The organism is Thalassovita aquimarina (assembly GCF_018219815.1).
Lineage (GTDB): Bacteria > Pseudomonadota > Alphaproteobacteria > Rhodobacterales > Rhodobacteraceae > Thalassobius > Thalassobius aquimarinus.
On sequence record NZ_JADMKU010000017.1, the window covers coordinates 1 to 56781 of the forward strand.

General features: G+C 62.7%; 54 protein-coding genes. 12 read left to right on the forward strand and 42 right to left on the reverse strand.

Annotated elements, in window-relative coordinates; genetic code table 11:
* The 4 genes from IT775_RS16135 to pdeM form a co-directional block, all read left to right on the forward strand.
* Positions 1-237, forward strand: a 237-nt coding sequence (locus IT775_RS16135) for a hypothetical protein (protein WP_212702258.1), incomplete at its 5' end; no start/stop codon positions are given.
* A 308-nt stretch (positions 238-545) separates the two neighbouring features.
* Positions 546-1862, forward strand: coding sequence for an ATPase (locus IT775_RS16140; protein WP_212702339.1), 1317 nt, complete (start codon positions 546-548; stop codon positions 1860-1862).
* A gap of 93 nt (positions 1863-1955) precedes the next feature.
* Complete coding sequence (locus IT775_RS16145) at positions 1956-4364, forward strand: ligase-associated DNA damage response DEXH box helicase (RefSeq protein ID WP_212702259.1); 2409 nt, start codon at positions 1956-1958, stop codon at positions 4362-4364.
* Positions 4365-4419: 55 nt separating this feature from the next.
* The gene (gene pdeM / locus IT775_RS16150) at positions 4420-5085 is read left to right on the forward strand and encodes a ligase-associated DNA damage response endonuclease PdeM (RefSeq protein WP_212702260.1); all 666 of its coding nucleotides are present in this window, start codon (positions 4420-4422) and stop codon (positions 5083-5085) included.
* Between the two features lie 9 nt (positions 5086-5094).
* On the opposite strand, the gene IT775_RS16155 is transcribed toward pdeM, so the two are convergent.
* Positions 5095-5934, reverse strand: coding sequence for a LytTR family DNA-binding domain-containing protein (locus IT775_RS16155; RefSeq protein WP_212702261.1), 840 nt, complete (start codon positions 5932-5934; stop codon positions 5095-5097).
* 134 nt (positions 5935-6068) lie between these two features.
* Here IT775_RS16155 and IT775_RS16160 point away from each other — a divergent pair, with 134 nt between their 5' ends.
* Entirely contained in the window at positions 6069-6482 is a 414-nt protein-coding gene (locus tag IT775_RS16160; RefSeq protein ID WP_212702262.1) for a PaaI family thioesterase, read from the forward strand.
* A gap of 51 nt (positions 6483-6533) precedes the next feature.
* Here IT775_RS16160 and folD read toward each other — a convergent pair whose 3' ends face one another.
* From folD to ruvC, 19 genes are all read right to left on the reverse strand, one after another.
* The gene (folD, locus tag IT775_RS16165) at positions 6534-7436 is read right to left on the reverse strand and encodes a bifunctional methylenetetrahydrofolate dehydrogenase/methenyltetrahydrofolate cyclohydrolase FolD (RefSeq protein WP_212702263.1); all 903 of its coding nucleotides are present in this window, start codon (positions 7434-7436) and stop codon (positions 6534-6536) included.
* Between the two features lie 11 nt (positions 7437-7447).
* Positions 7448-8341, reverse strand: coding sequence for a bifunctional 5,10-methylenetetrahydrofolate dehydrogenase/5,10-methenyltetrahydrofolate cyclohydrolase (locus IT775_RS16170; protein ID WP_212702264.1), 894 nt, complete (start codon positions 8339-8341; stop codon positions 7448-7450).
* Between the two features lie 97 nt (positions 8342-8438).
* Positions 8439-10115, reverse strand: a complete 1677-nt coding sequence (locus IT775_RS16175) for a formate--tetrahydrofolate ligase (protein ID WP_212702265.1) — start codon at positions 10113-10115, stop codon at positions 8439-8441.
* 146 nt (positions 10116-10261) lie between these two features.
* On the reverse strand, positions 10262-10858 hold the full coding sequence (locus tag IT775_RS16180) for an MOSC domain-containing protein (protein ID WP_212702266.1): 597 nt from the start codon (positions 10856-10858) through the stop codon (positions 10262-10264).
* A gap of 168 nt (positions 10859-11026) precedes the next feature.
* Positions 11027-12943, reverse strand: a complete 1917-nt coding sequence (gene ftsH, locus IT775_RS16185) for an ATP-dependent zinc metalloprotease FtsH (protein ID WP_212702267.1) — start codon at positions 12941-12943, stop codon at positions 11027-11029.
* An 80-nt stretch (positions 12944-13023) separates the two neighbouring features.
* Complete coding sequence (gene tilS / locus IT775_RS16190; RefSeq protein WP_343231154.1) at positions 13024-14271, reverse strand: tRNA lysidine(34) synthetase TilS; 1248 nt, start codon at positions 14269-14271, stop codon at positions 13024-13026.
* Positions 14268-15095, reverse strand: a complete 828-nt coding sequence (locus tag IT775_RS16195; protein ID WP_212702268.1) for a tetratricopeptide repeat protein — start codon at positions 15093-15095, stop codon at positions 14268-14270. Before IT775_RS16195 ends, tilS begins: the two co-directional genes overlap by 4 nt.
* A gap of 15 nt (positions 15096-15110) precedes the next feature.
* A complete protein-coding gene (gene pal / locus IT775_RS16200; RefSeq protein ID WP_212702269.1) occupies positions 15111-15614 on the reverse strand; it encodes a peptidoglycan-associated lipoprotein Pal in 504 nt (167 codons plus the stop codon).
* 123 nt (positions 15615-15737) lie between these two features.
* Positions 15738-17060: a Tol-Pal system beta propeller repeat protein TolB gene (gene tolB, locus IT775_RS16205; protein ID WP_212702270.1), complete on the reverse strand. Its 1323-nt coding sequence runs from the start codon at positions 17058-17060 to the stop codon at positions 15738-15740.
* Positions 17057-18166, reverse strand: a complete 1110-nt coding sequence (locus IT775_RS16210; protein WP_212702271.1) for an energy transducer TonB — start codon at positions 18164-18166, stop codon at positions 17057-17059. The genes tolB and IT775_RS16210 overlap by 4 nt, the downstream gene beginning before the upstream one ends.
* Positions 18167-18173: 7 nt before the next feature.
* Entirely contained in the window at positions 18174-18650 is a 477-nt protein-coding gene (tolR, locus tag IT775_RS16215; RefSeq protein ID WP_212702272.1) for a protein TolR, read from the reverse strand.
* Between the two features lie 3 nt (positions 18651-18653).
* On the reverse strand, positions 18654-19349 hold the full coding sequence (gene tolQ / locus IT775_RS16220; RefSeq protein ID WP_212702273.1) for a protein TolQ: 696 nt from the start codon (positions 19347-19349) through the stop codon (positions 18654-18656).
* A 158-nt stretch (positions 19350-19507) separates the two neighbouring features.
* Positions 19508-19897: a tol-pal system-associated acyl-CoA thioesterase gene (gene ybgC / locus IT775_RS16225; protein WP_212702274.1), complete on the reverse strand. Its 390-nt coding sequence runs from the start codon at positions 19895-19897 to the stop codon at positions 19508-19510.
* An 83-nt stretch (positions 19898-19980) separates the two neighbouring features.
* Entirely contained in the window at positions 19981-20547 is a 567-nt protein-coding gene (thpR, locus tag IT775_RS16230; protein ID WP_212702275.1) for an RNA 2',3'-cyclic phosphodiesterase, read from the reverse strand.
* Positions 20544-21176, reverse strand: a complete 633-nt coding sequence (locus IT775_RS16235) for a type 2 periplasmic-binding domain-containing protein (protein WP_212702276.1) — start codon at positions 21174-21176, stop codon at positions 20544-20546. The genes thpR and IT775_RS16235 overlap by 4 nt, the downstream gene beginning before the upstream one ends.
* Positions 21173-21493: a nucleoside triphosphate pyrophosphohydrolase family protein gene (locus tag IT775_RS16240; protein WP_343231155.1), complete on the reverse strand. Its 321-nt coding sequence runs from the start codon at positions 21491-21493 to the stop codon at positions 21173-21175. Before IT775_RS16240 ends, IT775_RS16235 begins: the two co-directional genes overlap by 4 nt.
* Before the next feature lie 59 nt (positions 21494-21552).
* Positions 21553-22578, reverse strand: coding sequence for a Holliday junction branch migration DNA helicase RuvB (gene ruvB / locus IT775_RS16245; protein WP_212702342.1), 1026 nt, complete (start codon positions 22576-22578; stop codon positions 21553-21555).
* A 34-nt stretch (positions 22579-22612) separates the two neighbouring features.
* Positions 22613-23302: a Holliday junction branch migration protein RuvA gene (ruvA, locus tag IT775_RS16250; protein WP_212702277.1), complete on the reverse strand. Its 690-nt coding sequence runs from the start codon at positions 23300-23302 to the stop codon at positions 22613-22615.
* Positions 23299-23802 (reverse strand): crossover junction endodeoxyribonuclease RuvC, encoded by a 504-nt coding sequence (gene ruvC / locus IT775_RS16255; protein ID WP_212702278.1) that lies wholly within the window; start codon positions 23800-23802, stop codon positions 23299-23301. The genes ruvA and ruvC overlap by 4 nt, the downstream gene beginning before the upstream one ends.
* Before the next feature lie 317 nt (positions 23803-24119).
* Here ruvC and IT775_RS16260 point away from each other — a divergent pair, with 317 nt between their 5' ends.
* Positions 24120-24347 (forward strand): DUF1127 domain-containing protein, encoded by a 228-nt coding sequence (locus IT775_RS16260; protein ID WP_212702279.1) that lies wholly within the window; start codon positions 24120-24122, stop codon positions 24345-24347.
* 82 nt (positions 24348-24429) lie between these two features.
* On the opposite strand, the gene IT775_RS16265 is transcribed toward IT775_RS16260, so the two are convergent.
* The 5 genes from IT775_RS16265 to IT775_RS16285 form a co-directional block, all read right to left on the reverse strand.
* Positions 24430-24774, reverse strand: coding sequence for a hypothetical protein (locus IT775_RS16265; protein WP_212702280.1), 345 nt, complete (start codon positions 24772-24774; stop codon positions 24430-24432).
* A 113-nt stretch (positions 24775-24887) separates the two neighbouring features.
* Positions 24888-25754: a 50S ribosomal protein L11 methyltransferase gene (locus IT775_RS16270; RefSeq protein WP_212702281.1), complete on the reverse strand. Its 867-nt coding sequence runs from the start codon at positions 25752-25754 to the stop codon at positions 24888-24890.
* A gap of 54 nt (positions 25755-25808) precedes the next feature.
* Complete coding sequence (locus IT775_RS16275) at positions 25809-27164, reverse strand: MATE family efflux transporter (protein WP_212702282.1); 1356 nt, start codon at positions 27162-27164, stop codon at positions 25809-25811.
* Positions 27165-27167: 3 nt separating this feature from the next.
* Entirely contained in the window at positions 27168-28415 is a 1248-nt protein-coding gene (locus tag IT775_RS16280; RefSeq protein ID WP_212702283.1) for an MFS transporter, read from the reverse strand.
* A 98-nt stretch (positions 28416-28513) separates the two neighbouring features.
* On the reverse strand, positions 28514-28990 hold the full coding sequence (locus tag IT775_RS16285; RefSeq protein ID WP_246525658.1) for a cupin domain-containing protein: 477 nt from the start codon (positions 28988-28990) through the stop codon (positions 28514-28516).
* 280 nt (positions 28991-29270) lie between these two features.
* Here IT775_RS16285 and IT775_RS16290 point away from each other — a divergent pair, with 280 nt between their 5' ends.
* Positions 29271-30338 (forward strand): YeeE/YedE family protein, encoded by a 1068-nt coding sequence (locus IT775_RS16290; protein ID WP_212702284.1) that lies wholly within the window; start codon positions 29271-29273, stop codon positions 30336-30338.
* A gap of 14 nt (positions 30339-30352) precedes the next feature.
* On the opposite strand, the gene IT775_RS16295 is transcribed toward IT775_RS16290, so the two are convergent.
* Positions 30353-32548 (reverse strand): primosomal protein N', encoded by a 2196-nt coding sequence (locus IT775_RS16295; RefSeq protein ID WP_212702285.1) that lies wholly within the window; start codon positions 32546-32548, stop codon positions 30353-30355.
* 83 nt (positions 32549-32631) lie between these two features.
* Here IT775_RS16295 and fsa point away from each other — a divergent pair, with 83 nt between their 5' ends.
* The 4 genes from fsa (at position 32632) to IT775_RS16315 (ending at position 35878) form a co-directional block, all read left to right on the forward strand.
* Positions 32632-33285: a fructose-6-phosphate aldolase gene (gene fsa, locus IT775_RS16300; protein WP_212702286.1), complete on the forward strand. Its 654-nt coding sequence runs from the start codon at positions 32632-32634 to the stop codon at positions 33283-33285.
* A gap of 239 nt (positions 33286-33524) precedes the next feature.
* Positions 33525-34232 carry a DUF484 family protein gene (locus tag IT775_RS16305; RefSeq protein ID WP_212702287.1) on the forward strand — a complete coding sequence of 236 codons (708 nt, stop codon included), beginning with the start codon at positions 33525-33527 and terminating at the stop codon, positions 34230-34232.
* Positions 34229-35149, forward strand: a complete 921-nt coding sequence (locus IT775_RS16310; protein ID WP_212702288.1) for a tyrosine recombinase XerC — start codon at positions 34229-34231, stop codon at positions 35147-35149. The genes IT775_RS16305 and IT775_RS16310 overlap by 4 nt, the downstream gene beginning before the upstream one ends.
* A gap of 24 nt (positions 35150-35173) precedes the next feature.
* The gene (locus IT775_RS16315) at positions 35174-35878 is read left to right on the forward strand and encodes a CDP-alcohol phosphatidyltransferase family protein (RefSeq protein WP_212702289.1); all 705 of its coding nucleotides are present in this window, start codon (positions 35174-35176) and stop codon (positions 35876-35878) included.
* Positions 35879-36128: 250 nt separating this feature from the next.
* Here the strand turns inward: IT775_RS16315 and IT775_RS16320 are convergent, their stop codons facing one another.
* Both IT775_RS16320 and ileS read right to left on the reverse strand, forming a co-directional pair.
* Positions 36129-36581, reverse strand: a complete 453-nt coding sequence (locus IT775_RS16320) for a methylated-DNA--[protein]-cysteine S-methyltransferase (protein ID WP_212702290.1) — start codon at positions 36579-36581, stop codon at positions 36129-36131.
* Positions 36582-36636: 55 nt separating this feature from the next.
* Positions 36637-39621, reverse strand: coding sequence for an isoleucine--tRNA ligase (ileS, locus tag IT775_RS16325; protein ID WP_212702291.1), 2985 nt, complete (start codon positions 39619-39621; stop codon positions 36637-36639).
* A gap of 255 nt (positions 39622-39876) precedes the next feature.
* Between ileS and IT775_RS16330 the strand changes: the two genes are divergently transcribed.
* Positions 39877-40284, forward strand: coding sequence for a group III truncated hemoglobin (locus IT775_RS16330; protein ID WP_212702292.1), 408 nt, complete (start codon positions 39877-39879; stop codon positions 40282-40284).
* A gap of 719 nt (positions 40285-41003) precedes the next feature.
* On the opposite strand, the gene IT775_RS16335 is transcribed toward IT775_RS16330, so the two are convergent.
* The 14 genes from IT775_RS16335 to IT775_RS16400 form a co-directional block, all read right to left on the reverse strand.
* Positions 41004-42605 carry a class I adenylate-forming enzyme family protein gene (locus IT775_RS16335; RefSeq protein ID WP_212702293.1) on the reverse strand — a complete coding sequence of 534 codons (1602 nt, stop codon included), beginning with the start codon at positions 42603-42605 and terminating at the stop codon, positions 41004-41006.
* A gap of 13 nt (positions 42606-42618) precedes the next feature.
* Entirely contained in the window at positions 42619-43869 is a 1251-nt protein-coding gene (locus tag IT775_RS16340) for an acyl-CoA dehydrogenase family protein (RefSeq protein WP_212702294.1), read from the reverse strand.
* 29 nt (positions 43870-43898) lie between these two features.
* Positions 43899-44648: a FadR/GntR family transcriptional regulator gene (locus tag IT775_RS16345; protein ID WP_212702295.1), complete on the reverse strand. Its 750-nt coding sequence runs from the start codon at positions 44646-44648 to the stop codon at positions 43899-43901.
* Between the two features lie 45 nt (positions 44649-44693).
* On the reverse strand, positions 44694-45371 hold the full coding sequence (locus tag IT775_RS16350; RefSeq protein ID WP_212702296.1) for an ABC transporter ATP-binding protein: 678 nt from the start codon (positions 45369-45371) through the stop codon (positions 44694-44696).
* Positions 45368-46120, reverse strand: coding sequence for an ABC transporter ATP-binding protein (locus tag IT775_RS16355; protein ID WP_212702297.1), 753 nt, complete (start codon positions 46118-46120; stop codon positions 45368-45370). The genes IT775_RS16350 and IT775_RS16355 overlap by 4 nt, the downstream gene beginning before the upstream one ends.
* The gene (locus IT775_RS16360) at positions 46117-47064 is read right to left on the reverse strand and encodes a branched-chain amino acid ABC transporter permease (RefSeq protein ID WP_212702298.1); all 948 of its coding nucleotides are present in this window, start codon (positions 47062-47064) and stop codon (positions 46117-46119) included. Before IT775_RS16360 ends, IT775_RS16355 begins: the two co-directional genes overlap by 4 nt.
* Positions 47064-47966 (reverse strand): branched-chain amino acid ABC transporter permease, encoded by a 903-nt coding sequence (locus tag IT775_RS16365; RefSeq protein ID WP_212702299.1) that lies wholly within the window; start codon positions 47964-47966, stop codon positions 47064-47066. The genes IT775_RS16360 and IT775_RS16365 overlap by 1 nt, the downstream gene beginning before the upstream one ends.
* A gap of 78 nt (positions 47967-48044) precedes the next feature.
* On the reverse strand, positions 48045-49358 hold the full coding sequence (locus tag IT775_RS16370) for an ABC transporter substrate-binding protein (protein WP_212702300.1): 1314 nt from the start codon (positions 49356-49358) through the stop codon (positions 48045-48047).
* A gap of 390 nt (positions 49359-49748) precedes the next feature.
* Positions 49749-50864 (reverse strand): NADH:flavin oxidoreductase/NADH oxidase, encoded by a 1116-nt coding sequence (locus tag IT775_RS16375; protein ID WP_212702301.1) that lies wholly within the window; start codon positions 50862-50864, stop codon positions 49749-49751.
* Positions 50865-51073: 209 nt separating this feature from the next.
* A complete protein-coding gene (locus IT775_RS16380; protein WP_212702302.1) occupies positions 51074-52243 on the reverse strand; it encodes a YbfB/YjiJ family MFS transporter in 1170 nt (389 codons plus the stop codon).
* A 520-nt stretch (positions 52244-52763) separates the two neighbouring features.
* The gene (locus IT775_RS16385; RefSeq protein ID WP_212702303.1) at positions 52764-54626 is read right to left on the reverse strand and encodes an AMP-binding protein; all 1863 of its coding nucleotides are present in this window, start codon (positions 54624-54626) and stop codon (positions 52764-52766) included.
* Positions 54627-54706: 80 nt separating this feature from the next.
* A complete protein-coding gene (locus tag IT775_RS16390; protein WP_212702304.1) occupies positions 54707-55744 on the reverse strand; it encodes an NADP-dependent oxidoreductase in 1038 nt (345 codons plus the stop codon).
* 12 nt (positions 55745-55756) lie between these two features.
* Positions 55757-56170 (reverse strand): organic hydroperoxide resistance protein, encoded by a 414-nt coding sequence (locus tag IT775_RS16395; RefSeq protein WP_212702305.1) that lies wholly within the window; start codon positions 56168-56170, stop codon positions 55757-55759.
* Complete coding sequence (locus IT775_RS16400) at positions 56167-56781, reverse strand: TetR/AcrR family transcriptional regulator (protein WP_212702306.1); 615 nt, start codon at positions 56779-56781, stop codon at positions 56167-56169. The genes IT775_RS16395 and IT775_RS16400 overlap by 4 nt, the downstream gene beginning before the upstream one ends.

Below are 56781 nucleotides of genomic sequence, written 5' to 3' on the forward strand. Positions count from 1 at the left end.
CAGGTGCCCGAAGGTCTTCCTCTCCGCAATCGCGCTCGCTGCAACCGTCATCTATTGGCTATGAGTCCTGACCCTAAAAACTTTTTCGATCCACATGCGAGCACGACCATTGCAGCGGAAAGTATAAGAATCCGTAAATACACCCTGCGCGCCGAAACAGATTCAACTCTCCAATATTTGTTAAAAACTTGGGGTCCGAAAAAGAAGTACGACAATGCAAACCGACTCCACCAGTGAGTTTAATTTTACTAGACAAAAATACCTAAGATTGTTGCCGTACTTCAAGATTTTTTACGATCAGAATTTTTGTGAGAAAGCCCGATCGTGTCCAAAGTTTCACATACGAAATCGCAGAACGTACGACCTTTGTCGTTTGACCTAGGTTTCATAGGTGACAGTGGAGTAAACTAGCGCCTTCAACCGTCGGAATTTATCTCAAATCGGCCCGATCCCGCGCGGTTTTCTCCCTTTTTTCGCCAAACTCTGCCGCCAGTATCGCTATGAAAGCCCAAGGGGCAGCACCGATGACATTGGCAGGACACGACATGAACATTCAGGCTCAGCCCCAATCGGGCGTTACCCCGCCGTCGCCGCCCAGCACCCTGGACGACATGCGGCTGCCGGTCCCGATGATGCGGGACATCCTGCTGAAAACCCTGTTCCGCAAAAGCGTGACCACGGTCACCGACACCGCCGCCGCGCTGTGCCTGCCGCGGATGGTGACGCAGGAACTGATCGATATCGCCCGCGAACAGAAGCTGCTGGAAGCCACCGGCACGCTAAACGCCAATTCCGGCAACGAAATGGGGTACCAGCTGACCGACGCGGGCAAGGCGCGGGCGCTCGATGCGCTGGCGCAGTCGGAATATTACGGCGCGATGCCGGTGCCGCTGGACGTCTACCGCGAACAGATCAAGCGGCAATCGATCCGCGATATCCAGGTCACCCGCGACCAGCTGACCGGCGCGATGGGGCATCTTGTGCTGCCGCAGGACCTGTTGTCGAACCTCGGCCCCGCCGTCAGTTCGGGCCGCTCGATCCTGATGTACGGCCCGCCGGGCAACGGTAAATCCTCGATCTCCAACGGTATCCGCGACGCGATGGGCGACAAGATCTATGTCCCGCGCGCGATCGAATATTCCGGCCAAGTGATCACCGTCTACGACCCGATCGTGCATTCCAAGGCCGAAACGGTCGAGGAGGACCCGAGCAGCCTGCGCCGCAAGAAAGGCTTCGACAGCCGCTATGTCCGCTGCGACCGCCCGACGGTGATCACCGGGGGCGAACTGACGCTGGACATGCTGGACCTGAAATACAATCCCACCGCCCGCACCTATCAGGCGCCCTTGCAGCTGAAGGCGACGGGCGGCATTTTCATCGTTGACGACCTCGGCCGCCAGTCCGAACCGCCGCAATCGCTGGTCAACCGCTGGATCGTGCCGCTGGAGGAAAACAAGGACATCCTGGCGCTGCAATCGGGCGAAAAGTTCGAGGTTCCCTTCGACACGCTGGTGATCTTTTCCACCAACTTCCACCCGAATGAAATTTTCGACCAGGCGGCGCTGCGCCGGATTTTCTACAAGATCAAGATCGACGGGCCCTGCCAGGAAGATTACCTGAAAATCTTCGCGATGGTGGCGCGCAAAAAGGGCGTGCCGCTGGAACAAGATGCGCTGGTCCACCTGATCCATGAAAAATATCCGACCATCGACAACGTCTATGCCAATTACCAGCCGGTGTTCCTGATTGATCAGATGATCGCGATCTGCGAATTCGAAGGCATCCCCTATCAGATGACCCCGGACCTGATCGACCGCGCCTGGTCCAACATGTTCGTGCGCGACGAGGTGATCGTGAAGTAAGAACCGGGCCCGGGCCGGGCGGAATGCATGATTGCCGCCCGTTGCCCGAACACGGGCATTCCACAAGCCACCCCTCTGCCCTAGATAAGGGGCATGAGCGCCATTCCCGCCCCCATCGAAAGCTGGTTTCAGTCGAAAGGCTGGCAGGTCCATCCGCATCAGCGCGAGATGGCGGAAAGATCGGACCGCCCGGCGCTGCTGCTGATCGCCCCCACCGGCGGCGGCAAGACCATGGCGGGCTTCCTGCCCACGCTGGCGGAACTGGCCGACGGGAAGCACGAAGGTCTGCATACCCTCTACATCTCGCCCTTGAAGGCGCTGGCCGCCGATATTCGCCGCAACCTGCAGGTGCCCGTCGACGAAATCGGGTTGGCCGTCAGGATCGAGGACCGCACCGGCGACACCCCCGCCAGCCGCAAGAAACGCCAGCGCGCCGACCCGCCGCATATCCTGCTGACCACGCCGGAAAGCCTCGCGCTGCTGCTCAGCTACGAAGACGCGCCGCGCATGTTCAAGGGACTGCAGCGGGTGGTCGTGGATGAAATCCACGCGCTGGCAGAAAGCAAGCGTGGCGATCAGTTGATGCTGGCGCTGGCCCGGTTGCAATCGTTCTGCCCCGGCCTGCGCCGGGTGGGATTGTCAGCCACGGTCGAGGATCCGCAGGGCATTGCCGATTTCCTTGCCCCGCATCCCGATCCCTGCGACATCCTGATGGCCGATCCCGGCCCCGACCCCGATATCCGCATGCTGGAAACCGACGAGGCCCCGCCATGGTCGGGCGGCGGTGCGGCCTATGCGATCCCGGCGGTGCTGGAACAGGTGAAGCAGCACAAGACCACGCTGATCTTCCACAACACACGCGCGCAGGCCGAAATCTTCTTTCACAATCTCTGGCTTGCCAACGAAGACAGCCTGCCGATCGGCATCCATCACGGCAGCCTCGATCGCGCGCAACGCGAAAAGGTGGAACAGGCGATGGTCAGGGGCGATCTGCGCGCGGTGGTCTGCACCGGCACGCTGGATCTGGGGATAGACTGGGGCGATGTCGACCTGATCATCCAGGTCGGCGCGCCGAAGAACGTCAAGCGGCTGGTGCAGCGGATCGGCCGGGCCAACCACCGCTACAACGCGCCGTCCAAGGCGCTGCTGGTGCCCGCGAACCGCTACGAGGTGGTGGAATGCGTCGCCGCCTTGGACGCGGTGAAGGAACACGACCTGGACGGCGACCCGCGCGGGCCGGGACCGTTGGACGTTTTGTGCCAGCATATCCTGATCGCGGCCTGTTCCGGCCCCTTCGATCCCGATACGCTGTTTCACGAATTCCGCCGCGCCGGGCCCTACAGGGTGCTGACCCGGGCGCAGTTCGACGACTGTTTCACCTTCTGCGCCACCGGCGGCTATGCGCTGCAGGCCTATGACCGCTGGCAACGGCTGCAGGAACGCCCCGACGGGCAATGGCAATTGCGGGATCCGCGCAGCGCCGCCCTGATCCGGCAGAATATCGGGACGATTCAGGACACCGACACGCTGAAGGTCAAAATGCGCGGCCGCGGCGGCGCCCCCTTGGGCGAGATCGAGGAAGGCTTCGCCGCCAGCCTGACCAAGGGCGACACCTTCCTGATCGGCGGCAAGATCGTGCGCTATGAGGCGCTGCGCGAACTGGTGGTCGAGGTCAGCCGCGACAAGGGCCGCAAGCCGACGATCGCGACCTTCATGGGCACGAAGTTTTCCACCTCGACCCGGTTGTCGCATCGCATCCTGCGCCTGCTGCAGCAGAACGACTGGCCCGACCTGCCGCCCCATACCGCCGACTGGCTGGCGCTGCAGCGCGACATGTCCCGCCTGCCCCGCCCCAGCGACATCCAGATCGAAAGTTTCCCGCATGACGGGATGGAACATACCTGCATCTACGGGTTCGCCGGGCGCAACGCGCAGCAGACTCTGGGCCTGCTGCTGACCAAGCGGATGGAGGAAGAAGGTCTGGCACCGCTGGGTTTCGTCGCCACCGACCACGCGACGCTGATCTGGGGGCTGGAAAAGCTGCGCGACCCGGCGCCGCTGTTCGACCTGCACGCGCTGGAACAGGGGCTGGACACATGGCTTGCCAGCAACGCGGTGATGAAGCGCTCCTTCAAGACCTCGGCCACCATCGCCGGGCTGATCCAGCGCAGTTATCAGGGCCAGCGCAAATCCGGGCGACAGGCGACATTTTCGTCGGACATCCTCTATGACACGCTGCTGAAATACGATCCCGACCACCTGCTGATGCGGATCACCAAGGACGAAGCGATGCGCGGCCTGATCGATTTCGCCCGCCTGCGCGACATGATCGCCCGCAGCGCCGGCAGGATCGAGCATCTGCATCTAGACCGCATCACGCCGCTGGCCGCACCGCTGCTGCTGGAAATCGGTAAGGTGCCGATCATGGGCGAGGGGCGCGAAAAATTGCTGACGCAGGAAACCGAGCGCCTGATGGCCGATTCAGGGCTGGCCAATCTGTGAAATTCGGGCACGATAACGTTTGCTGAAAACCCGGACGCGCGCCATAGAACACAACATGAACGCCTATTCGCTGACCTTATCTGGTGTGAAATTGGAAGCCTTGGCATCGGGGGCGCTTTACTGGCCCGAACAGCGGCTTTTGTGCGTGTCGGACCTGCACCTTGGAAAATCCGAACGAATCGCACGGCTGGGCGGCGCGTTCCTGCCACCCTACGACACGCGCGAAACGCTGACACGGCTGGAAAAGGACCTGCTGGCCACGGCGGCGAATTCGGTTCTCTGCCTCGGCGACAGTTTCGACGATTCCGCCTCCTCTCGCGGGATCAGCGAACCGGAATTCATGTGGATCAGTCGGATGCAGGCGGGCCGCCGCTGGGTCTGGATCGAAGGGAACCACGATCCGGGGCCACTGGCCGTCGGCGGTACGCACCTTGCCGAACTCCCGCTGCCACCGCTGCAGTTCCGGCATATCGCGCGTCACGGCGCCAGCGGCGAAATCTCGGGGCATTTTCACCCCAAGGCGCGGGTGAAAATGCCCGGCCAAGCAGTCAGCCGCCCCTGTTTCCTTGTCGATAGCGACCGGATCATCATGCCCGCCTACGGCAGCTATACCGGCGGTTTACAGAGTTCGCATGCGGAGTTGACACAGCTGATGCGTCTGGAAGCGCTGGCGATCCTGACCGGACCGACCATGCACGCGATCCCGATGCCGCGGGATTGAAACGGGACGTTACAGGATGCCTGCTGCTTCCAGCCGCGGCCGGTAGGTGCGGCTGACCGGAACCTTGGTGCCGTTGCTCAGAACCAGAAACATCTTGCCGCCCTCTCGCTTCGGTCCGCGGATCGCGTCCGCCGATATCCAATGCGACCGGTGAATCACATGGCCCGCAACCCCATCCATTTCCGCCACCGCGTCGGCAAAGCGCATCCGCAGGCTGTAGAGCGCGGAGACCGTTTCGACATCGACGAAATGGTCGCGGGCGCTCAGATGCAGGATCGGTTCGCGCATTTCCATCGGCAGGCGCTGATGCAGGCGGCACCCGTCATGCGCGTCGGCAACTGGTTCCATCGGCTGCACTGCGCTCTGCGTCCCGGCGGGCGCGGTGTCGCCACCGGCCCCACTGCGCCCGGCCCCATCGCGCATGGTCTCAGGCAATTGCTGGAACCGGTAGATCCGCCGGATCGCCGTGAGCAGGATCCCGATCAGCAAAACGAACAAGCCGATGCGCCATAGCGCGGGCGGTGTTCCCTCGGCAGCCGGCACCATGAACTGAGTCAGTTTGAACACGAACGGGGTCAGCACCAGGGTTACCCCCGCGATGGCGATCGCGTCGAAACGCCAGCTCAAAACGTCGCGGATGTATCGCCCGACGATCCCGCGCACCAGTTGGGACAGGAAAACCGAGCTGCCGCAGATTGCGAACCAATAGATGCTGCGCGGCAACCATCCGAAACCGGAATAGGTTCCGAACGGACCCATCACCGCCGCGCCCACCGCGATCAGGATCCAAATCGCGACAGCCGGATAGGAAACCGTATTTTTGGCTGCACGGATAATGATGCTGATCATTGGGACACCTGAAAAAGGGCTGAATTCAATAAAACCACCTGCGGTCAGGGGTTTACTTTGCATTTGGCAAAGGAACAACTGCTGCGCAGGGAAATGACCGTTTACAGCACCATGTTAACCTTGGAATCGCGAAAATGACGACAACTGACAGGATCAAATCGAGTTTCGAGGCGCAATCGATGATGGAAACGCTGGGGGCCCGGCTGATTTCGGCAGGTGACGGTCATTGCGTGATCGAGGCCCCGATTCTTCCCGGATCGCAGCAACAGCACGGATTCGGTCATGCCGGGCTGACCTTTGCCATCGGCGACAACGCCGCGGGATATGCCGCGCTGTCGGTCATGCCGCAGGATCACGAGGTGCTGACCTCGGAGATCAAGATCAACCTGCTGGCGCCTGCCAAGGGCAATCTGTTGATCGCGCGGGGTAAAGTGGTCAAGCCGGGGCGGCGGCTGGTCGTGGTGACATCCGAAGTGTTCGCCCGCACCGGCGACGAGGAAAAGCTGATTGCGCTGATGCAGGGCACGATGGTGCCGGTGCAGGCCTGATATCCCATCGCGCAAAATGAAAAGAGCAGCCCGCAGGCTGCTCTTGCAGTCTCAGGCGGTCAGGCCTTCGGGTTCGGCCAGCCCGTGCGCCCGGCAACAGGCGGTGACCGTGTTGGCCAGCAGGCAGGCGATGGTCATCGGCCCCACCCCGCCCGGCACCGGGGTGATCGCGCCCGCGACCTCTGCCGCGCTGTCGAAATCCACGTCGCCCACCAGCCGGGTCTTGCCGTCGCCCTTTTCCGGCGCGTCGATCCGGTTGATGCCCACGTCGATCACCGTCGCGCCCGGCTTTATCCAGTCGCCCGGCACCATCTGCGGCCGGCCCACCGCGGCCACCACGATATCGGCGCGGCGCACGACCTCAGCCAGGTCCTTGGTGCGCGAATGGGCAATGGTCACGGTGCAGCTGTCGCCCAGCAACAATTGCGCCATCGGCTTGCCGACGATGTTCGACCGGCCGATCACGACCGCATCCATCCCAGACAGCGATCCGTGGTGATCGCGCAGCATCATCAGGCAGCCCAGCGGCGTGCAGGGCACCATCGCCTTCTGCCCGGTCCCCAGAAGCCCCACGTTGGAGATATGGAACCCGTCGACGTCCTTGGCCGGGTCGATGGCGTTGATCACCAGGTCTTCGTTCAGATGCTTGGGCAGCGGCAGCTGCACCAGGATGCCATGGACGTCCGGATCGTTGTTCAGCCGGTCGATCAGCGCCAGCAAGTCCGCTTCACTGGTTTCGGCGGCCAGCTTGTGCTCAAAGGAATTCATCCCCACCTCGACGGTCTGCTTGCCCTTGGAGCGGACATAGACCTGGCTGGCCGGGTCTTCTCCGACCAGGACGACGGCCAGGCCGGGGGTAATGCCGTGCTCTTCCTTCAGCCGCGCCACATGGCCCGCCACCTTTTCGCGCACCGTCGCCGCGAAGGCTTTGCCATCTATGATTTGTGCCGTCATCTCAGGTCTCCTCAGTGTTCAGTCCGGGCATAGGCATCCCGGTAATGTTCCATCTGCATCCGGGCTGCAAGCACTGCGTTCTTCATCAGCGTCGCGACCGTCACCGGACCGACGCCGCCGGGTACCGGAGTGATCCAGCCGGCAACCTCGCCGCAGCTTTCAAAGTCAGCGTCGCCCACGGTCCTGGGGCCTTCGGAGGTTTCCACCCGGTTGATGCCGATATCGATCAGCGCCGCGCCCGGTTTCAGCATCTCGCCAGTCACCAGCCCCGGCTTGCCCACGGCGACAAAAACCGCATCCGAGGCGCGGCTGTGCATCGCCACCGAACGGGTCATGTGATGGCATACGGTCACCGTCGCCCCAAGCCCCATCAGCAGGAAAGCAATCGGTTTGCCGACGATCTCGGAATGGCCGATCACGGTCACGTCCAGCCCTTCCAGCTTGAGCGGCAGGGTCTTCAGGATCTCAACCGCAGCAACAACCGTACAGGGGCCGAGCGCGAGATCGTTGTAGACGATATTGCCGATCGAGGCGGGGTGCATCCCCTCGACATCCTTCAAAGGATGCACTGTCTTTTGCAGCACCTTCACCGGGATATGGTCGGGAAGCGGGCGTTGAATGATCACCCCGTTTACGCGTGGGTCGGCGTTCAATCCCTGCAGGATGCCGGTGAGTTGTTCCAGCGATGTTTCGGCCGGGTAGTTGCGCGCCTCGAACAGGACGCCCGCAGATTCGGCCTGCCGCTGCTGGTTGCGGACGTAAAGTTCGGCTGCGGCCGTGTCGCCCACGCTGATCGAAACAAGTTTGGGCTGCCAGCCCTCGGCGGTCAGCCGGGCGGCTTCCTCGGCCACCTCCGCACGCATCCGCGCTGTAATCGCCTTGCCGTCAATGACCTGTGCCCGCATGGCAAACCTCCTGCCACCGGGGCGCGGTGCCGCGGAGCCCGGCATTTAAAACAATTCGGCCGGGGCAAACATATGCCCCGCGGCCGATTTCGCTAGATCAGAACAGCCCTTCGACCTCGCCTTCCGCGTTGAGCATGATCGCCTCGGCGCTCGGGCGGCGCGGCAGACCGGGCATGGTCATGATCTCGCCGCAGATCACCACGATGAAGCCCGCCCCGGCGCTCAGCCGCACTTCGCGTACCGGCACCGAATGGCCCGTGGGCGCGCCGCGCAGGTTCGGGTCGGTCGAGAAACTGTATTGCGTCTTGGCCATGCAGATCGGTAGGTGACCGTACCCGGCCTCTTCCCAGGCCCGCAGCTGGTCGCGGATTTTCTTGTCGGCCAGCACCTCGTCGGCGTGATAAATCCGCTTGGCGATGGTTTCGACCTTTTCGAACAGCGGCATCTCGTCGGGGTAAAGCGGCGCGAAGCTCGACCAGCCGCCATCGGCCAGTTCGGCCACCCGGGTGGCCAGCTCGACCGTACCCTCACTGCCCTTTTCCCAGTGCTGGCAAAGGATCGCTTCGCTGCCCTGGCTTTCGACGTAATCCTTCACCGCCTTGATTTCCGCCTCGGTATCGGTGACGAAATGGTTGATCGCCACCACCACAGGCACGCCGAAGCTTTTCACGTTGGCGATATGGCGGCCAAGGTTGGGACAGCCCTGTTCAACCGCAGCGACGTTTTCTTCGCCCAGATCGGCCTTGGCCACGCCGCCATTCATCTTCATCGCCCGCACCGTGGCGACGATCACCACCGCGTCGGGCGCGATCCCCGCCTTGCGGCACTTGATGTCCATGAATTTCTCGGCCCCCAGATCGGCGCCGAAGCCGGCTTCCGTCACCACGTAATCGGCCAGTTTCAGCGCCGTCTTGGTGGCAATCACCGAATTGCAGCCATGGGCGATATTGGCGAACGGCCCGCCATGCACGAAGGCGGGGTTGTTTTCCAGCGTCTGCACCAGGTTGGGCTGCATCGCATCCTTCAGCAGCACCGTCATCGCGCCGTCGGCATTGATGTCGCGGGCATAGATCGGGGTGCGGTCGCGGCGATAGGCGACGATGATGTCGCCAAGCCGTTTCTGCAGGTCGTCGAGGTCGTTGGCCAGGCACAGGATCGCCATCACTTCCGAGGCCACGGTAATGTCGAAACCACCCTGCCGCGGGAACCCGTTAGCGACGCCGCCAAGGCTGACCACGATATCGCGCAGCGCCCGGTCGTTCATGTCCATCACCCGGCGCCAGACGATCCGGCGTTCGTCGATTTCCAGTTCGTTGCCCCAGTAGATGTGGTTGTCGATCATCGCCGACAGCAGGTTGTGGGCGCTGGTGATGGCGTGGAAATCGCCGGTGAAATGCAGGTTCATTTCCTCCATCGGCACGACCTGGGCATAGCCGCCACCGGCCGCGCCGCCCTTCATCCCGAAACACGGCCCCAAGGACGCTTCTCGGATGCATATGGCGGCATTCTTGCCGATCCGGTTCAACCCGTCGCCCAACCCCACGGTGGTTGTGGTCTTGCCTTCGCCCGCCGGTGTCGGGTTGATCGCGGTCACCAGGATCAGCTTGCCGTCTTCGCGCCCGTTCAGGTTGGCAATGAAATCCTGGCTGACCTTGGCCTTATCATGACCATAGGGCAGCAAGTACTCTGACCCGATGCCAAGCTTGGCGCCGATTTCCTGGATCGGCTTCTTGTTGGCCTCGCGGGCGATCTCGATATCGGATTTAAAGCTCATCACACCCCTCCCCGGGTTCGCTGAAAGCATGTCTTGTTCCGCCTTACCCCATGGCTCTTGCCACGCGGTGCCGCAAATCCGACATTTCCACCACACGAAACGTCGCCAGTGCGGATTTCTGTCCCCGCCATCGGCGGCACCACGCCCTAACTCCGCGCCGCGTCCAGATGCGCCCAGACCGGCTGATCGGGAATATGCAGGGTCAGCGTATCGCCCAGCTTGACCACGCCTTCGCGTTCGACCCAGGCGGTGACGCCGCGCTTGCCCTTGGCGGCCAGTTTGAATTTCTTGCCCGCCTCTGGCAGGTCTTCGGAAATGACCGGCGCGGGCAGGTGGCAGGGCCGGTTTTCCATGTCGATCACCAGCGTGGCGCCCGACGGTGCCTGCAACCGCGACGACGGCGGGACATGGGTGAAATCGGGAATGCCCTCGATCACCATCGACGCCCCGACCCAGGCAGGATTGAAATCCGCCGCGCTGATCGCGGCGGCGACGTCTGCCAGTTCCTCTGCCGACAGCACCGACAATTGCCGCACGTTGCGGATTTCGGTGCCCTTGGGATACTGCGCCGCCACCCGGCTGCAGGACGGGCGCGTCAGCCCGCCATGGGCTTCGCCTTCGATCCCGGCCCAGGTCAGCATCGCCTCGTGCAAGGGGTCTGCGCGCAGCCCGGCATCGCGGTCGGGCACATATCCAAGCCACGTCACGCGGGCGGTGAAATCGGTGGGTTTCAGGGCGGGCATCGGGGTCTCCTCCAGAGTGTCTGCGACCAGAATGCACAGCCTCGCGCGCCGCGCAACGCCCGGCTGTATTTCCGCCGCCATCAGTTTGAAAAGGCTGCGTCAGGCCCGTCCCCCGCCGCAACGAAAAAGGCCACCCTCGCGGGTGGCCTTTGTCGATTTCATATCACCTCAGACGGTCGGTTCCGGTTCCATCCCCCCGTCGCCTTTCGGCTTCGTTTTGGGCTTGGTCTTGGGAATCGCGGTGACCGAAGGCGCGCTGCCTTCGTCCGTCGTATCGTCGTCCGGGCCGGCATGGGGCGGTTCGCCGTTCATCACCCGCTTGATCTCTTCGCCGGTCAGGGTTTCGTATTCCAGAAGACCCTGTGCGAGGCGTTCCCATTCCTCCTGCTTTTCGGTCAGGATGCGGTAGGCCTCACCATAGCCGTCCTGAATGAAGCGTTTGACCTCTTCCTCGATCAACTCCTTGGTGTGAGCGGAGACCGAGAAGCCCGGCGTCTGGCCGGAATAGCCTTCATGCGCTTCGGAATAGTCGATATTGCCGACCTTGTCCGACATGCCCCACCGCAGCACCATGGCGCGGGCCAGGCCCGATGCCTGCTGGATGTCGCCGGCCGGGCCGTTCGACACTTCGTCCTCGCCATATTTCAGGATCTCGGCGGCCTTGCCGGCCATCGTCATGGCGAGCTTCTGTTCGCATTCCGACTTGTGCCAGTTCAGCCGGTCGATTTCCGGCAGGCTGACCACCATGCCCAAGGCGCCACCGCGCGGGATGATCGTCGCCTTGTAGACCGGATCGCATTTCGGCAGGCTCAGGCCGACGATGGCGTGACCGGCTTCGTGATAGGCGGTCTTTTCCTTCTGGTCGGCGGTCAGCACCATCGAACGGCGCTCGGCCCCCATCATCACCTTATCCTTGGCGTTCTCGAAATCCTCCATGGTGACGAAGCGGCGGCCGACGCGGGCAGCCATCAGGGCGGCTTCGTTCACCAGGTTCATCAGGTCAGCGCCCGAGAAACCGGGCGTACCGCGAGCGATGATACGCATGTCGACATCGGGGCCCAGCGGGGTCTTGCGCGCATGCACGTTGAGGATCTTTTCGCGCCCCTTGATATCGGGGTTCGGCACGGTGACCTGACGGTCGAACCGGCCCGGACGCAGCAGCGCGGGATCCAGAACGTCGCGGCGGTTGGTGGCGGCCAGGATGATGACGCCTTCGTTGGCCTCGAACCCGTCCATTTCCACCAGCAGCTGGTTCAGCGTCTGTTCGCGTTCGTCGTTCCCGCCGCCGTAACCGGCACCACGGGCACGGCCCACGGCATCGATTTCGTCGATGAAGACAATGCAGGGCGCGTTTTTCTTGGCCTGCTCGAACATGTCGCGAACGCGGGATGCGCCGACGCCGACGAACATTTCCACGAAATCCGACCCCGAGATGGTGAAGAAGGGCACGCCTGCTTCGCCCGCGATGGCGCGTGCCAGCAGCGTCTTACCGGTGCCCGGAGGGCCGACCAGCAGCGCGCCCTTGGGGATCTTGCCGCCCAGGCGCGAGAATTTCTGCGGGTTGCGCAGGAATTCCACGATCTCTTCCAGTTCTTCCTTGGCCTCGTCGATACCGGCGACATCGTCGAAGGTCACGCGACCCTGCTTTTCGGTCAGCAGCTTGGCCTTGGATTTACCAAAGCCCATCGCGCCGCCTTTGCCGCCACCCTGCATCCGGTTCATGAAGTAGATCCAGACACCGATCAGCAGCAGGAAGGGCAGCAGGCTCAGGATGAAGGTCTGGAAACCAGACTGTTCCTGGCTTTCCGCCGAAACCGGGATGCCTTCGTTGATCAGCATGTCGGTGACCGCGGCGTCTTCCGGCTTGATCGCCACGTAATCGCGACCGTCGGTGCCACGGAAGCGAACCTTTTCGCCATCCAGCGTGACCTTGCTGACTTTCTCGTCCTCGACCGATTGTACGAAATCGGAATAGCTGACGGTCTGGCTCTGCAGGGTGCTGCCCGACCCGCTGAACAGATTGAACAGCGCCAAGATCAGCAGGAACAGCACAACCCAAAAGGCGATATTTTTCGCGTTACCCAAGGAAAATCTCCCAAATCTTCGGATCCCCCCGCAGGTATCACAGGAGGCACCCCACTTAAATAGAGATCATGCGCCCATCTTCAATGAGATAAAAGGGTATTGGCGAAATCGTCGCGTTCCGGGCCAAGCTCCGCCTGCCAGCCATTCGCCACCCCCGCAAGCGGGGCCGCGATCAGCCGGTCGCGGCGCCAGACGGCCGGGTCGGCCATCACCGCGGCGGCCGGCCGGCCGGTATCGCGCCAGTCGAGGCAAAGCGCCAGCCCTGCTTCGCCCAGGGCGGCAATGTGGCAGCCTGCGCTTTCCGGCCCGGTCAAGACCCACCTCCCATCCCAGGCATGCCCCGGATCGCAGGTAAGTCCCTTTACCGCCACGTATTCGCGGAAAAGGTGCAACCCGCCCTTGCGCGGCATCATGCGGCAACCGTGCAGGGTCGCGCCCTTGCCCTCCCGAACGGCCTGCAGCAGATGCCCGACCTCGGCCCGGCGCGGTACATAGCCGGCACCGCTGATCCAGCACAGCGCCCTGACCAGCACCCGGCGGGCCAGTTCATCGGGCAGGTCCAGAAACGCATCGCGCTGTATGATCAGGTCGCCCGCGACGGTGGCAACGGCAGACCGGGCAAAGCGATGAGCGGACCAATTCAAAGCGTCGCGCGCCTGCGCCATGTTGCCCGCCACCCGCGACAGCGTTTCGGAATTCAGCCCCAGCGGCGCCAGCGCCTCCAGCGCCTGCCGCGCCTTGACCCGGTCGAATTTCGTGTCTTCGTTCGACGGATCCTCGATCCATTCCTGCCCACGATCGCTCAAATACCCGCGCAACGTCCGGCGCTGCACCTGCATCAGCGGCCGCAGGAACGGCACCCCGTGCCGGGTGAATTGCGGCGCCATGGCCGACAACCCGTCCACCCCGGCACCGCGGGCCAGACGCATCAGCAGGGTTTCGGCCTGATCATCAATTGTGTGGCCCAGCAGGACCGCGATTGCACCGCGTTTCCCGGCCCACTGCGCCAACAGGTGATAGCGCGCCTGCCGCGCCTGATCCTGCAGATTGCCCTGCCCGTCCCACCCGGTCCAGCGCAGCACATCGTGCGACAGTCCGAGCGATGCCGCCGTTTCGCCGACGAAAGCGGCTTCCCCGGCGGCCTCGGGGCGCAATCCATGATCGACGGTCACGGCATGAACCGTGTGGCCGGTCCGATCGGCCCATTCCGCCGCCATCAGCATCAAGGCCATCGAATCGCCGCCACCAGACACGGCCAGACCAACCGTGCCCGCGGGCAGCGTCCCGCACGCGGCGCTCAGAAATGCATCGAAATCGGTGCCGGTCACGAACAGCCAAGCCGGGCGCGTTCGGCCTCGGCGTCAGCCACCGCATCGGCGCCGGGGAAACGCGTGCCGACCTCGGTCAGCGTGACGCAGGCCTCGGACATCTGGCCCAGCCGGCCAAGCGCGCGGCCCAGCTTGTAAAGCGCCTCGGGGGCCTCCGCCCCGTTGGGCGCGGCGCTGAACGCATCCAGATAGGCACGTGCCGACGCGGTTTCTTCCCCCAGACTGTCCAGCGCATCGCCGCGCCGCAAATGCGCGCGGGAGGTCAGCGGGCTGCCGGGATAGGAAGCGATCAGATTTTCGAGGATCGAAACGGCATCGGCATTGCGCCCTTCGTCCAGCGCCGCGGTGGCACGGTCGAAATCGGCCTGTTCGCCGACCGCCAGTTCCGGGCTGGTGGTGTCGGGCCTCGGCGAAACCGCGACCGGCGTGACGCCGATGTCGCCGCCAAGCGTGGTGGTTTCGCCCAACTGGCCGATGTCGCAATCGCTTTCCAGTTCGCACAGGCGGAATTCCAGATCGCCGATCCGGTTGCTGCCATCGGAAACGATCCGGTTGATCCGGTGTTCAAGCTGCTCTGTTTTCGCGGTCAGCCGCTGCATCTGCGCCTCGATCGCATCGACCCGTGCCAGGACCGGCCCACCGGTCCCTCCTGCCAACGGCGCGCCGGTGGTGCTGAGTTCACGTTTCAGCCGCTGGATATCGACATAGAGAACGGACAATTCCTGGCGGATATCGGCCAGGGTCTGATCCCCGTCCTGAGCCCAGCCCGACGGGGCGATGGGCATCAGGAGTGCTGCGCAGGCGATGGCATGGAAAAGGCGCATCGACGTCTCCGTTGGTTAGCTCGACAGGTCGGCCGAGATGATCGTCACGGCGCGACGGTTCTTGGCATAGCAAGCCTCTGCCGAGCAGATCTCGATCGGGCGTTCCTTGCCGTAGCTGACCACTTTCAGCCGCGACGCCGGCACGCCGCGCGAAACCAGGTATTCCTGCACCGCGTTGGCGCGGCGCGCACCGAGGGCGAGGTTATATTCCCGCGTGCCCTGCTCATCGGCATGACCTTCGATGACGGCGGTATAATCGGCGTTGGTCAGGAGCCATTCGGCCTGCCCCTCCAGCGTCAGCTGCGCCTCGCCGCTGAGTGTGGATTGATCGATGGCAAAGAAGACCCGGTCGCCGACGGTCTGCTGGAAATAGAGCGGCGAAGCCGGATCGTCGGCCGATCCCGGCGCCCCGGCGCCACCGCCGTTGAGATAAACGTCATCGCCGAACCGGCCGGCATCGGTACATGCCGCCAGCGCCACAATGGAAGTCAGAAAAATTGCCCGTGCCACGAATTTCATTGGAAATGCCCCGCTCGATTTCGCGTTTCTTCAGCCTTTAATACCATATCGTTTCCAAGCTGGAAACGTGTTGCCTGTTTGCCGCCCGCCTTGGCGACTTTGCGCCATGATCCGCGCCCCTTTTCAATTCTGAAGCGGCGACCAGGACGGGTCAGACGCGCCGCCTTCGGTCTTCACCCGTTTCAGGTTCCGTCCGGTGATATCCACCGAATAGAGGCTGGCCTGACCACCCGCCCCCTGAGTTTCGCGGGTGAACATGATCACCCGCCCATTGGGGGACCAGGTCGGCCCCTCGTCAAGGAACGATGCCGTGAGCAGACGTTCTTCCGATCCATCGGTGCGCATCACGCCGATATGGAAGCGCCCCTTGCTTTGCTTGGTGAAGGCGATGAAGTCGCCGCGCGGCGACCAGACCGGCGTCCCGTACCGGCCCTTGCCGAAACTGATCCGGCGCGGTTCGCCGCCATTGGCATCCATGATGTAGAGCTGCTGGGTGCCGCTGCGGTCGCTTTCGAACACGATCTTCGATCCGTCCGGGCTGAAACTGGGTGCGGTTTCGATCGACGGCGCGCTGGTCAGCCGCCGGGTCTGACCGGTGCCGACATTCATCCGGAATATATCGGTATTGCCGCCACGGGTGACCGAATAGACCACCGTCTGCCCGTCCGGGGCGAAACGGGGCGCGAAGCTCATCGTGCCTTGCTGGTCTTCCAGTACCCGGCGGCGAACCGAGGCCACGTCGAGCAGATAGATCCGCGGAAACCCGCTTTCATAGCTGGTATAGAGAATGCGGTCGCCGGTGGGCGAAAACCGCGGCGCCAGCACGATGGAACTGCTGTCGGTCAGATACTGCACGTTGGCGCCGTCGTAATCCATGATCGCCAGGCGCTTCTTGCGGTCGTTCTTCGGGCCGGTTTCGCTGACATAGACCACACGGCTGTCGAAATAGCCGCCTTCACCGGTGATCCGGCTGTACACCGCATCGGCCACCTTGTGCGCCATGCGCCGCCAACCGTCACGGGTGCCGGCAAACTGCAGCCCCTGCCCCAGTTCCTGCCCGGCGAACACGTCGTAAAGGCGGAACTTGACCACCAGTCGGCCGCCCGCCTGCAGATCGACCGCCCCGGTGATCAGCGCCTGCGCGTTGATCGCCTTCCAGTCGGCAAATTGCACCGGGCTGGAAAAGCTGGAAACCTGGCTGATGAAAGCGCTGTCGGGGATCTGCCGGAACAACCCGGTCCCGGCAAGGTCATCGGCCACCACCTGCGCGAGGTCATCGGCCAACTGCCGCGCGGTGCCGCCTTCGGCCACGAAATCGGGCGCGGCGAAGGGCAAGGGTTCGATCACGCCTTCGGTAATCTCGATCCGAAGCGGGGCCGCCTGCGCCGCAATCGGCAGGCTCAGCGCGGCGAGGGCCGCAAGGAGGGTCAGGAAACGCTTCATCATTTGATCCTCATTTTCTCCGGATTGAAGGTCATTTCAATCTCGCGCCATTGTTCATACTTGTCGGCCGGCAGGTCGAAGCCCCTGGCCCCGCAGCGGATGATTGCCCGCCGCGCCGCCTGAAAGGCCTGATTGGCCGATCCGGAGCTGCCGCCCCGCGAATCCACCATTCGGATGGTACCGGTTTCCGGCGTGCCGTCCTGATTCATCTGCACCGTCACCACGACGGTCGTGCGCAGGGCTTCTGTCGACAGCGCGCCGGTGTTCCAGCATTTCTGCACCGCGACCCTTAACGCATCCTTTTCGCCCGAGGTCAGCGGCGGACCAGAAGGCCGTGCCGGCGTCGTCGTTTCCGCCGTGTCCCCGGCCAGGGCCTGGGCCAGTGCATCGGCCACCGCGTCCTTCGTCCCGGTGTCGGTTTCAGGCTCGGGTTCGGGCCGGGCGACACGGGTCGGGCGGGTGCGCGGGCGGACCGAGGTGCTGGGCGCGCTGCTCGACGCCTCGGCCTCGGTCACGATTTCGGTCGCGGCCTCTTCCTCGGCCGTCTGTTCCTGCTGTTCGCGCTGGATGTCCGCGGCGCCGTCATCGACCGCGTCTTCCTGAGCTATATCGTCGATCTTCACATCCGGTTCCGGCGGTGCGACCGGTTCGGGGGCGACGCGGGTGGTCGGCCGGGTCTGCGGCCGGTCGCTGATATCGGGCGCGGCGGTGACCGGCGCCTCGACCGGCGGGACCAGAACCGGGGCGGCATCCTCGACCTCGGCGGGCGGATCGGGCGGCAGCAGGGCCGCGACATCGGGCGCCTCTTCCGGTTCGGGCGGCGGTGCGGCTTCGTCGGGTTCGGCGATCACCGGGGCCGAATCCCGGATTTCGGCCTGCGGCGGTTCGGGCTCTGCCGTTTCGGAGTCCGGCGGGATCAGCGCCGACATGTCGGTTTCAAGGCTCGGCGCCTCGGTGGGCGCGATCATCGCCTCGAATTCCTCGGAAGAAATCATTGCCACCTCGGTCACCTCGAAAGGTTCCGGCGCGGGTTTGAACGCCCCGCCGATGAGCGCCCAGCCGATCAGGCCGATATGCGCCACACCCGAGATATACTGGCCGGTATTCATTCCCGCCTCAGTTTTCCGCCCCGTCAAGCGCGGGACCGCCGGTATCGGTCACCAGACCGATATTGCCAAACCCGGCGCGGTTCAGCGCGCCCATCACCTGCACCACCTGTTCGTAAGGCACCGCCCCGTCGGCGCGCAGGAACACCCTGTCACCCTGCCGTTCGGCGGCAATCGCGCGCAGCCGGTTGACCAGCTCGGCGCGCGGCACCTCGGTTTTCTGGATCATGACGACGCCCTGGGCGGTGATGGTGACCGCAAGCGGTTCCTCCTGTTCGCCGGGCAGCGCGTTGGCTGCCGTCTTCGGCAATTCCACCGGCACGCCCACGGTCATCAGCGGCGCCGCAACCATGAAGATGATCAGCAGCACCAGCATGACGTCGACAAAGGGCGTCACGTTGATTTCCGACATCGGCTTGGCGCCGCCCCGACGGCTGCGCCGCCTGCGGTTGCCGCCACCCGATTTCTGCATCACGCCTGCGCCCATGGCTCAAAGGTCCAGTTGTCGGCTGAGGATGGTCGAAAATTCGTCGGCGAAGGCCTCATATCCGGCAATGATCCGGTCGGCATCGGCGGACAGCTTGTTGTAGAAGATCACCGCCGGGATCGCCGCCAGCAGGCCAAGCCCCGTGGCCAGCAGCGCCTCGGCAATACCGGGGGCCACCACGGCGAGGTTGGTGTTCTGCTGTTCAGCGATGTTGATGAAGGCATGCATGATGCCCCAGACGGTGCCGAACAGGCCCACGAAGGGCGCCGTCGACCCGACCGTGGCCAGAACCGGCAACCCGTGCTGCAACCCTTCGGCCTCTTTCGCGATCGCCACGTCCATGCTGCGATCGATCCGTGCCTGCGCCCCGGCGATCAATCCGCCGTCGTCGCGATGCGACCGGCGCCATTCGATCATGCCGGCGGCGAATACCTTTTCCGAATGTCCCTTGGGATCGGCGCCGATCTGGTCGAACAACCCGTCAAGAGGTTCGCCGGACCAGAAGGCGCGGTCGAACCGCGCCGCTTCGCGCCGGGCGGTGCGGTAGGTGATGATTTTCTGGAAGATGATCGACCACGACCAGAAAGAGGCCACGATCAGAAGGATCATCACCAGCTTCACCGTCAGCGTGGCGCGCGCGAAAAGGGCCCACAAGGAGAAATCGATCTCCTGCACCAGGGCGAGAGTTTCTGTTTCCATAAGCCTGCTCTGCTCTTGCCAGCCCTTTGTTTACCGGGCTTTCTTGGGCGCGAGGCTAGCCGATCCCGAAACGGAAACCAACAGGATTGGCGCCCTACGACGGCGATTTGAGCGGATTATCGCGGGTTAAGCCGAGGAACGGGCCTCAACTCCGCACCTCAATGCACCATCTGGCGGATGTTGGCGGGCATCCGGGCCGGATGGCCGGTTTCGGTCATCATCACCACCGTCACCACGGCCTGGAACAAAACGTCCTCGCCGCGCTTGACCCGCTGTTCGAGAATCCAGCGAACGCCGGTCAGCTGCACCGTTTCGGTTTCCACCGTCAGCAGGTCGTCGAGCTTGGCCGGGGCCAGGTAATCGGCTTCAACCCGGCGGACGACGAAGACCAGCCCGTCCGCTTCCTTCATTTCGCGCTGATCGATGCCCAGTTCGCGCACCCATTCGCTGCGTGCCCGCTCGATGTAGCGCAGGTAATTGGCGTAATAGACGATCCCTGCCATGTCGGTGTCTTCGTAATAGACGCGAATGGGCAATTTATGTGTCATGTGGATCGGGCTCCCGGCTGTTTCGGGCGCAGCCTAGCAGCACGACAGGCCGACGCAAGCCGGGCCGATGCAGGTCGGGCCGGTCAGGACAATTTTGTCAGGGGATAGGTCGCCAGCGCCTCGTAAACCGGCCCGTCCTCGCGCAACCGCGACCGGTAGAGCGAAAAGGACGTGGCCTCGCCGCCCTCCAGCGTGGTCCCGCCCTGCGCGGCCATGTAGGCGGTGATGCGCTGGCGCGCCTCAAAGGGCAATTCGCGCGGGAAACGCACCAGCGTCGCATGCGGCTTGAACCGCTGGCGCGGCAGGTCGATCCCGGCCATCCGCGCCGCCTGCGCCACCTTTTCCTGCAGCGCGCCCAGTTCCGGCACCTTTTCGAACAGCGCCGCCATCAGGTTTGGCTGCCTGCCGCCGAACAGCTCCAGCCCCGTCACCTTCAACCGCACCGGCGCCATCTGGATCGCCCACAGCATGTCGTGCAGCGGTTCGACCACCTGCTGGTTCTGCCCGTCGAGGAAGGCCAGCGTGATGTGCAGGTTCTCCTCATCCACCTCGCGACCGACGCCCAGACCGTCCTGAATATCCATCAGGTCCTCGCGCAGGGCCTCCGGCAGGTCCAGCGCCACGAACAGCCGCAGGTCGCCCCGACTCATGACGCCGGTTCCTGCGCCTGCAGACGGGCGAACAGGCGCAGCGCGTGGCTGGAATCCTGCGCCGCAACCGGCAGGACCGGATCGTAAGCGGCCCGCACCACCCCGGCGATATCGGGGCGCAAGATGGTCGTGCCGCCCGCCACCGCCAGCGGCGATGTTTCGGTAAAGGCCCGGTCCGACCACAGCAGCATGAGCTGCACCACCTGCCCCAGGGCCAGCGTTTCGGCCGGCATCTTGCCCAGCTGATCGTCGATCCGGATGAAGGCGAAAGCGGCCTGGATGCCGCCCTGGTCGTCGAACCGGAAAGCGCGGTACTGGTTGGCGTCCGCTGCCTTCAGCCGCGCCACCAGATCGGCCAGGTCGGGGATCATCTTGTCGAGGTTGGGCACCCCCGGCAATTCGTCCCAGTCGCGAAAGAAAAAGAACATCATGTTGGCGCCGAGTTCGGGATCGGTTTCCGCCACCTCGTGCCCGGCCAGCTTTGCCACCGCTTCGATCGCGCCCTTGACGATCTGCAGCGTGTCCTCTTCGACGCCGAACACGATCGGCGCGATGGGACGGCCCCAGCGGGCGAATGCGTATTGCCCGTCGGCACGCGTGAACAGGGTTTCGATCTCTTGCGGTGTCATGGCCGGTCCTTCAGGTATTTTCCCCATTTTCTCTCAAAGGCGGCGGCAAGGTCCACCCCCTGCCAGTCGGCAAAAATCATCAGAAACCCGAAAAGATCGGCCAGCTCGTCCTCCAGCTCTTGCCGCAGCGCCTGAGCGTCCCCGTCCGACCCGCGCGACTTGCCCGCCAGCTTCAGATAGGCCGAGGCGACCTCGCCCAGTTCCTCGGTCATCTTGCCGAGGTAAAACGCCCCGTCGCGCTCGATCCCGAAATTGTCGGCATAGATACGCCCCACATCCGCCGCCCGGGCCTGCAGCCGTTCCAGATCCTTGTGCACCGCATTCCCCTTCTTCTTGGTTGAAATACTCGAATCGAAGTGCAATGCCGGGAACCACACTAGTCGAAAAGCGCGCCCTGCCCCGGCTCCTTCGGCGCGTCCAGCCCCAGATGCCGCCATGCCTTCGCCGCCAGCATCCGGCCGCGCGGAGTGCGCTGGATCAGCCCCTGCTGCAGCAGGAAGGGTTCGATCACCTCTTCCAGCGCGTCGCGGCTTTCGCTCAGCGCGGCAGACATGGTTTCGATTCCCACCGGGCCGCCGCCGTAATTTTCCGCGATGAGCCGCAGGTACCGCCGGTCGGCCCCGTCAAGGCCCAGATGATCCACCCCCAGCCGGGTCAGCGCGTGATCGGCGATCGCCTGCGTCACCCGCCCGTCGCCCTCGACCAGCGCGAAATCGACCACCCGGCGCAGCAGCCGCCCGGCGATCCGCGGCGTGCCGCGCGACCGCTTGGCGATCTCGCGCGCACCTTCGGGATCGGCGGGCGCGCCCATCAGGCGCGCGTTGCGGGTGACGATCTCGTTGAGTTCTTCAACGGTGTAGAATTGCAGCCGGGTCGGAATGCCGAACCGGTCGCGCAGCGGCGTGGTCAACAGCCCCAGACGGGTGGTCGCGCCGACCAGCGTGAAGGGCTGCAGTTCGATCCGCACGGTGCGCGCGGCGGGGCCTTCGCCGATCACAAGGTCCAGTTCGTAGTCTTCCAGCGCCGGGTAGAGCACTTCTTCGACCGCCGGATTCAGCCGGTGAATTTCGTCGATGAACAACACGTCGCGCGCTTCGAGATTGGTCAGGATCGCCGCCAGGTCGCCCGCCTTGGCCAGAACGGGACCGGAGGTCATGCGGAAACTCACCCCCAGCTCGCGCGCCATGATCTGCGCCAGCGTGGTCTTGCCCAGACCGGGCGGGCCGTGGAACAGCGTGTGGTCCATCGCCTCGCCGCGCTGGCGGGCCGACTGGATGAAGACCTTGAGGTTCGCCCGCGCCTCGGCCTGGCCGATGAAATCGTCCAGCACCTGCGGCCGCAGCGCGCGGTCGTTATCCTCGGGCTGGCGTTCGGGGCGCAGGGTGGTGTCTGGTTCGGTCATCGCGGCGCTTTCATGCAGGGGGGTCATCATCGCCTTACCCTTTCGGCGCCAGCAGCTTCAAGGCCGCGCGGATCAGCGCCGAGGTCTCGGCCTCGGGCGCGTCCTGTGCCGCCTGCGCCACGGCGCTGGCGGCTTCCGCCGGGGCGTATCCAAGATTGGCGAGCGCAGACAGCGCATCGGATTGCGCGGCGGCGGATGTCCGCACCCGCGGCTTGGGCGCCTTCGCAGGCTTGGCAGCAGGCTCCGCGGCCTCGATCACATCGTCGGGCATCGCGGGCACCTCGCCCATCGCTTCCGGCAGGCTGCCAGCCATCGCCATCACGCCCGGCGCCTTGTCCTTCAGTTCGATCACCACCCGTTGCGCGGTTTTCGGACCGACCCCCTTGGCCGCCTTGATCGCCGCGATGTCGCCAAGCGCGATCGCCCGGCTGACCCCGTCGGCGCCAAGCGCGCCAAGGATCGCCAGCGACGCCTTGGCGCCGATGCCCTGAACGCCCATCAGCAGACGATGCCATTCCTTTTCCACCAGCGTCGGGAACCCGAACAGCTGCATCAGGTCCTCGCGCACCAGCAGGTCGGTATAAAGCGCCACCGCCTCGCCCGGCCCGGGCAAGGTGGCAAGCGTGCGGTCTGAACAATAGACGATGTAGCCGACCCCGCGCACATCGATCAGCACGTGATCTTCGCCGCGATAATCGATCCGCCCCGAAACCTTGCCGATCATGCGCGAACCCCTTTTTCCTTCAGCAACGCGCCGGGCGCGCGGATGTAATGCGCGTGGCAGATCGCGATCGCCAATGCATCGGCGGCATCCGGTCCGGCGATCTGAACGCCGGGGAGCTGCATCTTAACCATGTGATCAACCTGCTGCTTGGCCGCGTGGCCGACGCCGACCACGGTCTTCTTGACCTTGTTGGGGGCATATTCGCCAACCGCAAGCCCCGCCTGCGCGGGCACTAGCAGGGCGATCCCGCGCGCCTGGCCCAGTTTCAGCGTCCCCACCGCATCCTTGTTGACGAAAGTCTGCTCCACCGCCGCCGTGTCCGGCGCGTACTGTCCGACCACATCGGTCAGCTGCCGATGCAGCGACAGCAACCGCACCGCAAGATCGGTGCCCTCGGAATGACAAACGCCGTTCGCCACATGTGTGATTCGGCTGCCTTCAGCCTCGATCACGCCCCATCCGAGATTGCGCAAGCCGGGATCGATCCCCAAAACCCGCATCTCTGCCCCCTGCTCTGTTGTTTTTTGTTGGATTAGCACGAAACGAGAACAAACACCAAGAGTAAACGGTGCGAACGAAAATTAGGCAAACCGGCCACATGCGGTAACATCCGGTCCGTTTTTGGTGCAAAATCATCTGAAAACGATGTCTCCGGCCCCGGCTATCGCCCAATTTTTAAAGGCCGAAAGCCGCAAAAGCCCGCCATGCAAAAACCGCATACATACTATGCAGTTTTGGGTTATTGTGCACTCAAAACCGGCACTCTATCTGCCCCCTCAGGTGAACGCACCAACCTTTCAACCCTGAGGATCCTGATATGGCTGTCTATGACAACAACACCCAGTATCAGGCTGGCGTTATTGCCAGCCTTATTTCACGCAGCGCCCTTGTCGTCGCGAACACTTTCCTGTCGCTGCGCGATGCGATCGTGAACTGGAACACCACCCGCGTGACGCGCAACGAACTGTCGCGTCTGTCTGCCCGCGAACTGGAAGACATCGGCCTGTGCCGCGCCGATATCGCAAAGGTCGCGCGCATGCGCTGATCTGCGGATCATTCCCGAAAAGAAACGGTCGCACCCGTCAGGGCGCGGCCGTTTTCGTTTGAAGAAAGACTTTGGGAAACCGTCATTTCAGGTAGGGGCGCAGCTGGACCGCCAGCAATTGCGAAACCGGCTCGGGCGCCATCAAAACGGCCCCGGCCTGTTCCACCATCCCGCCCTTCTGCAGGTTTTCGACACGATCAAGGTAGATGCCAAATCCAAGATGCGCCATCAGCAGCGCCTTGAAACCCATAAATCCCAGAGCAAGCAACATGATGCCGCGGACCGGAAATCTGCGCCGCATCCGCCGCGGCTTGGTGACGATCAATCCATCCCGGCCCACGACGGTGACATAACCGCGCCGCAGACGGGTGCGCTTGCGGTCGATCCGGCGCAGCCGCTCGTCAAACTCATGAAACGCATCGGCCATCACAGCCTCCACTGGTTGAGCCCCCACTCAACACGGTAAAGAAGCTACTTCCGAATTGTGGCAAAAAAGGGGCAGTTGCCTCAAATTGGGCTAAATTTGCCCCTTAAATTCCCTTATTTTACGAGTGTCAGCGTCGTCCATTCACCAATCTCTTCCCGATGGACAAGATTGATGCCGGATCGTGCATAAACCGCGATCACCTCGTCGGCCTGTTCGTTCAGAATCCCTGACAGAATCGCGTATCCGCCATCCTGCAGATTCGATGCCATGTCAGGCGCCAGGTCGATCAGAGGCCCCTTCAGGATGTTGGCAAAGACCAGGTCGAACGGCGCGGCGGCCTGCAGTTCGGGATTGTCGAAACCGGCCGCGACGACGCATTTGACCCGGCCCTCCAAACCATTCACCGCGACGTTGGCCTCGGCCACCTCGACCGCGACCGGGTCGATATCACTGGCCAGCACGGGGTTGGGCCAGATCCGCGCCGCGCCCATCGCCAGAACCGCGGTACCACAGCCGATATCGGCCACGTTGCGCCCGGTGAACCCGCCGTTGTCCAGCCGGTCCAGTGCCCGCAGGCAGCCCTGCGTGGTGCCGTGATGGCCGGTGCCGAAGGCCATCGCGGCCTCGATCAGCAGCGGCTCGACGCCCTCGGGCACCTTGTCGGCGTCATGGCTGCCATAGACGAAGAACCGGCCGGCCTCGACCGGGGCCAGTTCGCGTTTGACCTTGGCGACCCAATCGGTTTCGGGCAGTTCGGAAATCACGAAGGGTTTGGCGCCGAACGCCGCGGCCAGAACCGCCAGCCCGGCCTCGTCGGGCGCTTCAACGAAATAGCCGCCCACTTCCCAAAGACCGGAATCGTCCTCGATCTCGAACACGCCGACGCCGGTCGGTTCCGGGATCAGCCGCTCCATCGCCTCGCCCAGCTTCTCGGCGGGATCTTTTCCGGGCAGTGTGGTCAGGGCGGTAAAGGTGGGCATGGCGGTTCTCCGGTGTCTATCTGGCTCAGCGCCTAAGCGCGCAATCGGTCCGGGTCAAGCCTTAGCGCGCGTCCGCGCTTCGATCCCGCGCCCGGCCCGGACATAGCGCCAGCCGACCACCGCCGCCCCGATCCCGACCATCGTATTGGCGGCGGCCTGCGCCATGACAACGCCGCCCGCGCCCCAGATCGCCCCCATGCTGAAGGCCAGCGGCAGCATCAGGATACCGTCCCGGAGCCAGTTGCTGATCGTTGCCCATAGCGGCCGGCCCAGGTTGTTGAACGCCGCGTTCGACACGAACAGCGCCCCGGTAAACACGAAGGACCCGGCGGCATAATAGGCGAACATCTTCACGATATGGGTGCCTTCGGGGCTGAGCCCGAAGGCGGCGGCGATCAGATCGGCGAAGACGGCCATCAGCGCCCAGGTGATCCCGGTATAGATGGCGCAGAACTTCAGCGCATCGGCATAGGCGCCCGCCACCCGGTCACGCAACCCGGCCCCGGCGTTCTGGCCGATGATGCCGCCGATCGCCCCGGACAGGGCGTAGATGCCGCCAAAGCCCAGGATGGTCAGCCGCGACACCACGCCGAAACCCGCCACCGCGCTGTCGCCATGTTCGGCAATCGCCCGGATCAACACCCAGTTACCGAACGGCGTCGAGAGCTGGGTCGCCACCGCCGGCAGCGCGATTGCCAGATAGGGTTTGAGGAAGGCCACCATGTCCCATTGGGCCGGCTTGGCCATCATCCGGTGCGTGACGCCCAGCCAGTAGAGCCCGACCACCGTCATCATCAGCCGCGAAATCACGATCACAATCGCCGCGCCTTCGACGCCAAGCCCCAGGACGACAATGAGCAGCGGATCAAGAACCACGGCCACCGCACCGCCGATCACCGTCACCAGCATCGAGCGCCAGGCATCGCCCACCGCGCGCAGGATCGATGATGCGCACATCCCCATCACGATCAGCGGCAGCGAGGGCAACGAGATGGCAAGAAAGTGGACCGCGACTTCGAGCGTCTCCCCCTCGGCCCCGGTCCACATCAGGATGTCGCGGCGGAAGGCAAAAATCAGCAGCGCCAGCAGCGACTGGATGCCGGTGGAATAGATCAGCACGACAGACGCAATCCGCCGCGCCCGGTTGCCCTTGCCCATGCCCAGCGACCGGCTGACCAGCGCCACCCCGGCGATCATCATTCCGATCGCCACCGAAACGGCGAAGAACTGGATCGTGGCGGCGAAACCAATGGCCGAAATCAGCACCTCGTCGCGCAGCTGGCTGACCCAGAACAGCGCCAGGAAATCGACCAGGAACATGAAACTCAGCCCCAGGGCGCCGGTCATCGTCATCACGACGACATGGCGCATTGTGGACCCGGTGGTGAATTTCGCTTTGGGGACGGCCATGGGTTACTCCGCCGGGGCCGGCAGGAACCGCGAAAACACGGTTTCATTGCCGGGTTCGGGATGGCGCGGGATCAGCAGCGCCAGGCAAAGCGACGTCGCCGCCATCCCGGCCGCCAGGAAGAACACCGCGCCGGGCGACACCAGCCACAGGTAGCCCAGCAGCGCCGGCAGGAACACGGCGGCGATATGATTGATGGTGAAGGCCACGGCGGCGGTGGGCGCGATATCGCCGGGATCGGCGATCTTCTGGAAATAGGTCTTCAGCGCCAGGGCCAGCGCAAAGAACATGTGATCGATGACATAAAGCACCGAGGCCAGCAAAACGCCCCAGCCGAACCAGTAGATGCCGCCATAGGCCAGGAACACGCTCACCAGCCCGACATATTCGAAGATCAGCGCCCGGCGTTCGCCGAACCGCGCCACGATCTTGCCGAAGACCGGCGCCAGCCCCATGTTCAGCACCAGGTTGATCAGGTAGAGCCCGGTCACTTCGTGCACGTCGAAACCGAAGCGTTCGACCATCATGAAGCCGGCGAAGACGGTGAAGATCTGCCGCCGCGCCCCGGCCATGAACTGCAACGCGTAATACAGCCAGTAACGGCGGCGCAGCACGAATTTCTTCACCTGCGGATTGGGCGCCTCGAACTGCGGATAGGCCAGCAGGCAGAACACCGCCACCACCGCGGTGAACCCGCCCGCCAGAAGGTAGACGATGTTGTAGGTCAGCCCCAGCGTTTCCCAGCTCAGCACGATCAACACGTAGGCCACGAGCGTCGCCGCCGACCCGGTGGCCAGCAACCAGCCCAGCATCTGCGGCGCGCGCTCCTTGGGCAGCCATTGCAATTGCAGCGACTGGTTGACCGTCTCGTAGTAGTGAAAGCCGATGGAACTGAGCATGGTGATGGTCAGGATGCCGCCCAGCGACGGGAACCATGCGGTCATCGCGGTGGCCACGCCAAGCAGGATCAGCGACACGATGCCCAGCACCTGTTCGCGGATCACCATGATCAGGGCGATCACACCGATCGCCAGGAACCCGGGGATTTCGCGCACCGTATGCAGCCAGCCGATGTCGGAACCGTTAAAATTCGCCACCTCGATGACGAAGTTGTTCAGCAGCGCCGACCAAGTGAAAAACGCCACCGGCATCGCCATTGCCATCACGAAAAGAAGGCTGATCGGACGGCGCCAGAACGGAAGGTCACGCGCTTGCGCCAGAGGGATCGGGGTCGGGGTCGGAAACAGGCTCATGGCGATTCTATACGCCCACGCCCCGACCTTGGCGAGACGGAAAGCACCGCCGCTCTGTGCAGCAGCGCTCAGGGCGCCCTGCGTCAGGGCGCTGACGATCAGGACGCCGAGAAGCGGTATTCCACCTCGCCGAAGCGGTCGCGCGGGAAACCATAGAGGAATTGCAGCCCCTCTTCGCCGGCGCAAACGCCATGCTCCACATCCCCGGGAATGAAAAGCGCAATGCCCGGCGCGATCCGGTGCGCCACGCCGTCGATGGTCACCACACCTGTCCCGGTCAGGCCGAAATAGAACTCGGCGGGGGCATGGCGATGCGGCAGCAAAGTGCCCCCGGCATCGAATTCGGCCAGGCCCAGCACGAATTGGCTGGTCGGGGTGCGGTCGGCGCAGAACAGCGTCCGCCACCGCACCGTCCCGAAAGCCGGATCAGTGCCGCCTTCCAGCATCTGGCTGGCCGCGTCGACCAGAACCGGGCTGCCTGCCAGCATCATCGCCATCGCCGCGATGGTTTGCGCCTGATCCGCGGCGCTCCCGATCAGCTTTTCAAACCCGTGCTGAACATCGTGTTGCTCCATGCCGCTCCTCCTCTTTCGGCGTGAATGCCTGCACGCTCGGCCATGTTAGGGGATTCGGTCTATTTTATGGGCGACCTGGCCGGTCGGTTTCAGGCCGCTTGAATGCGACATCGACAGGTCGCATGCGGCGATTTCCGGGAAAGTTCAGCGCCCTTTTGGCGCGTTTCCATATCGCAACCGGCCTTATTCCCCGCGCTATCCGGACAGACCTGATCTGAATCAATGAAATTTGAATATATCTATGGCAGGGACACCCGGAAGACAGACAAGGAGCCGCGCCATGGATTTGCTGAGCATCGTCGAACGGATCGGGGAATCCCCCACCGCCGCCCTTCTGGGGCTGATTACCGGCGTGGTTTTCGGGATCGCGGCGCAACGGTCGCGCTTCTGCCTGCGCGCCGCCACGGTGGAATTCGCCCGTGGCCACATGAATGACAGGGTCGCGGTCTGGCTGCTGACCTTTTCAACCGCGGTGGTCTGGGTGCAGGGGGCGCAGCTTCTAGGGCTGATGCGATCCGAGGACGCGCGCATCATGGCCGTGCCCGGCAGCTGGTCCGGCGCGATCATCGGCGGGCTCCTGTTCGGCATCGGCATGGTCCTGGCCAAGGGCTGTTCGGGCCGGTTGCTGGTGCTGGCGGCGACGGGGAACCTGCGCTCGGTCGTGTCGGGGCTGATCTTCGCGGTGGTCGCGCAGATGAGCCTGCACGGCATCCTTGCCGGGTGGCGCGACAAACTGGCGGCGATGTGGATCACCGAAGGCGGCCGCAATATGGACCTGCTGGCGTTTTTCCACCTGCCCGACTGGGCGGGCCTGGCCTTCGGCATCGCCACCGCCGCGCTGGCGCTGGAACTGTCGCGTCGCAACAAGATCGGCTTTTCCCGGCTCGTCTTCGCCTCCGGCGTCGGTTTTTCGGTTGCCCTGGGCTGGGTGCTGACCTTCGGGTTGAGCCAAGTCGCATTCGAGCCGGTACAGATCGTGAGCGCCACCTTCACCGGCCCGTCGGCCAATACGCTAATGTTCTTCCTCGAACGCAACCCGATCCTGGAATTCGACGTGGGCCTTGTGCCGGGCGTGTTCCTGGGGTCGTTCCTGGCCTCGTCGCTGGCGGGTGAATTCAAGTTCCAGGGTTTCGAGGGATCCTCGCCCATGCGCCGGGCAATGATCGGTGCAGCGCTGATGGGGTTCGGCGGCATGCTGGCCGGTGGCTGTGCCATCGGCAACGGGGTCACCGGGGGATCGATCTTTGCCGGCACCGCATGGTGTGCGCTGTTCTTCATGTGGGTGGGCGCGATGGCCACCGATATCGTGATCGACCAGCCGGCGCTGCGGCGGGTGGCCGCGCGTTGATCGCGGCCCTGCGGTCAGAGGAAACTTTGCGGATCGATATCGACGCTCAGGCGGGTCTGATTTGACAGCTTGAACTGCGCGATCCATTCGGCCAGCGCCGCCTGCAGCGGCGCGCCCTTGTCGGCCTTGACCAGCAGCCGCACCCGGTGCCGCCCCCGAATGCGCGCGATGGGCGCTGGGGCGGGACCGAAGACCTGCGCCCCGATCTGCCGCAGCGGCGCGCTTCGCCGGGCCATTTCCGTCCCCAGATCGAAGACTTCCTGAACGTCCGGCGAACTCAGGATGATGCCGGCCATGCGACCGAAGGGCGGCACCCCGGCCTGTCGGCGCTCTTCCGCCTCGGCCCGCCAGAAACCTTCTTCGTCGCCGGCCAGGATGGCGCGGATCACCGGATGTTCGGGCTGGTAGGACTGCAACAGCGCCAATCCCTTTCGCTCCGACCGTCCGGCCCGTCCCGCCACCTGCCGCATCAACTGGAACGTGCGCTCGGCGGCGCGCAGGTCCGACCCCTGCAGCCCCAGGTCGGCATCGATCACCCCCACCAGCGTCAGCAGCGGGAAATTGTGCCCCTTGGCCACCAGCTGGGTGCCGATGATGATATCGGCGCCGCCCTCGGCGATCTCGGCGATCTGTGCCTTCAGCGCCCGCGCCGATCCGAACATGTCGGAACTGAGCGTCACCACCCGCGCGTCCGGGAACAGATTCACCGCTTCCTCGGTCAGCCGCTCAACCCCCGGCCCCACCGGGGCCAGACGGCCTTCGGCTTCGCAATTGGGACAGACCTCGGGCATCGGTTTGCTTTCGCCGCATTGGTGGCAGACAAGACGCTTGAGGAAACGGTGTTCCACCATCCGCGCGTCGCACTGATCGCAGGCGATCTGATGCCCGCAGGCCCGGCAGATCGTGACCGGCGCATAGCCGCGCCGGTTGATGAACAACAGCGCCTGTTCGCCCTTTTCGATCCGCTCATTCACCGCCCTTTGCAGCGCGCCGGATATCCAGCGATCCGAGGGCAGCTTTTCACCGCGCATGTCGATCGCCTTCATGTCCGGCATGACCGACGCGCCGTAACGGCTGGTCAGGGTCAGCTTGTCGTACTTGCCGGCTTCGGCATTGGTCCAGCTTTCCAAGGATGGCGTGGCCGAGGCCAGAACCACCCGCGCACCGCAGATGCTGGCGCGCAACACGGCCATGTCGCGGGCGTTGTACAAAGCCCCGTCTTCCTGCTTGTAGGAGGTGTCGTGTTCCTCGTCGACGATGATCAGGCCAAGGTTTTGGAACGGAAGGAACAGGGCCGAGCGCGCGCCGATCACCATCTGCGCGCCCCCTTGCCCGACCATTTTCCAGATCCGTCGCCGTTCGGTCATGGTGACGCCGGAATGCCATTCGGCGGGTTTGGCGCCGAACCGCGCCTCCACCCGTGTCAGGAATTCCGCGGTCAGCGCGATTTCCGGCAGCAGAACCAAAGCCTGCCGCCCCTGCCGCAGGCATTCGGCCACCGCTTCAAGGTAGACCTCCGTTTTACCCGACCCGGTAACGCCGCGCAGGAGCGTTGTGCCGTAAACGCCGCTTTGCACCGCCGCGCGCAACGATGCGGCCGCCTCAGCCTGATCCTCGGCCAAATCCTTGCCGCCATGATCTGGGTCCAGTGTTGGGAAAGGCAGATCGCGCGGCCGGTCTTCCTCCAGCACCGCGCCCTGTTTCACCAATCCCTTGACCACGCCGGTCGACACGCCCCCCATTTCGGCCAGTTCCTTCAGCGTGAAGGCCAGCCCGCCGTATTCGCGCAGCACCTCCAGCACCCGCGTGCGGGCATCGGTCATCCGGTCGGGTTCACGGTCGCCCAAGCGGTAGATCTTCTGCATCGAGGGCGGATCGGACAGCCCCGGCGCCCGCGTCGCCAGCCGCAGCATCGCCGGGCGCGGCGTCAGCGTGTAATCGCCCGCGCGCGTCAGAAAGGCGCGCATTTCCTCGCGCATCGGGGCCACGTCCAGCACCCGGATCACCGACCGGATTTTCGCGCGGTCATAATCGCCCTTGCCCCGGCCCCAGACCACGCCCAGCACCTTGCGCGGCCCCAAGGGCACCTCGACGAAGGCCCCACGCCAGCAGCCGCCTTCGGGCGCCTTGTAATCCAGCACCCGGTCCAGCGGCTGCGTCGTCAGCACGCCGACAAGATCACCTTCGTCAAAGAAATCTGGCTCGGTCACGGGGCGCCTTTTTTGGGTTTCGGGTTCATCCACTATGGGGTAAAGCCAAGCCGAGCAAAGTCCAACCCATTCGAGGCCCCGACATGAAATTCTTCGTTGATACCGCCGAATTCGACGCCATCGCCGAACTGCACGAACTGGGCATGGTCGATGGTGTGACCACCAACCCGTCGCTGATCAAGAAAGCCGGCCGCGACATCCTAGAAGTGACCAAGCAGATCTGCGATCTGGTTGACGGCCCGGTATCGGCAGAAGTCACCGCGACCGACGCCGACACGATGATCACCGAGGGCCGCAAGCTGGCCGAGATCGCCGAAAACATCGCCATCAAGGTGCCGCTGACCTGGGACGGGCTGAAAGCCTGCAAGGTGCTGAGCGGCGAAGGCAACATGGTCAACGTCACCCTGTGCTTCAGCGCCAACCAGGCGCTGCTGGCCGCCAAGGCGGGCGCGACCTTCATCAGCCCCTTCATCGGCCGGATGGACGATATCGGGCTCGACGGTTTGGAACTGATCGAGGACATCCGCACCGTTTACGACAATTACGGGTTCGAGACCGAAATCCTCGCCGCGTCGATCCGTTCGGTCAACCACGTTCTGGATTGCGCCCGCATCGGCGCCGACGTGATGACCGCGCCGCCGGCAGTGATCAAATCGCTGGTCAATCACCCGCTGACCGACAAGGGCTTGGCCACCTTCCTGGCCGATATCGAAGCCGCGAAGATCAAGATCCTGTAACCGGCCCCACCCCGGACAGGCGAAAGGCGTGCCCCTTGGCGCGCCTTTTTTCGTTTCGGCAGGTATCCACAGGAACCGGAAACCGCAAACCGATGGAGACCTGACAGGATTCGAATTTATCCACTGACGGCCCACCCCCAGCCGCGTCTCCGGCAGATTAGTGCCCAGTGCCGCCGGAAAAACTTGAAGCAATCGCGGGAACCTTCTGCTAATATTCCCGAAAAAAGAATGACGGTTTCATGAGCAGCACACCCAAGATCGACGACGCCCTGCGCGAAAAAATCATCGCGCAGCCCGACGTAATCCTTGACGATCAAGACCTTATGCAGGCGCTGATCGCCGCCAACGAACGCGCGATGGGCGGCAACATCGTCGACCTGCGCGGCATCGCGATGGAACGGCTGGAATCCCGCTTCGACAGGCTGGAAGACACCCATCGAAGCGTCATCGCCGCCGCTTACGAAAACCTTGCCGGCACCAACCAGGTGCATCGCGCCATCCTGCGGATGCTCGACCCGATGGAATTCGAGGTCTTCCTGCGCGATCTGGGCGGACCGGTCGCCGACATCCTGCGGGTCGACTGCATGAAGCTGGTTCTGGAATCGGTGCAGAACGACGACGAACCGGCGGTGCAGCGGCTGGGCGACGTGCTGTCGGTGGCCGAACCCGGTTTCATCGCCCACTACCTTACCCAGGGCCGCAACATCCCGCTGCGCCAAGTCACCCTGCGCCAGATGCACGAAGGCGCGCCCGAAGTTTACGGCGACAAGGCCGGCTGGATCCGGTCCGAAGCCTGCCTGAAGCTCGATTTCGGCACCGGCCGCCTGCCGGGCATGCTTGTGATGGGATCCGAGGATCCGCATCAGTTTTCCCCGCAACAGGGCACCGATCTTCTGGGTTTCTTCGCCGGCGTGTTCGAACGTTCGATGCGCCGCTGGCTGTCATGACCCTGATCTCTCCGGCCGCACGCGATGCCCTGCAGACCTGGCTGGAGAGGCAAAAGGCGTTGAAGGACGCCTCGGATCACACCATTGCCGCCTATTCCCGCGACGTCACCGATTTCCTCGCCTTCATCACCGAACACAAGGGGCAGGCGCAAGGGCTGGCTGCCCTGTCGCAAATCACCGTGTCGGACATGCGTGCCTGGATGGCCTTTACCCGTGGCCGGGGCGTGGGATCGCGGTCGCTGGCGCGCAAGCTGTCGGCGGTGAAAAGCTTTTACCGCTGGCTGGCCGAACGCGAAGGGTTCGAGCCGACCACCGTATTGTCCGCCCGCACCCCAAAATTCTCCGCCAAGCTGCCGCGCCCCCTGGCCGAGGGTGACGCCAGGGACATGATTGGCGCGATCGAAATGCAGGCGGATCAGGATTGGATCGGCGCCCGCGACGTTGCGGTGGTGACCCTGCTTTACGGCTGCGGCTTGCGGATTTCCGAAGCACTTGGACTCACGGGCCGCGATTTCCCGCTGGCCGAAACCCTGCGGATTCTCGGCAAGGGCAAAAAGGAACGGCTGGTGCCGGTGCTGCCCGCGGCGCAGGCCGCGGTTGCCCGCTATGTCCGACTGTGCCCGTTCCCCAGCGAACCCGACAAGCCGCTGTTTCGCGGCGTCCGGGGCGGCGCGCTCAATCCGCGCGCGATCCAGAAGGTGATGGAACAGGCGCGGATGCAGCTGGGCCTGCCCGCCAGCGCCACGCCGCACGCGATGCGCCACAGCTTCGCCACCCACCTTCTGAACGCCGGCGGCGATCTCAGGGCGATACAGGAATTGCTGGGCCATGCCTCGCTATCGACCACGCAGGCCTATACCGCGGTGGACTTGAATCGGATCTTGCAGGTATACGATAAGACCCATCCGAAGGCTTGATAAGCCGCGCAGCAGGTGCCCCAAATGATTATCAGAAACGAATTTAAGGCTTTGTCGGTCCACCTTCTGACCGCAACCGGGGCGGTGTTCGCGATGCTTTCGATGCTCGCTGCGGTCGATGGAAAGTGGAGCCTAATGTTCCTGTGGCTGGTGGTGGCCTTCGCCGTGGACGGGATCGACGGGCCGCTGGCGCGGCGCTACCACGTCAAACATTACGCCGCGCAATTCGACGGCGTGTTGCTGGATCTGATCATCGATTACCTGACATATGTCTTCATCCCGGCCTTCGCGCTGTTCAAGTCCGATCTGCTGCCGGGCTGGACCGGCTGGTTCGCGATCATCATCATCACCTTCGCCAGCGCGATGTATTTCGCGGACACGCGGATGAAGACCAAGGACAATTCCTTCGCCGGCTTTCCCGGCTGCTGGAACATGCTGGTGATCGTGCTGTTCGCGGTGACGCCGAATTTCTGGGTCATCCTTGCCCTGGTCACCGTGTTGGCAGTGGCCATGTTCATGCCGCTGAAATTCATCCACCCGGTGCGCACCGAACGGTGGCGCAACCTGTCGCTGCCGATGGCGCTGGCCTGGACCTTCTTTGCCGGCTGGGCGGCTTGGGTCGATTTCCATCCCGACAGCTGGGCCCATTGGGGGCTGGTGGTAACCTCGGTCTACCTGCTTCTGGTCGGGATCGTGCAACAGATCGTGCCGGAACGGCCTTCAACCTGAGTTTTCCACATAATGTTGGAATCAGACAAGAATTCGCGGCATTTCCGTGGATAACTTCCCGATATGGACTCCTTGGGTCAACAAGTCGTTCCCCGGAAAACACTGGCGGCACCGGAGAACAGGTTCGGCGCCCTTTCTGACAGACCCCGAAAGTTACCCCCAAAAGATTGAAATGCATCAATTGGTATGGGTTTCCTGTGGATAACGGATCCGGAAAAGGCCGTTTTGTGCAAGCCAGGCTTAACCCGGCTCAGATCAGCAGCCCCGCCGCCCCTTCATGCTTCAACAGCCAGATCTTGGTTTCCACCCCGCCGCGGCCGGAAAACCCGCCCAGACCGCCACTGCCAAGCACCCGGTGACACGGGATCAGGATCGGGATGGGATTGCCGCCACAACCCTGCCCCACCGCCTGGGCCGGCACGCCCAGTTCCCGCGCCAGGTCGCCGTAGGTTCTTGTTTGTCCGAAAGGAATCGCGGAAATGGCCGCGCATACCCGCTCTTGGAACTCCGATCCCAGCACCCGCAGCGGCAGGTCGAATTCGGTCCGGTCACCGTCGAAATATTCCGCCAGTTGACGCGCCACATCGTCCAGAAGCGGTGAATGATCCGCATACGCCCCGCCCCACTCCGCGCGGGTGATCGCGCCGTCGTTTTCGGTCAGGGTGACGGCGCCGGTTGGGGTGTCAACAGTCAGTCGCAACATTCTGTCGCTCCTAAGAAAAACGGCCCTGAACCGGGTTCAGGGCCATCTCTCACGTTCAGCTCAGCGCCTCGTCGCACCGTTTACAGGTGCCGGGATGGCTGTGGGTTCCCACATCGGGCAGGATTTTCCAGCAGCGCTGACACTTTTCGCCTTCGGCTTTTTCGAACACCACGCCGACGCCCTCGATCTCCGGCAGGCGGAACGCCTCGGCCGGCAGCGGATCGCCGGTCAGCAGGATATCGGAGGTGATGCAGATATCGTCGAAGCTCACCGATTTCAGCGCCGCCAGCATGTCGGCATCGCGGACATGTACAACCGGCGCCGCTTCCAGCGAGGCACCAATCACCTTGTCGGTGCGCTGCACCTCCAACGCGGCGGTGACCACGCGGCGGGCCTGACGCACCCGCGCCCATTTCGCCGCCAGCGGTTCATTGAGCCAATCGGCAGGCGTTTCCGGGATGTCGACCAGATGGACCGAACTGTCATCGCCCGGGAACCGTTCCAGCCACACCTCTTCCATGGTGAAGACCAGGATCGGTGCCAGCCAGGTGGTCAGCCGGTGGAACAGGATATCCAGAACGGTCCGCGCGGCACGGCGGCGGGCGGTGTCGCCGTCGCAATACAGCGCGTCCTTGCGGATGTCGAAGTAGAACGCCGACAGGTCCACCGTGGCGAAATTGAACACGGCCGAGAACACGCCCTGGAAATCGAACGACTGGTAGCCCGAACGGACCTTGTGATCCAGCTCCGCCAAGCGGTGCAGCACCCATTGTTCCAGTTCCGGCATGTCGGCGGGATCGACGCGGTCGGCCTCGGTAAACCCGCTCAGCGATCCCAGCATGAAGCGCAGCGTGTTGCGCAGCCGGCGATAGCTGTCGGCGACCCCTTTCAGGATCTCCGGCCCGATCCGCTGGTCGGCGGTGTAATCGGTCTGCGCCACCCAAAGCCGCAGGATGTCGGCGCCGTATTGCTGCACCACTTTTTCCGGCACGATCGTGTTGCCGAGAGATTTGGACATCTTGTTGCCCTTCTCGTCCAGCGTGAAGCCGTGGGTCACCACGTTGCGATAGGGCGCACGCCCCATCGTGCCGCAAGCCTGCAGCAGCGATGAATGGAACCAGCCGCGGTGCTGGTCGGTGCCTTCCATGTAAACGTCGGCGATCCCGTCTTCGGTCCCGTCCTCGCGGTCGCGCAGCACGAAGGCATGGGTCGACCCGCTGTCGAACCACACGTCCAGAACGTCGAACACCTGATCCCAGTCCTCGGCGTTGTAATCGTTGCCGAGGAACCGTTCCTTGGCGCCCTCTTCGTACCAGCAATCCGCGCCCTCGGCTTCGAACGCATCAAAGATGCGCTTGTTCACCGCCTCGTCGCGCAGCAGGAAATCGGGATCGGTAGGCAGCGCCCCCTTCTTGGTGAAGCAGGTCAGCGGCACGCCCCAGGCGCGCTGACGGCTCAGCACCCAGTCGGGGCGGCTTTCGATCATCGAATACAGCCGGTTGCGCCCGGTCTGCGGCGTCCATTTCACCAGCTGGTCGATGGAATTCAGTGCCCGTTCGCGGATCGTCCTGCCATAGGCGTCCTGCCCGTCGCCGACTTCCTTGTCGACGGCGGCGAACCATTGCGGCGTGTTGCGGAAGATCACCGGCGCCTTGGAGCGCCACGAGTGCGGGTAGGAGTGGGTGATCCGGCCACGCGCGATGATGCCGCCAACCTCGACCAGCTTGTCGATCACGGCGGCGTTGGCCTTGTCTTCCTTGCCCTTGTGGTTGAACACCTTGAGCCCGGCAAAGAACGGCACATGCGGCAAGAATTCGCTTTCCTCGCCGACGTTGTGGGTCATCCGGTCGATCCAGTTGCGCTTGACGAAACATTCATAGTCGTCGGCGCCGTGGCTCGGCGCGGTGTGCACGAAACCGGTGCCGGCATCGTCGGTGACGTGATCGCCGTCGATCATCGGCACGTCGTAATCCCAGAATCCGTCGGCGCCGTCGATCCCCGCGAAGGGATGGGCACAGACAACGCCTTCAAATTCAGCCGGGTCCACGCTACGGACACGAGTGAATTCCGTGACGCGCGACTTGGTCAGCGCATCTTCAGCCAGCGTATCCGCGAAGAGGTAAAGATCACCCTGCTTGGTCCAGCTTTCTTCCTGCGTCGCGTCTACTCGATAGAGCCCGTAAGCGATCTTGGGGTTATAGGCGACGGCCTTGTTCGACGGGATCGTCCAGGGAGTCGTGGTCCAAATTACGACTTTCGCACCTGCCAGAGGACCAGTGTTTGCCGATTTCCCCGCCGCTGATTCACCGACCACATCAGCGGACCAATCGCCAACAATCGCTTCCCCGGCCTTGACGATTCCGAACGGCACCCAGATCGTGTGCGACTTGTGATCGTGATACTCGATCTCGGCCTCGGCCAGCGCGGTCTTTTCCACCGGCGACCACATCACGGGCTTCGACCCCTGATAGAGCGTGCCGTTCATCAGGAATTTCATGAACTCGTCGGAAATCACCGCCTCGGCATGGTAATCCATCGTCAAGTAGGGATCGGCCCAGTTGCCGGTGATGCCCAGCCGCTTGAATTCCTCGCGCTGGATATCGACCCATTCATCGGCAAAGGCGCGGCATTCGCGGCGGAAATCCACCACGTTCACCTCGTCCTTGTTCTTGCCCTTGGCGCGGTACTGTTCCTCGATCTTCCATTCGATCGGCAGCCCGTGACAATCCCAGCCCGGCACGTAACGCGCGTCAAAGCCCATCATCTGGTGGCTGCGCACGATCATGTCCTTGATCGTCTTGTTCAGCGCGTGACCGATATGCAAGTGGCCGTTGGCGTAGGGCGGGCCGTCATGCAGGGTGAAGGGCTGGCGCGAACCGTCCTTGGCCTTGTCGCGCAGGCAGTCGTAAACGCCGATCTCGTTCCACCGGGCCAGCCAGCCGGGTTCGCGCTTGGGCAGGCCCGCGCGCATCGGGAAATCCGTCTGCGGCAGGTTCAGGGTATCTTTGTAGTCAGCGGTTTGCGGGGTATCGGCGCACATTTCGGGCGTCCTTCAGAAAATATTCGTCTGTCTGGGTTCAGGGCGGCGCGGGTTCCCATACGCCTTGTCCCGGCGGCTCGTCTCAAATCAGAGCGCCGGGCTTGTAATTCGAATAATGATGGCCATGCGATGCCTCATGCCCCGCGTTATAGGCCCGCGCGCGGGCAGCGTCCAGTGGCGGAAGCGCGGCGCTTTGGCCCTTTCGCCCAACTGCCGCGATGCGGTAGGTTCGGCACAAATTCCGGAGAGTCGACGATGACCGCCCTTCCCCCGCGTTTCGACGTGACCCGCGATGAGATCGAGCGGGTCGTGAAAAGCTTTTACGAACTGGTGCGCCAGCATCCCGGCCTCGGGCCGGTCTTCGCAGCGCATGTGACCGACTGGCCCGCGCACGAGCGGAAGATCGTCGCCTTCTGGGCCAATTCGATCCTGCACGAACGCGGCTATGACGGCAATCCGGTGCAGGTGCACCGCGACGCCGGCAATGTCCGCCCCGGCATGTTCGATCCCTGGCTGGCACTGTTCGACCTGACCCTGCGCGAGGAACTGCGCCCCGAGCAGGCCGAAGCCTGGTCGGCGCTGGCCCACAAGATAGGCCGCAGCCTGCGCGCGGCCGTGGTAGAGAAAATACAAGGTCCCGGCGGCGTGCCGATCCTGCGCTGACGATAACCGAACCCCGCCGCATTTTCCGGATTTGGCGCCCGGTCTTTCACAGCAATGCCGGCGTAAAACCTGAGCCATCCCCCGGGAATCGGACAATGACGCGAGCGACGAGTTGCTGTCTGCCGATCTTCGGCGAAAAGGGGATCACAGATGCCGAACGGCAAACGGCATTCGCCCCGGACCAAAGGCAAAGCGGCATCCTAAGCTTCCCATTGCAGCAGCAACGCTCTGCAGCAGAAGCTGGATAGGCCAGTTTCTCTCTCGGAAAGCCGGTTTTGACGGATTGGGTGCAGGTGAAATGGCGGAGAATAAGTCCTTAGTATATTTGACACAAGGCATTAAAATTATTAATATTTTTTCAAGCAACCGCAGAAAATACCACATTTAATACCACAGCATGACAGACAGCCGACATTAACCATACATTGGCCCTGCAAAGCTCATATTTGCGTTTAGGCAACCCAAACCGGACATCCAGCAGAAGGCTGGGCGTCTAGGTCATACATGGATTTCAGGCAGGAAGCAGCAGTTTTCTGCGAGCGCCAATGCTTTGTAATGGAGGGCGGGAAGGAGAGTTTCGCTGCGGATCGCTCGAACGTCCGTTACGCGGACAAACCCTTCATTCGGCACGTATGTTTAAAAAGCCACTTTCCGGATTCGCATCAGATTTACACTTTTCCTTCGCGAACCGGTTTAAATCGGCTGATCACCGTCTGCGTTCAGGTGAAGCCAAGCGCTTCCCTAATCTGACGCTTCATGATCTTGCCGTTCGCGTTCCGCGGCAGCGGCGTTTCCTGCAATGAGAAGCTTTCAGGACATTTGTAATCCGCGAGATTTCCAGCGCAATGCTGGCGCAGCCTGTCTTCATCGATTCCGTCCTCCGCAATGGACAGAACCGCGTGGACCCGTTCGCCAAGGATCGGGCAAGGCTTGGCGACCACTGCAGCTTCGAACACGCCGGGATAGGCGGTGAGCACGCTTTCGACCTCGGACGAAAACACCTTGTGCCCGCCCCGGTTGACCAGGTCCTTCTTACGGTCGTGAACATAGACGAAGCCGTCTTCGTCGACCGATCCGACATCTCCGGATTTCCAGAACCCGGCCACGAATTCGTGTTCCGTGGCTTCGGGATTGTTCCAGTATCCCGGCACGGTCATCGCGCCCCTGATCCACAATTCCCCGGAGGTGCCCGCCGGCACTTCCCGTCCGGTTTCATCCATCACGCAGATTTCGGCGCCCGGCACCGGCAGTCCGACCGACAGCCGCCGCCGCGCGGTTTCCGCGACGGGCATCGCCGTTGCCGGCGAGGTCAGTTCGGTTGCGCCATAGACGTTCATCAGGCCAAGCCCAGGCAAAGCGTCCGCCATGCGTTCGATCGTGGCCGCGGGCATCGGCGCGCCGCCATAGCCGCCGATGCGCCAGGCCGCTAGGTCGTAATCCGACAGCGTCGCCCGGTGCAGGCACAGGTTATACATCGCCGGTACCATCACGCTGAAGGTCATGGCTTCACGCGCGGCGGTTTCTAGGAAGGGCTGGACCGAGAATTCCCGCATCACGACGAGCGTCCCGGCCGCGCGCACGACCGTGTGGATGCCCGCGACCAGCCCGGTGACGTGGTTCATCGGCACAACCATGATGCTGCAATCGTCCGGCCCGAGATCCATCATGGTGACGAAGTTCGTCGCCGAATGAACGATCCCGAGCCCGGTCAGGATCGCCCCCTTCGGCACGCCGGTCGTGCCAGAGGTATAGAGGATCGAAGCGGCGTCTTCCTCGCCGGTTTCGGCTGTCCGGGTCAGGGGAGGGGCGGCAAAAAGCGCCTCATACTCCTCGAATCCCGGGGCGCCACCGACCGAGATCCGGACCGCGAGCCCGGGCGCATCGCCAGCATCGGGGATGAGCGAAGTGAATTCCTCCTCCGTGACCACCGCCTTGGCCCCCGAATTGACCAGCGCGTGCCGGATACCGGGCCGCTGGTCGCGGACGCTGAGAGGCACGGTTACTGCGCCAACCTGCGCCGCGGCATAGACAAGCACCACGAAAGGAATGCCGTTGCCAAGCAGCAGTGCGATGCGGTCGCCCTGTCCTAGGCCGCGCGCGGCAAGGCTGGACGCAACGCGCGCAACCTCGTCGGACAGCGCACGGTAGCTCAACCGCCGGCCCGCGCAGACAAGCGCGGTGCGATCGGGGTGATGGGCAACCGCTTCGGAAAGCATGGCGAACACGTTCGCCGGACGCTCGGGATAGCAATCGACGACCCGGTTGCCGAAATGGCGTTCACGGCGCAGCGGGGCGCTCCAACTATAATTAGTCACGGTCATTCCGGCATGCTCCTCAATGCGGCCGAACGTAGTGTTGCAGGTTGCGGCCGCGCGCCTCGCGGGCCTTTTTCAATTCGTCCCGGGCGACGACCATCATGTGGACCTCGTCCGGCCCGTCGATGAAACGCAGCGCCCGGCCCCATGTCCACAGATAGCTGAGCGGCGTGTCCGGCGTGATACCCGCCGCGCCGAACACCTGCATGGCGCGGTCGAGAACGGTGGTCTGCAACCGTGCCGCCACCACCTTGATCGCCGACACGTCGACGCGGGCGGCGCGGGCGCCTTCGTTGTCCATCCGCCACGCGGCGCGTAGCATCAGCAGTCGCGCCTGGTCGATTTCGAAGCGGGATTGCGCGATCCAGTCCTGGATATTGGCGCGGTCGGCCAGGGGGCGGCCGAAGGTCTGCCGTTCGAGAGCCCGGTCGCACATCATCTCGAGCGCCAGTTCGCATTGGCCGATCGTGCGCATGCAGTGATGAATCCGCCCCGGTCCAAGCCGCGCCTGCGCAAGCATGAACCCGTCGCCTTCGTTGCTGAGGATGTTTTCGACCGGTACGCGGACGTTTCGATAGACCACTTCGCAATGCCCTTCATGGGCATGGTGATGCATGATCGGCACGTCGCGGACCACCTCGACGCCGGGCGTATCCATCGGCACAAGGATGAAGCTGTGCTTGCTGTGACGGTCCGCGTCGGGACTGCCATCCGAAACGCCGAACACGATGGCGAGTTGCGCGTTCGGGTGCTTGGCGCCGGTCGAGAACCACTTGCGCCCGTTGATCACGTAATGATCTCCGTCCCGCTTGATGGTTGTGGAAAGGTTCGTGAGGTCTGAGGACGACACATCGGGTTCGGTCAGCCCTACGATCGAGCGGATTTCCCCCATCATCAGGGGTTCGAGCCAGCGCTTCTTCTGTTCCGGCGTGCCGAATTTCTTGAGGATTTCCATGTTGCCCGTATCCGGGGCGGAACAGTTGAAAACTTCCGAACTCCAGTAAACGCGGCCCATGATTTCCGCCAGCGGCGCGTATTCCAAGTTGCTCAGCCGGGTGCCGGGTTCATCTTCTTCCAGATCGGGCAGGAACAGGTTCCACAGCCCCGCCTCGAACGCCTTGGCCTTCAGTTTGTTCAGAAGATCCAGAGGATATTCGCCGCGCGCCACGGTTTCGTGGAATTCCTGGTTCGCGGGCAATACGTGCTGTGCCATGAAGGTTTCGAGCCGTTCCATCATATCGCGGGTGTTGGCGCTGTAGTCGAAATCCATCTGTTCTGTCTCCTTCGGAAGTTCGGGCATCACCCTTTGGGCTTTGCGAAATGTGCGGCTATGGGTTTGTCCAACGGCAGTCCGGCAAGAACGAAACCGCGGCGGAAGTCCTCGATATGCTTGTGCATCCAGTCGCGCGCGGTGGGGGCATCGCCGTCGCGGATCGCGTCAATGATCCGCTGATGCGCGACGAGCTGCCGCCCGGTCGCTTGCGGCAGCCGGTCGACGAGCCGCTCCATCCCGGCATAGAGAAGATGGCCGATCGGTTCGCGGCACATCTGCAAAACGCGGTTCTGGCTCGCCGCCGCGACGAGAGAATGGAACTCGGTATCCAGACGAACGGTGTCGCGGCCGCTTCCGGTGGCGGCTTCAAGCGCGCGCTGGACCTTTTCGAGAGCTGCGATATCCGCCTTCCTGGCATGCAAGGCGGCCTGTTCGGCGGCGAGGGGTTCGGTGGCGATGGCCACGCTCCACAACTCCTCGAAGCTTACTTCCAGCATCCGCAGGGCCCGGCTCTGCCGGGAGGCAAGTTCGTTCATGCGGGGCAGGCAGACCTCGAGTTTGCGGGGCGACACGCGCTGCACGAAGCCGTCGCTTTCAAGCCGCCGGATCCCTTCGCGCACTGTCGAGCGGTTCACGCTGAACATCGTCGCCATTTCCTGTTCCGACGGCAACCTGTCACCGGGTTTCAAGCCACCAGCAAGGATCTGCGCCTCGATTTCCGAGGATACCTGTTCATACGCGTGTTTGACACGCAGGGTCTTGGGTTCGAGCGCCATGAGTTTTCGTTTTCCGCAGCCTATCCGCCTTCGTATTGCGTCGTTCTACCCCTTTTCCAGTTCGGGTGCGATCTGGTTCCTACGGGTAATTTCGCCGCGTTCGATCAGGTGTTCGCATTCCAGCAGTTCCGAGGAATGGCTGAGTTCCGACTGAGCGATGAGAACCGATAGCCCTTCACCTTTCAGTGAGGCGATCACCTCGGAAATCCGCTTGGCAAGAGCCGGGGCAACGCCCTCGAACGGTTCATCGAGAAGCAGCAGCCTGCGCCCCGCGATCAGGGCGCGGCCAAGCGCCACCAGCTTCTGTTGCCCCCCCGAAAGCAAAAGCGCCTTGCGGCCCGCCATGTCCGTCAGTTCCGGCATCAGCCCATAGACGAAATCCAGCCCGGCCTTGCCGTCGATCTCGGCATTCACCCAGGCTGGCAGCAGCATGTTTTCCTCCACCGTCAATTCGGGCACCAGCCGACGGTCTTCGGGCATGTATCCGAAACCAAGTCGGGCACGGTCGCGCGCGGGCATCGCCGAGATGTCCTGCCCGTTCCAAATCACCTTGCCGCCCGACATGGACGCCAGCCCGGTGATCGTGCGCATGATGGTGGTTTTCCCCGCGCCGTTGCGACCGATCAGCCCCGCGCGTTCGCCGGTGTTCAGTTCCAGCGTGACGCCGCGCAGGATCGGCGCGGCCTGGATCGACACTTCGACATTTTCGAGTTTCAGGCTCATGCCGTCACCCCCGTCACGTATTTTTGCACATCCGGGTCCGTCAGCACCTCGTCGGGGGCATCGTTGGCGATGATGCGCCCGTCGTAGAAGGCCAGCACCCGTTCGGAATAGCGCGTGACGATATCCATGTCGTGTTCGACGAAAATGATGGTCACGCCTTCTGCTTTCAACGCATCGATCACCAGGTCCATGATCGGGAATTTTTCGTCCGCGGCCACGCCCGAGGTCGGTTCGTCCAGCAGCATGATCCTTGTGTCGCCCGCCATGGCCATCGCGATGTCGAGAAGCTTCTTCACCCCGCCGGAAAGTTCGGGGATCAGGCGGTTGCGGTGATCGGCGATGCCGAAGCGTTCCAGCGTCTCCAGCACCTTGTCGCGCGCCTCAGCCGAATGCGCCGGCCGCAGAAGCGATGGCGATCGGCTACCATGGATCGTCGTGGCGACCAGCATGTTTTCCTCCACCGTCAGATCGTTGCAAAGCTGCGCAATCTGGAAGGAGCGGTGAATTCCAAGCTGGGTGATCTTGCGCGGCGACAACCCGGTGATGTCGCGGCCAAGAAACGAGATGCTGCCGGAATTGGGTTTCAGATAACCGGTGACCATGTTGACGAAGGTGGTCTTGCCCGCGCCGTTAGTTCCGATCAGGGAATAGACCGCCCCGGCAGGCACCTGCACGGTGATGTCCTGCGCCGCGGTGACCGCGCCAAAGCGTTTCTGGACATCCCTCACGTCGAGAATTGCCTGACTCATTGCGCGCCCTCCCGCTTGCGGCGGCGATCGACCAGCGACCCCAGCCCACCCGGCAGCGCCACGATGACGGCCAGCAGGAAGACCCCGAGCGCCAGTTGCCAGGTGTTCGGGAAATAGAGGTTCGAGAAGGATCGCACGAGTTCAAGGATGATTGCCGCGACGAAGACCGCCGGAACCGACAGGTAGCCCGCGAGGATCGCCACGAAGACGAATTCGCCCGAAGTTGTCCAGAAGGCGAATTCCGGATCGACATGGCCCAGGGCCAACGCAGCGATGGTGCCGCCCAGCCCGCCGAGCACCGCGCCGAAGACATAATTGAGCGTCATCGCCTTGCGAACCGAGGCACCGAGGTATTCCACCCGCAATTCGTTGTCGCGCGCGGCCAGCGCGATGAGACCCTGTTCGCTGTGGAAATAACGCCACATGACGGCGCCCGCGGCCACCACCAGCGCCGAAACGAAAAGATAGAGTCCGCTTTGCAGCGCCCGTCCCTCGGGTTCCCAGCCAAGGAAGGTCGGCGCGGCGATGTTGAGCCCGTCCGTCCCGCCGATCACCGACAGTTTCGACAGCGACCCGTAAAGCACCATCGAAAGCGCAAGCGACAGCATCGCGAAGAATATGCCGCGATAGCCTGCCAGCAGCGGCCCGAACAGGCCCCCGATCGCCAGGCAGACCACGGCGCTGACGATGCAAAGTAGGAAGATGTCGGTGATCCCGAAACTGTTGGCGAACAGCGTCGCCGTATAGGCCCCGGCGCAGTAGTAGAGCCCTTGCCCGAAGGACACCAGGCCGCCGCGCATCATGCCGACGATGCCGAGGCAGACGAGGCCCTTGGCAAGCGCCATCACGATCAGGAACATCGCCCAGTCGGGCAGGATGACCGCCCCGGCGGCCATCACCGCAAACGTGCCCGCCACAGCCAATAGGTGGTTCATTCCCAGCATCAAATCTTCCTCGCTTGGGTTTTCGCGAACAGGCCCTCGGGCCGGAACATCAGCACGATGGCCATCACGAAATAGATGATGAACAGTTCCGCCTCGGGCAGAAGGTGGACTGAAGCCGCCCGGCTGATCCCCACCATCAGCGCGCCGATCGCCGCGCCCGGGATCGATCCGAGCCCCCCGATAATAACCACGGCAAAGGCCACGATGATGACGTTGACGCCAAGACCCGGCTGCACCGAGATCATCGGCGCCGTCACTGCCCCGCCAAGCGCGGCCAGGAAGGCCCCGGCGACGAAGGCGCCCAGATAGATGCGGGGTACGTTCACGCCCATCGTTCGGCTCATCTCGGGGTCGTGGATCACCGCCAACACCACCTTGCCGGTCCGGGTGCGGTTGAGCGACATCCAGACGGCCAGCCCGACGACGATGGCGATGGCGATCACCGCGAAATCGTAGCCGACATAGAACAGGGACCCGAGCTCGACATCGCCAAGCAGCGTGTAGGGTTCATAGACGTAATAGGGATTCACGCCCCAGATCAGCTTCATCGCGTCCTCGAGGATGAGGAAGACCGCATAAGTCACCAGCACATTCAGCACCTCGTCCCGGCCGTAGAAAAATCGCAGCAGTCCGCGTTCCAACAGCGGCCCCATCACAAGCGCGACGAGTATCGCAGCGGCGATCAGGGCAACATAGCTGCCCCATGGGAAGGCATCCCCGCCAACCCCGAAATAGGCGCCGACCATTGAGGCCGAGGTATAGGCGCCGATGGCATAAAGGCTGCCATGCGCGATGTTGAGGATATTGAGCACGCCGAAAACAAGCGTCAGGCCGACGGAAACGATGAACAGCCAGGCGGCATAGATCAGCCCATCGACAAAGATCGTGGCAAAAAGGTCCATTTGGGACGGTCCCGGTTTTTATGTGAGGACGGACGCGCCCGCCGTGTCGCAATTGCGACGGCGGGCGCGCGGTTCAGGTCAGTCGCACTGGGCGCCGGGGAAACCCTGTGCCAGCCAGTCCTGCGACTTCATGCCTTCAGGCGGGTTCACGCAGCGTGCATCGAAATATTCGATGTCGACAAGCTCCATCATCTTGGTCTCGTTGTTCCACTTGGTGACCCCGATCGCGGTAGGCTGGATCGCCTGATGGCCGCCGCCAAGCGCCATTTCGATCCGCCCGGAAGGCGCATCCCAGCTCAGCCCCTTCATCGCAGCGGCCAGTTCCTCGTCGGTGGGTTTCTTGCCGCCGTTGTCGTCCATCGCCTTTTCCACGGCCATCTTCAGACCCAGTAGACCCTGCCACATGCGGAACGGCGCCTGCACCGGAATCACGCCGTAGCGTTCCATATAGGAATCCCACAGCGTGTCGGTCAGCGGCTGCAGATCGCCGCCACGTGCCTTGGCCAGCAGCCCGTTCACGCCGCGCGCGCCCAGAACGATGCCGTCCGGCATCTTGTCCTGAAGCTGCGGGATGACGTGGTCGCCGGCGCTCAGCGCCAGCTGCGTGCGCTTATGCAGCCCGCGCGCGGTCGCCTGCAGCAGGAAGGACTGCAGGTCGCCGCCCCAGTTCGAGGAATGGATCAGCGCCGGTTTTTCGCGCAGCAGCGCGGAAATTTCGGTGCCGTACTGCCCGGCGCCGAATTTCGGGAACAGCGCCGTTTTCACCGTGGCATCGGAATAAAGTTGCGCCATCGCCCCGGTGAAGTCAGCCCAGCTGTCCTGCCCCCAGGCGTAGTCCTGGTTGAGACCGGCGAAGCTGTCCACTTCGAAACCGCGCGATTTCAGGTAGCGGGCAAGTCCGACATTGTCCATCGTGGCATGGGCCGCGGTGCGGAAGACGTACTCAAAGCTGTTATCCTCGAAGACGCGAGGCGTGCCGCAGTCGTAGAGGATCGTGAAGGCCTTCAGTTCATCCGCGACCGGCGGCACTGCCAGACAGTCAGACGACGAAACATAGCCGACAACGGCATCGACCTGTTCGCGCTGCACGAGATTGCGGAATTCCTGCACCTGCTTGGTGGCGCCGCCCGCCTCGTCGACGACGATGGCTTCGATCTTCATCCCGCCGAAGCCGGGCTTGTCGTAGGGCGCAGGCAGCTTGCCGCCTTCGTTCAGCATGTCGATCAGCAACTGCCCCCCATTCCACGCGGGCACGCCGAAGCTTTCTGCGGCCTGTCCCGAAAGGAACGTGATCACCCCGATCTTAAAGGTGTCGTCCTGCGCCATCGCCGGAGCGGAAAGCCCGGTGGCCAGCGCAAGCGTGGCACAAATTGTCCGTATGGTTTGCTTCATTTTTTCCTCCCTTTTCAGCCGATGGCCGGGATGCAAGCCCCTCCCGCATCCCGCCGACGGCCATGAACGGACAACGACGTTACCGTCGCCTGATGTTTATCATCTTATTGTATTATAGTCCGTTTGTCCGACACTGTGGGGATTGAGTTTTGTTTCGTCAACAGATTTCCAAGTTTTCGATCCGTCAAAGGGATACCGCGGGCGGCAGTCGCCGCCCGGCGTCACCACCGGCGCAAGATCATCGAATGTGAAGAAGGCTGCTGCGGACAACACAGAAAGAGGATTGCGACGAAGCACTGCGCATTCCGCGTCTGCCACATCCCGCACACGAGTTGCCGGTATGGCCGCGGGAATCTCGTACGGCCATCCGGTCGGATGGGAAATCGAATATCAGCGCTGCCCGGTTCTCGCGCCCTTGAACAGGTCCTTGAACACGGCCGGTTGCGACCTCCAGTACTGTTTCGGCACCGAAACCTGGGCGCCGAGAGCGGCGGCCGCGTGCCAGGGCCAGCGTGGATTGTACAGAAGCCCGCGTGCCAGCGCGACCGCATCGGCATCGCCTGCGGCGATAATCGCCTCGGCCTGTTCGGGTTCGGTGATCAGGCCCACGGCGATGGTGGGGATCCCGGCCTCGGCCCTCAGGCGCGCGGCGAAGGGCACCTGATATCCCGGCCCGATTTCAATCCGCTGCAGCGGCGACACGCCCCCGGAACTGACATGGATCGCCGCCGCTCCGCGCGCCTTCAATGCCTTGCCCAGCGCGATCGTCCCGTCGATGTCCCACCCGTCCGGCACCCAGTCCGTCGCCGATACCCGAGCCCAGACCGGCACATGATCAGGCACCGCGTTCCGAACCGCATCGAAAACTTCGAGCGGGAACCTCATCCTGTTTTCCAGGCTACCGCCGTAGTGATCCGTTCGATGGTTCGACAGCGGCGACAGGAATTGATGCAGCAGATAGCCATGTGCCATGTGCACCTCGATTCCCTGCAACCCGACCGAAACCGCCCGCTCCGCAGCGCGCACGAAGTCTTCCCGGACTTGCAGCATCCCTTCGCGGTCAAGCGCGAGGGGCAGGTCTTCGCCCTCGGCGTGAGGAACGGCAGAAGGCGCAACCGATTTCCAGCCGTCCAGCGCATCCGGTGCGATCTGTCCCCCACCGTCCCAAGGGGCGCGGCTGGACGCCTTGCGCCCCGCATGGGACAGCTGGATCGTGATCGGCATATCCGAATGCTGCCGCACGGAATCCAGGATTCGGCCGAGCGCGTGCTGATTGGAATCCGAGTAAAGCCCCAGGTCGCTGGGGCTGATCCGCCCTTCCGGCGATACCGCTGTCGCTTCGAGGATCAGCGCGCCAGCCCCGGACATCGCCAATTGACCCACATGCATCAAGTGCCAGTCCTGGGCATCGCCATCCCGGGCCGAATACTGGCACATTGGAGCCACGAGAAGACGGTTCTCCAGCGTCAACGATCCCATCTGGAACGGTTGGAAAAGATGGCTCATGCAGTTGGGTCCTTTTAAAGTTGCCGTGCAACACAGTGCACTAAGGTCGGATGGCAATGTTGGTCAAAACGGCATCTTCTACAAGTCCAGGCCGAAAGCCCTCGTGGTCAAAAAGGTGGGGCGCAGCGTTATTCTCTGATGCTTCAGCTCATTCGGCCTGCTCAAAAAAAGCGGTCACCCAGTATCGTTGCACTAATCGTCTCACCAACTCAAAGCGGTTTTTGCCGCAAAGCGATGACTGCGCCAACCAGCAATAAACCGGCGGCAGCAACAAGGCTGACACCTATATTGCCAAACAAGTCCCCGACCAATCCGGCCCCGTAGGGCCCAAGGGTTTGCGCCACGGCAAAGACCACCGTGAACAGGCTGATTGCTCGCGCCCAGCTTTCGGGGGGAAGGTTCTGGCGGGTAAAGTTGGTGACAGCCCCCGGCGCCATGAACACTGACAGACCGAACACAACCGCCGAAACCAACAGCGCGGCGCCATTGGGCAACACCACGGGCAAGGCTGATCCAATGGCGATGCCGGTCAGGATCAGCGCCAGCGGCAAGCCGGACGCATAGCGCGCCAGAATCGGGCGCCAGACCAGCGGTGAAAGACAGATACACAGGCCAAGGATGACCCAAACCAGTGCGATAAATCCTGCGCCCGCGGCCTGTTCGGTCATCCATGCTGATAGGAAAGTCAGGTAGACGATATAGCCCATCCCGAACCCGGCATAGCCAGCCATTTCCGGTAGCATACGGCGCAGCGGCAACCGGGCGGCTTCGGCCCGGGATTGCACTGGCGGGCGCAGTTGCAAGGCGGCCCAAAGCCCCAAAGGCAAGAAAGACAAGCTGACGATGCCGATGGCGATCCAGCCGATCGGCCATGCGCTGGGACCATATACGTCAATCATCAGCGGCAATGCAGCCCCAGACAACACGATTCCCAAGCCCCCGCCAGAGCCAAACAGGATCGCAATCGCCAGCGCATTCCGGCGCGGATCGTCACGAAACAGTCCGGCGGTGAGCGCCCCCGCAGTGGAAAAGGACATCGCGCCGAAGATGCCTGCCAAGATGCGCCACAACGTCTGCCACCACATCGCGGCGTTAAGCCCGGTAGCGAGAAGCGCCAGCGTGGTGGTGATCAGCCCAAAGGCAAACAGGCGAGTGGGCGAGATGCGCCGGACCAGAAGCATGGTCAGGATCGCCCCGGCAATATAGCCAAGCGCGTTGGCCGTGTTCAGCCATCCGGCCTGCGCGAAGTTCCACTCCATCTCGGACTTCATCGCGGGAAGCATCAGACCGTAGGCAAACCGTGCAAACCCGTTTGTCACGGTCACGCCCAATGCCAGTCCCGCCAGCACCAGCCACGGGCGGGCTGGAGCGGCGTTCATTGGCAAATATCCAAAATTGCGGGCAAAAGTGGCACGCGGATCCTCGCTATGTCCGACATTCCCGAAATAGAACGCCAACCGGCACAAGCTGCCAATGATATGCGCTGCGATCAAGCCGTTTTCCAATAATGCAGCGCCCGGTACGAAGGGCCGCTTTGCCGGACAACACGGCAGCATTTTTTATAGTGCGCCCAAGGTCTGGTTCAGTTCTGAAGTTAGTGCGGTCTTTTTCGGCCCATTGCTGCCATTCGTGCGTTCAGCGTCTAACGACCGTTCTCAGCCCGAAGCGGACCCAAGGCCCTTGGCGCGAATTTACGATAGCTGACCTTCGCCACGCGGGTTGCGAAGGGGTAAGATTTGGACTTTCCAGCCATTCAGGGTCCTTTGCTGAGTGGCCGCTTTGACGCCGAAGTGAGAAAGGTTGAGCAAGCAACGCGCCCCTTGTGCGTTTCGAGAACGGTTATTTGGTTCCTGCACGCAATCCGAAACACGCCGGGGGAGCAAATAATGCGGTTCTGTTCTAGCTCACTTGCACCGATGTCTCGAACAGAAAGGCTGCCAACGCTGCCTCCACTTTCCCAATGGATGAACGATCGTTTTCGGAAAGGGTCACGGTGACGCGCATGCCACGGCTGCCACCAGCGACGACATCAACACTTGAATTGGCCAGTCCCAACTCACTCTGCACCAAATCCGTGATCCTAGTTTTGGCGGCGTCACAGCGTAGGCTTGGTTTGTAGATCTTGCCGACTGTCGTCAAGGGAATCGCGTCAACGGATATGATATGTTTCGGCCACGCAGGGCGTTCGTCGATTGAACTCTGGGCATGCTGGTGCAGGTCTTCGATGCTCACGTCGGCACCCGGAAGCAATTCGACAAAACATACTGGTAGTTCTCCGGCATAGGCATCGGGCATTCCAACCGCCGCAGCCAGTTTGACCGCCGGGTGCGTGGTCATGGCATTTTCAATCATCGCCGGGTCAATATTGTGACCGCTGCGGATGATGAGGTCTTTCGCGCGACCAGCAACGTAGATGCGCCCTTGTTCGTCTTTGTAACCGAGATCGCCAGAGTTTAGCCGTCCATCATCAAACACCCCGGCGTTGTGGGCTGGGTCGCGATACCCAGGTGAAACGTGTTCCCCCTTGATTGTTATGACGCCGATCTCATTGGTTTCGCAGGGGCCGCCCAAGCTTCCGTCTTTGTTCAGGCGTAGGATATCGACCTGGGTGTAGGGCAAGGGCCATCCAACAGACCCGACCGCACCGGGGCCCGACAACGGGTCAATGCTGACCAGTCCGGACGACTCGGTCATTCCAAGGATTTCATGCAGATGCTGCCCCGTCACCTCCTTAAAACGTGCTCCAACTGCGGGCGGCAACAATGCTGCGCCGGTCAGACCGGTCCGCACGGCGCTGATATCATTGTCCCCGACGGGCACCTGCAATACCGCGCTGATTGCCGTTGGAACCCCGCCGACCACAGTCGCCTTGTGCTGCGCGACCAGACGCCAAAATCCTTCGACGATTGCCGGGTTACGCAGGCCGCCGGGGGACATCACGACAAGCTCGACCCCCGCCATAAACGCGCTGAGCCCGGCGACGATGGTGCCGGCCACGTGAAACAGCGGCAGCGTTGCTGTCATGACATCGCCTGTCCTGTATCCGCACATGACGGCACCACCAAATGCCGACACGAGCTGACTGCGATGGGTGTGCGCGACAAGTTTCGGAACACCCGTCGTTCCGCCGGTGTGAAAATATGCCGCGATGTCATCACCACTGCGCGGCTCGCCAAAAATCAGGTGGTCCGCCGGCTGTTCAGCCATGGCCGAACCGAAATCAACCGACCCTTCTTCGGGCGGAGTTCCGGGGGGCGAGACACGCACAAGAATCAGGCCGGGGATCTGCTCGCGCAATTCCAGCGCCTTTTCCCAGATATCCAGCTGCGGGTGCGGACCAAGCGCCACAAGGATCTTGGCACCCGACGCCTTGATCAATTCGGCAATGCTTTCGGGTTGCAGCAGAAAGTTGATCGGAACCGCGTAGCCCGCTGTTTCAGCGCCCCACAACGTCACGTAGGTTTCGATGAGAGAGGGCAGCATATACGCGACGCCCGGCGCGGGACCGCCCAGCGAGGAAAACAAGTTGGCGGCGCTGCGGATCATGCCCAACATCTGGCTGTAATCAATGCGGCGCGGCTGTTCGTCCACGGCACCGGTCATCAGCATGGTGATCGCGGTGGAGGTTGGATGCTGCGCGGCGCTGGCAATGAACACATCCAGAATACTGCGTTCTGGCAGGCGTTGATCAAGCGTCATTTCAGTTTCAAATTGCACCAGATCGTCTCGGGTACAAATTGCTTCACCATTCAAGACAGCCATATACATGCCCCTAACCAAGTATGAATTCCAAATGTGGTACCTTGCCGACAGGTAGTTCAGCGCAGAAACCCACCCAACGATCAGGTCGGGCCAACCTTGACGACCATCTTGCCGAAGCTCTTTCCGACCAAGAGATCGTTGAGCCCAGAGGGCGCATTTTCGAGCCCTTGAACAACCTGTTCTTTGTATTGAACTTTGCCCTCTTTCAGCCAATCCGTCATGTCATCAACGAATTCCTTGTAGGTCTCGGGGCCGAAACTGTCGAAAATGATAAAGCCCTGTACCTTCACTTTCATACGCAGAATTGCCCCCATGATGGCGGGTGCCATATCGGGCCCTTCCGGCAGGCCGGAAAGATTGTACCAGGCGGCCACACCGCAGACCGGCATGCGGGCAAACGGATTAAGCAAAGGCAGAACACCATATAGGACCTTGCCGCCGACATTCTCAAAATAGACATCAATGCCGTCGGGACATGCTGCCGCCAGTTGCCGGGCAAAGTCGTCGGCTCTGTGATCAATACATGCATCAAAGCCGAGGTTATCGACGACGTGGGCGCATTTTTCCGCGCCACCTGCGACGCCCACCACACGGCACCCCTTGATCTTTGCTATCTGGCCAACAGTGGCGCCAACCGGGCCGGAAGCTGCAGCGACCACGACAGTCTCGCCGGGTTTCGGTTCACCTATTTTCAACAAACCCGCATAGGCCGTGTATCCCGGCATTCCCAAAATACCCAAGGACCAGGAAGGATTTTGCGGGTTCTTGCCGAGGTTTACGACCATTGACCCGTCCGAGATCGCATAATCCTGCCACCCGCTACCAGCCAGGACGTAATCACCCGGCTGATATTTTTCGATATTGGAAGCGACGACCTCTGCTACGACCTGACCGGTCATTACTTCACCGATCTTCACAGGCTCGGCATAGGATTTGGTATCGTTCATCCGGCCACGCATGTAGGGATCAAGCGACAGATACTCGGTCCGCAGCAGCATTTCACCCTCAGCGGGGACCGGCACGTCTGATGTCTCAAGACGCAGTGTATCGGCATTTGGCGCGCCAACTGGACGTTGGGCAAGTACGATCCGGCGGTTTGTGTCGGTAGCTTGTGTCATTGAAGTCTCTTTTCAGGATGAATGGTTGAGATGCAGGCGGACATCGACGTTGCCCTGCAAGGCGTTGGAGTAGGGACAAACCTTATGCGCGGCGGACAGGAGAGATTGTGCCTCTGTTTCAGACAGGCCGACGATGTTTGCATAGAGATCGACATCAAGCCCAAAGCCACCGCTTTCGAGTTGCGCTAAGCCAACTTCAATTGTTGTCGAACACGCGCTTGGCACCAATTTCATGCGCTGCGCCACCCTCAGCATCGCATTGTCAAAACACGCGCTGTATCCTAGCGCAAAAAGCTGCTCGGGGTTCACGCCTTCTGTCTTGCTGCCCGGTGGCACTGTGTTGACCTGAAAGCTACCGTCATCAAGTTTGCTGACGCCGGAACGCCCACCAGTCGCTGTGGCACTGGTTTTGTATAAGATTTTCAAGATTTTTCCTTTGGGTTTCGAGAAGGCGGAGGCAACAAAAGTTCGGTTGTTTCCATGGCATTCAGAAACGGGTCGCGTGTACGTGACAGCTTCGCCATCAGGCTCGCGCCCAACCACATTTCGTACAGCGCCGGGCCAAGGCGATCCGGCTGTACGGTATGGGATATTGAGTGGTCCGCCTGCCCATCGACAATCGCTTGAGAAAGGCGAGCACCAATCTGGCGAGTTCCCCTCTCAAGTATGGACCGCATTTCATCCGAGACGTCAGATATCTCTGCGCCAATCTTCACGATCAGACATTGTGCGCAGGCATCTCCCGATGTTTGCGTGCTGATCCAAAGGGACCAGTAATGCATCAACCGCGCACGCGCATCGGGGCCATCGACGCTTAGTATCTCGTCAAGCCGGAGCAGGTATTGCGTCAGGTATTGCTCAAGCAACTGGCTGCCAAAATCTTCTTTCGAAGAGAAATAATGGTAAAACGACCCCTTGGGCACCGACGCGTTTTTTAACAGCTCGTTCAACCCCAAGCCCGCAAATCCCCGTTGTGCAACGAGGCACCTGCCAGTGCCGAGAATGTGTTCTTTGGTGGAATCGGTACGAGATTGCAT

What these genes read in the sequence shown, in the direction of transcription:
- IT775_RS16140 (WP_212702339.1), top strand. Translation starts at nt 546, where the DNA reads ATGAACATTCAGGCTCAGCCCCAATCGGGCGTTACCCCGCCGTCGCCG.
- IT775_RS16145 (WP_212702259.1), top strand. Translation starts at nt 1,956, where the DNA reads ATGAGCGCCATTCCCGCCCCCATCGAAAGCTGGTTTCAGTCGAAAGGC.
- pdeM (WP_212702260.1), top strand. Translation starts at nt 4,420, where the DNA reads ATGAACGCCTATTCGCTGACCTTATCTGGTGTGAAATTGGAAGCCTTG.
- IT775_RS16155 (WP_212702261.1), bottom strand. Translation starts at nt 5,934, where the DNA reads ATGATCAGCATCATTATCCGTGCAGCCAAAAATACGGTTTCCTATCCG.
- IT775_RS16160 (WP_212702262.1), top strand. Translation starts at nt 6,069, where the DNA reads ATGACGACAACTGACAGGATCAAATCGAGTTTCGAGGCGCAATCGATG.
- folD (WP_212702263.1), bottom strand. Translation starts at nt 7,436, where the DNA reads ATGACGGCACAAATCATAGATGGCAAAGCCTTCGCGGCGACGGTGCGC.
- IT775_RS16170 (WP_212702264.1), bottom strand. Translation starts at nt 8,341, where the DNA reads ATGCGGGCACAGGTCATTGACGGCAAGGCGATTACAGCGCGGATGCGT.
- IT775_RS16175 (WP_212702265.1), bottom strand. Translation starts at nt 10,115, where the DNA reads ATGAGCTTTAAATCCGATATCGAGATCGCCCGCGAGGCCAACAAGAAG.
- IT775_RS16180 (WP_212702266.1), bottom strand. Translation starts at nt 10,858, where the DNA reads ATGCCCGCCCTGAAACCCACCGATTTCACCGCCCGCGTGACGTGGCTT.
- IT775_RS16195 (WP_212702268.1), bottom strand. Translation starts at nt 15,095, where the DNA reads ATGCGCCTTTTCCATGCCATCGCCTGCGCAGCACTCCTGATGCCCATC.
- pal (WP_212702269.1), bottom strand. Translation starts at nt 15,614, where the DNA reads ATGAAATTCGTGGCACGGGCAATTTTTCTGACTTCCATTGTGGCGCTG.
- tolB (WP_212702270.1), bottom strand. Translation starts at nt 17,060, where the DNA reads ATGATGAAGCGTTTCCTGACCCTCCTTGCGGCCCTCGCCGCGCTGAGC.
- IT775_RS16210 (WP_212702271.1), bottom strand. Translation starts at nt 18,166, where the DNA reads ATGAATACCGGCCAGTATATCTCGGGTGTGGCGCATATCGGCCTGATC.
- tolR (WP_212702272.1), bottom strand. Translation starts at nt 18,650, where the DNA reads ATGGGCGCAGGCGTGATGCAGAAATCGGGTGGCGGCAACCGCAGGCGG.
- tolQ (WP_212702273.1), bottom strand. Translation starts at nt 19,349, where the DNA reads ATGGAAACAGAAACTCTCGCCCTGGTGCAGGAGATCGATTTCTCCTTG.
- ybgC (WP_212702274.1), bottom strand. Translation starts at nt 19,897, where the DNA reads ATGACACATAAATTGCCCATTCGCGTCTATTACGAAGACACCGACATG.
- thpR (WP_212702275.1), bottom strand. Translation starts at nt 20,547, where the DNA reads ATGAGTCGGGGCGACCTGCGGCTGTTCGTGGCGCTGGACCTGCCGGAG.
- IT775_RS16235 (WP_212702276.1), bottom strand. Translation starts at nt 21,176, where the DNA reads ATGACACCGCAAGAGATCGAAACCCTGTTCACGCGTGCCGACGGGCAA.
- ruvB (WP_212702342.1), bottom strand. Translation starts at nt 22,578, where the DNA reads ATGACCGAACCAGACACCACCCTGCGCCCCGAACGCCAGCCCGAGGAT.
- ruvA (WP_212702277.1), bottom strand. Translation starts at nt 23,302, where the DNA reads ATGATCGGCAAGGTTTCGGGGCGGATCGATTATCGCGGCGAAGATCAC.
- ruvC (WP_212702278.1), bottom strand. Translation starts at nt 23,802, where the DNA reads ATGCGGGTTTTGGGGATCGATCCCGGCTTGCGCAATCTCGGATGGGGC.
- IT775_RS16260 (WP_212702279.1), top strand. Translation starts at nt 24,120, where the DNA reads ATGGCTGTCTATGACAACAACACCCAGTATCAGGCTGGCGTTATTGCC.
- IT775_RS16265 (WP_212702280.1), bottom strand. Translation starts at nt 24,774, where the DNA reads ATGGCCGATGCGTTTCATGAGTTTGACGAGCGGCTGCGCCGGATCGAC.
- IT775_RS16270 (WP_212702281.1), bottom strand. Translation starts at nt 25,754, where the DNA reads ATGCCCACCTTTACCGCCCTGACCACACTGCCCGGAAAAGATCCCGCC.
- IT775_RS16275 (WP_212702282.1), bottom strand. Translation starts at nt 27,164, where the DNA reads ATGGCCGTCCCCAAAGCGAAATTCACCACCGGGTCCACAATGCGCCAT.
- IT775_RS16280 (WP_212702283.1), bottom strand. Translation starts at nt 28,415, where the DNA reads ATGAGCCTGTTTCCGACCCCGACCCCGATCCCTCTGGCGCAAGCGCGT.
- IT775_RS16285 (WP_246525658.1), bottom strand. Translation starts at nt 28,990, where the DNA reads ATGGAGCAACACGATGTTCAGCACGGGTTTGAAAAGCTGATCGGGAGC.
- IT775_RS16290 (WP_212702284.1), top strand. Translation starts at nt 29,271, where the DNA reads ATGGATTTGCTGAGCATCGTCGAACGGATCGGGGAATCCCCCACCGCC.
- fsa (WP_212702286.1), top strand. Translation starts at nt 32,632, where the DNA reads ATGAAATTCTTCGTTGATACCGCCGAATTCGACGCCATCGCCGAACTG.
- IT775_RS16305 (WP_212702287.1), top strand. Translation starts at nt 33,525, where the DNA reads ATGAGCAGCACACCCAAGATCGACGACGCCCTGCGCGAAAAAATCATC.
- IT775_RS16310 (WP_212702288.1), top strand. Translation starts at nt 34,229, where the DNA reads ATGACCCTGATCTCTCCGGCCGCACGCGATGCCCTGCAGACCTGGCTG.
- IT775_RS16315 (WP_212702289.1), top strand. Translation starts at nt 35,174, where the DNA reads ATGATTATCAGAAACGAATTTAAGGCTTTGTCGGTCCACCTTCTGACC.
- IT775_RS16320 (WP_212702290.1), bottom strand. Translation starts at nt 36,581, where the DNA reads ATGTTGCGACTGACTGTTGACACCCCAACCGGCGCCGTCACCCTGACC.
- ileS (WP_212702291.1), bottom strand. Translation starts at nt 39,621, where the DNA reads ATGTGCGCCGATACCCCGCAAACCGCTGACTACAAAGATACCCTGAAC.
- IT775_RS16330 (WP_212702292.1), top strand. Translation starts at nt 39,877, where the DNA reads ATGACCGCCCTTCCCCCGCGTTTCGACGTGACCCGCGATGAGATCGAG.
- IT775_RS16335 (WP_212702293.1), bottom strand. Translation starts at nt 42,605, where the DNA reads ATGACCGTGACTAATTATAGTTGGAGCGCCCCGCTGCGCCGTGAACGC.
- IT775_RS16340 (WP_212702294.1), bottom strand. Translation starts at nt 43,869, where the DNA reads ATGGATTTCGACTACAGCGCCAACACCCGCGATATGATGGAACGGCTC.
- IT775_RS16345 (WP_212702295.1), bottom strand. Translation starts at nt 44,648, where the DNA reads ATGGCGCTCGAACCCAAGACCCTGCGTGTCAAACACGCGTATGAACAG.
- IT775_RS16350 (WP_212702296.1), bottom strand. Translation starts at nt 45,371, where the DNA reads ATGAGCCTGAAACTCGAAAATGTCGAAGTGTCGATCCAGGCCGCGCCG.
- IT775_RS16355 (WP_212702297.1), bottom strand. Translation starts at nt 46,120, where the DNA reads ATGAGTCAGGCAATTCTCGACGTGAGGGATGTCCAGAAACGCTTTGGC.
- IT775_RS16360 (WP_212702298.1), bottom strand. Translation starts at nt 47,064, where the DNA reads ATGCTGGGAATGAACCACCTATTGGCTGTGGCGGGCACGTTTGCGGTG.
- IT775_RS16365 (WP_212702299.1), bottom strand. Translation starts at nt 47,966, where the DNA reads ATGGACCTTTTTGCCACGATCTTTGTCGATGGGCTGATCTATGCCGCC.
- IT775_RS16370 (WP_212702300.1), bottom strand. Translation starts at nt 49,358, where the DNA reads ATGAAGCAAACCATACGGACAATTTGTGCCACGCTTGCGCTGGCCACC.
- IT775_RS16375 (WP_212702301.1), bottom strand. Translation starts at nt 50,864, where the DNA reads ATGAGCCATCTTTTCCAACCGTTCCAGATGGGATCGTTGACGCTGGAG.
- IT775_RS16380 (WP_212702302.1), bottom strand. Translation starts at nt 52,243, where the DNA reads ATGAACGCCGCTCCAGCCCGCCCGTGGCTGGTGCTGGCGGGACTGGCA.
- IT775_RS16385 (WP_212702303.1), bottom strand. Translation starts at nt 54,626, where the DNA reads ATGGCTGTCTTGAATGGTGAAGCAATTTGTACCCGAGACGATCTGGTG.
- IT775_RS16390 (WP_212702304.1), bottom strand. Translation starts at nt 55,744, where the DNA reads ATGACACAAGCTACCGACACAAACCGCCGGATCGTACTTGCCCAACGT.
- IT775_RS16400 (WP_212702306.1), bottom strand. Translation starts at nt 56,781, where the DNA reads ATGCAATCTCGTACCGATTCCACCAAAGAACACATTCTCGGCACTGGC.